This is a genomic window from Streptococcus sp. V940 (assembly GCF_054353495.1).
The window spans coordinates 1-52,186 of record NZ_JBTHHZ010000001.1 but is presented as its reverse complement, the minus strand read 5'-3'; the positions used below and the strand labels follow the sequence as shown (position 1 = coordinate 52,186).

At 38.5% G+C, this 52,186-nt stretch carries 72 protein-coding genes, 13 tRNA genes, 1 rRNA gene and 2 pseudogenes (1 of these 88 cut by a window edge); 8 read left to right on the top strand and 80 right to left on the bottom strand.

All coding sequences use genetic code 11. From position 1 onward, the window contains the following. The 53 genes and pseudogenes from ACXYSM_RS00440 to ACXYSM_RS00180 form a co-directional block, all read right to left on the bottom strand. Positions 1-573 carry the 5' portion of a peptidoglycan amidohydrolase family protein gene (locus tag ACXYSM_RS00440; protein WP_458633956.1) on the bottom strand. It extends 315 nt beyond the left edge of the window, so 573 of the gene's 888 nt are visible here — the first part of the coding sequence; its start codon is at positions 571-573; its stop codon lies off the left edge, out of view. Between the two features lie 18 nt (positions 574-591). Continuing rightward, positions 592-2,112 carry a collagen-like domain-containing protein gene (locus tag ACXYSM_RS00435; RefSeq protein ID WP_458633955.1) on the bottom strand — a complete coding sequence of 507 codons (1,521 nt, stop codon included), beginning with the start codon at positions 2,110-2,112 and terminating at the stop codon, positions 592-594. A gap of 55 nt (positions 2,113-2,167) precedes the next feature. Then, the gene (locus ACXYSM_RS00430; protein WP_458633954.1) at positions 2,168-2,500 is read right to left on the bottom strand and encodes a phage holin; all 333 of its coding nucleotides are present in this window, start codon (positions 2,498-2,500) and stop codon (positions 2,168-2,170) included. After that, positions 2,484-2,942, bottom strand: a complete 459-nt coding sequence (locus tag ACXYSM_RS00425) for a phage holin family protein (RefSeq protein WP_458633953.1) — start codon at positions 2,940-2,942, stop codon at positions 2,484-2,486. Before ACXYSM_RS00425 ends, ACXYSM_RS00430 begins: the two co-directional genes overlap by 17 nt. 10 nt (positions 2,943-2,952) lie before the next feature. Further along, complete coding sequence (locus tag ACXYSM_RS00420) at positions 2,953-3,567, bottom strand: hypothetical protein (protein ID WP_458633952.1); 615 nt, start codon at positions 3,565-3,567, stop codon at positions 2,953-2,955. Between the two features lie 22 nt (positions 3,568-3,589). Beyond that, positions 3,590-3,796, bottom strand: a complete 207-nt coding sequence (locus ACXYSM_RS00415; RefSeq protein ID WP_458633951.1) for a hypothetical protein — start codon at positions 3,794-3,796, stop codon at positions 3,590-3,592. Further along, positions 3,793-7,641: a tail fiber domain-containing protein gene (locus ACXYSM_RS00410; RefSeq protein ID WP_458633950.1), complete on the bottom strand. Its 3,849-nt coding sequence runs from the start codon at positions 7,639-7,641 to the stop codon at positions 3,793-3,795. Before ACXYSM_RS00410 ends, ACXYSM_RS00415 begins: the two co-directional genes overlap by 4 nt. A gap of 8 nt (positions 7,642-7,649) precedes the next feature. Beyond that, complete coding sequence (locus ACXYSM_RS00405; protein WP_458633949.1) at positions 7,650-8,000, bottom strand: DUF6711 family protein; 351 nt, start codon at positions 7,998-8,000, stop codon at positions 7,650-7,652. Between the two features lie 11 nt (positions 8,001-8,011). Next, entirely contained in the window at positions 8,012-11,341 is a 3,330-nt protein-coding gene (locus ACXYSM_RS00400; RefSeq protein WP_458633948.1) for a hypothetical protein, read from the bottom strand. Further along, positions 11,342-11,683 carry a hypothetical protein gene (locus tag ACXYSM_RS00395; RefSeq protein WP_458633947.1) on the bottom strand — a complete coding sequence of 114 codons (342 nt, stop codon included), beginning with the start codon at positions 11,681-11,683 and terminating at the stop codon, positions 11,342-11,344. 47 nt (positions 11,684-11,730) lie between these two features. Then, positions 11,731-12,126, bottom strand: a complete 396-nt coding sequence (locus ACXYSM_RS00390) for a DUF6096 family protein (protein ID WP_458633946.1) — start codon at positions 12,124-12,126, stop codon at positions 11,731-11,733. Between the two features lie 3 nt (positions 12,127-12,129). Next, positions 12,130-12,543, bottom strand: coding sequence for a phage tail tube protein (locus ACXYSM_RS00385; protein ID WP_458633945.1), 414 nt, complete (start codon positions 12,541-12,543; stop codon positions 12,130-12,132). Positions 12,544-12,546: 3 nt separating this feature from the next. After that, entirely contained in the window at positions 12,547-12,915 is a 369-nt protein-coding gene (locus ACXYSM_RS00380; protein ID WP_458633944.1) for a hypothetical protein, read from the bottom strand. After that, positions 12,915-13,427, bottom strand: a complete 513-nt coding sequence (locus tag ACXYSM_RS00375; protein WP_458633943.1) for an HK97-gp10 family putative phage morphogenesis protein — start codon at positions 13,425-13,427, stop codon at positions 12,915-12,917. The genes ACXYSM_RS00380 and ACXYSM_RS00375 overlap by 1 nt, the downstream gene beginning before the upstream one ends. Next, positions 13,402-13,740: a hypothetical protein gene (locus ACXYSM_RS00370; RefSeq protein ID WP_458633942.1), complete on the bottom strand. Its 339-nt coding sequence runs from the start codon at positions 13,738-13,740 to the stop codon at positions 13,402-13,404. Before ACXYSM_RS00370 ends, ACXYSM_RS00375 begins: the two co-directional genes overlap by 26 nt. Beyond that, on the bottom strand, positions 13,721-14,032 hold the full coding sequence (locus tag ACXYSM_RS00365) for a phage head-tail connector protein (RefSeq protein WP_458633941.1): 312 nt from the start codon (positions 14,030-14,032) through the stop codon (positions 13,721-13,723). The genes ACXYSM_RS00370 and ACXYSM_RS00365 overlap by 20 nt, the downstream gene beginning before the upstream one ends. An 8-nt stretch (positions 14,033-14,040) precedes the next feature. Then, entirely contained in the window at positions 14,041-14,250 is a 210-nt protein-coding gene (locus tag ACXYSM_RS00360) for a hypothetical protein (protein WP_458633940.1), read from the bottom strand. Positions 14,251-14,263: 13 nt separating this feature from the next. Next, on the bottom strand, positions 14,264-15,277 hold the full coding sequence (locus ACXYSM_RS00355) for a sugar-binding protein (RefSeq protein WP_458633939.1): 1,014 nt from the start codon (positions 15,275-15,277) through the stop codon (positions 14,264-14,266). Between the two features lie 25 nt (positions 15,278-15,302). Next, positions 15,303-15,821: a DUF4355 domain-containing protein gene (locus ACXYSM_RS00350; RefSeq protein WP_458633938.1), complete on the bottom strand. Its 519-nt coding sequence runs from the start codon at positions 15,819-15,821 to the stop codon at positions 15,303-15,305. Between the two features lie 108 nt (positions 15,822-15,929). Continuing rightward, a complete protein-coding gene (locus ACXYSM_RS00345; protein ID WP_458633937.1) occupies positions 15,930-16,142 on the bottom strand; it encodes a crAss001_48 related protein in 213 nt (70 codons plus the stop codon). Positions 16,143-16,161: 19 nt separating this feature from the next. Beyond that, positions 16,162-16,329, bottom strand: coding sequence for a hypothetical protein (locus tag ACXYSM_RS00340; protein ID WP_458633936.1), 168 nt, complete (start codon positions 16,327-16,329; stop codon positions 16,162-16,164). A gap of 241 nt (positions 16,330-16,570) precedes the next feature. After that, positions 16,571-16,864, bottom strand: a complete 294-nt coding sequence (locus ACXYSM_RS00335) for a hypothetical protein (RefSeq protein WP_458633935.1) — start codon at positions 16,862-16,864, stop codon at positions 16,571-16,573. Between the two features lie 50 nt (positions 16,865-16,914). After that, on the bottom strand, positions 16,915-17,184 hold the full coding sequence (locus tag ACXYSM_RS00330; RefSeq protein WP_458633934.1) for a hypothetical protein: 270 nt from the start codon (positions 17,182-17,184) through the stop codon (positions 16,915-16,917). Then, positions 17,177-18,976, bottom strand: coding sequence for a minor capsid protein (locus tag ACXYSM_RS00325; RefSeq protein WP_458633933.1), 1,800 nt, complete (start codon positions 18,974-18,976; stop codon positions 17,177-17,179). The genes ACXYSM_RS00330 and ACXYSM_RS00325 overlap by 8 nt, the downstream gene beginning before the upstream one ends. Further along, a pseudogene (locus ACXYSM_RS00320) lies at positions 18,939-19,340 on the bottom strand (phage portal protein); the annotation flags it as partial. The gene ACXYSM_RS00325 and the pseudogene ACXYSM_RS00320, both read right to left, overlap by 38 nt. A 209-nt stretch (positions 19,341-19,549) precedes the next feature. Continuing rightward, positions 19,550-20,083: a hypothetical protein gene (locus tag ACXYSM_RS00315; RefSeq protein WP_458633932.1), complete on the bottom strand. Its 534-nt coding sequence runs from the start codon at positions 20,081-20,083 to the stop codon at positions 19,550-19,552. A gap of 134 nt (positions 20,084-20,217) precedes the next feature. Then, positions 20,218-21,228: pseudogene (locus tag ACXYSM_RS00310) on the bottom strand (phage portal protein); the annotation flags it as partial. A gap of 11 nt (positions 21,229-21,239) precedes the next feature. Next, a complete protein-coding gene (locus ACXYSM_RS00305) occupies positions 21,240-22,454 on the bottom strand; it encodes a PBSX family phage terminase large subunit (RefSeq protein ID WP_458633931.1) in 1,215 nt (404 codons plus the stop codon). Beyond that, entirely contained in the window at positions 22,444-23,160 is a 717-nt protein-coding gene (terS, locus tag ACXYSM_RS00300) for a phage terminase small subunit (protein WP_458633930.1), read from the bottom strand. Before terS ends, ACXYSM_RS00305 begins: the two co-directional genes overlap by 11 nt. A gap of 193 nt (positions 23,161-23,353) precedes the next feature. Beyond that, positions 23,354-23,425, bottom strand: a tRNA-Lys gene (locus ACXYSM_RS00295). 260 nt (positions 23,426-23,685) lie between these two features. Further along, the gene (locus ACXYSM_RS00290; RefSeq protein WP_458633929.1) at positions 23,686-24,102 is read right to left on the bottom strand and encodes a DUF1492 domain-containing protein; all 417 of its coding nucleotides are present in this window, start codon (positions 24,100-24,102) and stop codon (positions 23,686-23,688) included. Between the two features lie 71 nt (positions 24,103-24,173). Further along, complete coding sequence (locus ACXYSM_RS00285) at positions 24,174-24,539, bottom strand: hypothetical protein (protein ID WP_458633928.1); 366 nt, start codon at positions 24,537-24,539, stop codon at positions 24,174-24,176. Next, complete coding sequence (locus tag ACXYSM_RS00280) at positions 24,536-24,796, bottom strand: DUF1372 family protein (RefSeq protein ID WP_458633927.1); 261 nt, start codon at positions 24,794-24,796, stop codon at positions 24,536-24,538. The genes ACXYSM_RS00285 and ACXYSM_RS00280 overlap by 4 nt, the downstream gene beginning before the upstream one ends. A 15-nt stretch (positions 24,797-24,811) precedes the next feature. Continuing rightward, positions 24,812-25,048 carry a hypothetical protein gene (locus ACXYSM_RS00275; protein WP_458633926.1) on the bottom strand — a complete coding sequence of 79 codons (237 nt, stop codon included), beginning with the start codon at positions 25,046-25,048 and terminating at the stop codon, positions 24,812-24,814. Between the two features lie 11 nt (positions 25,049-25,059). Next, a complete protein-coding gene (locus tag ACXYSM_RS00270) occupies positions 25,060-25,200 on the bottom strand; it encodes a hypothetical protein (RefSeq protein WP_458633925.1) in 141 nt (46 codons plus the stop codon). Next, positions 25,197-25,907, bottom strand: a complete 711-nt coding sequence (locus ACXYSM_RS00265) for a DUF1642 domain-containing protein (RefSeq protein WP_458633924.1) — start codon at positions 25,905-25,907, stop codon at positions 25,197-25,199. Before ACXYSM_RS00265 ends, ACXYSM_RS00270 begins: the two co-directional genes overlap by 4 nt. Further along, positions 25,904-26,086: a hypothetical protein gene (locus ACXYSM_RS00260; RefSeq protein WP_458633923.1), complete on the bottom strand. Its 183-nt coding sequence runs from the start codon at positions 26,084-26,086 to the stop codon at positions 25,904-25,906. Before ACXYSM_RS00260 ends, ACXYSM_RS00265 begins: the two co-directional genes overlap by 4 nt. Continuing rightward, positions 26,086-26,238, bottom strand: a complete 153-nt coding sequence (locus ACXYSM_RS00255) for a DUF7204 family protein (protein WP_458633922.1) — start codon at positions 26,236-26,238, stop codon at positions 26,086-26,088. The genes ACXYSM_RS00260 and ACXYSM_RS00255 overlap by 1 nt, the downstream gene beginning before the upstream one ends. Before the next feature lie 11 nt (positions 26,239-26,249). Continuing rightward, a complete protein-coding gene (locus ACXYSM_RS00250) occupies positions 26,250-26,765 on the bottom strand; it encodes a RuvC family protein (RefSeq protein WP_458633921.1) in 516 nt (171 codons plus the stop codon). After that, a complete protein-coding gene (locus ACXYSM_RS00245; protein ID WP_458633920.1) occupies positions 26,762-27,094 on the bottom strand; it encodes a hypothetical protein in 333 nt (110 codons plus the stop codon). The genes ACXYSM_RS00250 and ACXYSM_RS00245 overlap by 4 nt, the downstream gene beginning before the upstream one ends. A gap of 13 nt (positions 27,095-27,107) precedes the next feature. Beyond that, positions 27,108-28,163, bottom strand: coding sequence for a PcfJ domain-containing protein (locus ACXYSM_RS00240; RefSeq protein WP_458633919.1), 1,056 nt, complete (start codon positions 28,161-28,163; stop codon positions 27,108-27,110). Positions 28,164-28,447: 284 nt separating this feature from the next. Beyond that, positions 28,448-28,843, bottom strand: coding sequence for a Cas9 inhibitor AcrIIA9 family protein (locus ACXYSM_RS00235; RefSeq protein WP_247925843.1), 396 nt, complete (start codon positions 28,841-28,843; stop codon positions 28,448-28,450). Between the two features lie 136 nt (positions 28,844-28,979). Next, entirely contained in the window at positions 28,980-29,810 is an 831-nt protein-coding gene (locus ACXYSM_RS00230) for a PD-(D/E)XK nuclease-like domain-containing protein (protein ID WP_458633918.1), read from the bottom strand. A 5-nt stretch (positions 29,811-29,815) separates the two neighbouring features. Beyond that, positions 29,816-30,775 (bottom strand): recombinase RecT, encoded by a 960-nt coding sequence (locus ACXYSM_RS00225; protein WP_458633917.1) that lies wholly within the window; start codon positions 30,773-30,775, stop codon positions 29,816-29,818. Next, positions 30,772-30,951 (bottom strand): hypothetical protein, encoded by a 180-nt coding sequence (locus ACXYSM_RS00220; protein ID WP_458633916.1) that lies wholly within the window; start codon positions 30,949-30,951, stop codon positions 30,772-30,774. The genes ACXYSM_RS00225 and ACXYSM_RS00220 overlap by 4 nt, the downstream gene beginning before the upstream one ends. After that, on the bottom strand, positions 30,944-31,282 hold the full coding sequence (locus ACXYSM_RS00215; protein ID WP_458633915.1) for a hypothetical protein: 339 nt from the start codon (positions 31,280-31,282) through the stop codon (positions 30,944-30,946). Before ACXYSM_RS00215 ends, ACXYSM_RS00220 begins: the two co-directional genes overlap by 8 nt. A 269-nt stretch (positions 31,283-31,551) precedes the next feature. Further along, positions 31,552-31,842: a hypothetical protein gene (locus tag ACXYSM_RS00210; protein ID WP_320694092.1), complete on the bottom strand. Its 291-nt coding sequence runs from the start codon at positions 31,840-31,842 to the stop codon at positions 31,552-31,554. Further along, positions 31,835-32,053 carry a hypothetical protein gene (locus tag ACXYSM_RS00205; RefSeq protein ID WP_458633914.1) on the bottom strand — a complete coding sequence of 73 codons (219 nt, stop codon included), beginning with the start codon at positions 32,051-32,053 and terminating at the stop codon, positions 31,835-31,837. The genes ACXYSM_RS00210 and ACXYSM_RS00205 overlap by 8 nt, the downstream gene beginning before the upstream one ends. A gap of 2 nt (positions 32,054-32,055) precedes the next feature. Further along, on the bottom strand, positions 32,056-32,199 hold the full coding sequence (locus tag ACXYSM_RS00200; protein WP_458633913.1) for a BOW99_gp33 family protein: 144 nt from the start codon (positions 32,197-32,199) through the stop codon (positions 32,056-32,058). Positions 32,200-32,256: 57 nt separating this feature from the next. Further along, positions 32,257-32,481, bottom strand: coding sequence for a hypothetical protein (locus ACXYSM_RS00195; RefSeq protein ID WP_458633912.1), 225 nt, complete (start codon positions 32,479-32,481; stop codon positions 32,257-32,259). Then, positions 32,432-33,274 carry an ATP-binding protein gene (locus tag ACXYSM_RS00190; protein ID WP_458633911.1) on the bottom strand — a complete coding sequence of 281 codons (843 nt, stop codon included), beginning with the start codon at positions 33,272-33,274 and terminating at the stop codon, positions 32,432-32,434. The genes ACXYSM_RS00195 and ACXYSM_RS00190 overlap by 50 nt, the downstream gene beginning before the upstream one ends. A gap of 9 nt (positions 33,275-33,283) precedes the next feature. Then, on the bottom strand, positions 33,284-34,099 hold the full coding sequence (locus ACXYSM_RS00185; protein ID WP_458633910.1) for a replication initiator protein A: 816 nt from the start codon (positions 34,097-34,099) through the stop codon (positions 33,284-33,286). Between the two features lie 58 nt (positions 34,100-34,157). Continuing rightward, complete coding sequence (locus ACXYSM_RS00180; protein ID WP_458633909.1) at positions 34,158-34,370, bottom strand: helix-turn-helix domain-containing protein; 213 nt, start codon at positions 34,368-34,370, stop codon at positions 34,158-34,160. A gap of 159 nt (positions 34,371-34,529) precedes the next feature. On the opposite strand from ACXYSM_RS00180, the gene ACXYSM_RS00175 reads away from it, so the two are divergent. The 3 genes from ACXYSM_RS00175 to ACXYSM_RS00165 all read left to right on the top strand — a co-directional run bounded on the left by ACXYSM_RS00175 (position 34,530) and on the right by ACXYSM_RS00165 (position 37,346). Continuing rightward, positions 34,530-35,267 carry a helix-turn-helix domain-containing protein gene (locus ACXYSM_RS00175; protein ID WP_458633908.1) on the top strand — a complete coding sequence of 246 codons (738 nt, stop codon included), beginning with the start codon at positions 34,530-34,532 and terminating at the stop codon, positions 35,265-35,267. Positions 35,268-35,302: 35 nt separating this feature from the next. Next, on the top strand, positions 35,303-35,767 hold the full coding sequence (locus ACXYSM_RS00170) for a TM2 domain-containing protein (protein WP_458633907.1): 465 nt from the start codon (positions 35,303-35,305) through the stop codon (positions 35,765-35,767). A gap of 136 nt (positions 35,768-35,903) precedes the next feature. Next, positions 35,904-37,346, top strand: a complete 1,443-nt coding sequence (locus ACXYSM_RS00165) for a recombinase family protein (RefSeq protein WP_458633906.1) — start codon at positions 35,904-35,906, stop codon at positions 37,344-37,346. Between the two features lie 80 nt (positions 37,347-37,426). Here the strand turns inward: ACXYSM_RS00165 and comGB are convergent, their stop codons facing one another. The 10 genes from comGB to ACXYSM_RS00115 form a co-directional block, all read right to left on the bottom strand. After that, the gene (comGB, locus tag ACXYSM_RS00160; protein WP_458633905.1) at positions 37,427-38,470 is read right to left on the bottom strand and encodes a competence type IV pilus assembly protein ComGB; all 1,044 of its coding nucleotides are present in this window, start codon (positions 38,468-38,470) and stop codon (positions 37,427-37,429) included. Then, positions 38,391-39,332, bottom strand: a complete 942-nt coding sequence (gene comGA, locus ACXYSM_RS00155; RefSeq protein WP_458633904.1) for a competence type IV pilus ATPase ComGA — start codon at positions 39,330-39,332, stop codon at positions 38,391-38,393. The genes comGB and comGA overlap by 80 nt, the downstream gene beginning before the upstream one ends. Positions 39,333-39,385: 53 nt before the next feature. Next, positions 39,386-39,763 (bottom strand): DUF1033 family protein, encoded by a 378-nt coding sequence (locus ACXYSM_RS00150; RefSeq protein ID WP_036752150.1) that lies wholly within the window; start codon positions 39,761-39,763, stop codon positions 39,386-39,388. A 136-nt stretch (positions 39,764-39,899) separates the two neighbouring features. Continuing rightward, a complete protein-coding gene (locus tag ACXYSM_RS00145; RefSeq protein WP_458633903.1) occupies positions 39,900-40,958 on the bottom strand; it encodes a zinc-dependent alcohol dehydrogenase family protein in 1,059 nt (352 codons plus the stop codon). A 140-nt stretch (positions 40,959-41,098) separates the two neighbouring features. Then, entirely contained in the window at positions 41,099-42,250 is a 1,152-nt protein-coding gene (gene nagA / locus ACXYSM_RS00140; RefSeq protein WP_070676994.1) for an N-acetylglucosamine-6-phosphate deacetylase, read from the bottom strand. Positions 42,251-42,774: 524 nt separating this feature from the next. Next, a complete protein-coding gene (locus ACXYSM_RS00135; RefSeq protein WP_458633902.1) occupies positions 42,775-42,942 on the bottom strand; it encodes a hypothetical protein in 168 nt (55 codons plus the stop codon). Positions 42,943-42,958: 16 nt separating this feature from the next. Then, entirely contained in the window at positions 42,959-43,750 is a 792-nt protein-coding gene (locus ACXYSM_RS00130; RefSeq protein ID WP_458633901.1) for a hypothetical protein, read from the bottom strand. Continuing rightward, positions 43,734-44,147 carry a hypothetical protein gene (locus ACXYSM_RS00125; protein ID WP_458633900.1) on the bottom strand — a complete coding sequence of 138 codons (414 nt, stop codon included), beginning with the start codon at positions 44,145-44,147 and terminating at the stop codon, positions 43,734-43,736. The genes ACXYSM_RS00130 and ACXYSM_RS00125 overlap by 17 nt, the downstream gene beginning before the upstream one ends. Beyond that, on the bottom strand, positions 44,101-44,622 hold the full coding sequence (locus ACXYSM_RS00120) for a hypothetical protein (RefSeq protein ID WP_458633899.1): 522 nt from the start codon (positions 44,620-44,622) through the stop codon (positions 44,101-44,103). The genes ACXYSM_RS00125 and ACXYSM_RS00120 overlap by 47 nt, the downstream gene beginning before the upstream one ends. Before the next feature lie 137 nt (positions 44,623-44,759). Beyond that, positions 44,760-45,242: a helix-turn-helix domain-containing protein gene (locus tag ACXYSM_RS00115; protein WP_458633898.1), complete on the bottom strand. Its 483-nt coding sequence runs from the start codon at positions 45,240-45,242 to the stop codon at positions 44,760-44,762. A 234-nt stretch (positions 45,243-45,476) separates the two neighbouring features. Here ACXYSM_RS00115 and ACXYSM_RS00110 point away from each other — a divergent pair, with 234 nt between their 5' ends. The 5 genes from ACXYSM_RS00110 to ACXYSM_RS00090 all read left to right on the top strand — a co-directional run bounded on the left by ACXYSM_RS00110 (position 45,477) and on the right by ACXYSM_RS00090 (position 48,968). Further along, a complete protein-coding gene (locus tag ACXYSM_RS00110) occupies positions 45,477-45,938 on the top strand; it encodes a hypothetical protein (RefSeq protein WP_458633897.1) in 462 nt (153 codons plus the stop codon). A 207-nt stretch (positions 45,939-46,145) separates the two neighbouring features. Next, the gene (locus ACXYSM_RS00105) at positions 46,146-47,186 is read left to right on the top strand and encodes a replication initiation factor domain-containing protein (protein ID WP_458633896.1); all 1,041 of its coding nucleotides are present in this window, start codon (positions 46,146-46,148) and stop codon (positions 47,184-47,186) included. A gap of 2 nt (positions 47,187-47,188) precedes the next feature. Next, positions 47,189-47,575, top strand: a complete 387-nt coding sequence (locus tag ACXYSM_RS00100) for a hypothetical protein (RefSeq protein WP_458633895.1) — start codon at positions 47,189-47,191, stop codon at positions 47,573-47,575. A 61-nt stretch (positions 47,576-47,636) separates the two neighbouring features. Next, positions 47,637-47,831 (top strand): DUF3173 domain-containing protein, encoded by a 195-nt coding sequence (locus ACXYSM_RS00095; protein ID WP_006144810.1) that lies wholly within the window; start codon positions 47,637-47,639, stop codon positions 47,829-47,831. A gap of 3 nt (positions 47,832-47,834) precedes the next feature. Beyond that, positions 47,835-48,968, top strand: a complete 1,134-nt coding sequence (locus ACXYSM_RS00090; RefSeq protein WP_458633894.1) for a tyrosine-type recombinase/integrase — start codon at positions 47,835-47,837, stop codon at positions 48,966-48,968. 71 nt (positions 48,969-49,039) lie between these two features. Here the strand turns inward: ACXYSM_RS00090 and ACXYSM_RS00085 are convergent, their stop codons facing one another. From ACXYSM_RS00085 to rrf, 17 genes are all read right to left on the bottom strand, one after another. Beyond that, entirely contained in the window at positions 49,040-49,210 is a 171-nt protein-coding gene (locus tag ACXYSM_RS00085) for a hypothetical protein (protein WP_414259636.1), read from the bottom strand. Positions 49,211-49,222: 12 nt separating this feature from the next. Continuing rightward, on the bottom strand, positions 49,223-49,528 hold the full coding sequence (locus ACXYSM_RS00080) for a nucleotidyltransferase family protein (protein ID WP_414259637.1): 306 nt from the start codon (positions 49,526-49,528) through the stop codon (positions 49,223-49,225). A 53-nt stretch (positions 49,529-49,581) separates the two neighbouring features. Then, positions 49,582-49,728: a hypothetical protein gene (locus tag ACXYSM_RS00075; protein ID WP_414259638.1), complete on the bottom strand. Its 147-nt coding sequence runs from the start codon at positions 49,726-49,728 to the stop codon at positions 49,582-49,584. Between the two features lie 238 nt (positions 49,729-49,966). Next, complete coding sequence (locus ACXYSM_RS00070; RefSeq protein WP_458633893.1) at positions 49,967-50,752, bottom strand: hypothetical protein; 786 nt, start codon at positions 50,750-50,752, stop codon at positions 49,967-49,969. 263 nt (positions 50,753-51,015) lie between these two features. After that, positions 51,016-51,099: transfer RNA gene (locus ACXYSM_RS00065), tRNA-Leu, on the bottom strand. A gap of 9 nt (positions 51,100-51,108) precedes the next feature. Then, positions 51,109-51,180 (bottom strand) — tRNA-Gln (locus ACXYSM_RS00060). 13 nt (positions 51,181-51,193) lie between these two features. Then, positions 51,194-51,266, bottom strand: a tRNA-His gene (locus ACXYSM_RS00055). 12 nt (positions 51,267-51,278) lie between these two features. Then, positions 51,279-51,349, bottom strand: a tRNA-Trp gene (locus tag ACXYSM_RS00050). Positions 51,350-51,355: 6 nt separating this feature from the next. Then, a tRNA-Tyr gene (locus tag ACXYSM_RS00045) sits at positions 51,356-51,436 on the bottom strand. Positions 51,437-51,451: 15 nt separating this feature from the next. Next, positions 51,452-51,524: transfer RNA gene (locus tag ACXYSM_RS00040), tRNA-Phe, on the bottom strand. Positions 51,525-51,529: 5 nt separating this feature from the next. Then, positions 51,530-51,603: transfer RNA gene (locus ACXYSM_RS00035), tRNA-Met, on the bottom strand. Between the two features lie 14 nt (positions 51,604-51,617). Continuing rightward, a tRNA-Ser gene (locus tag ACXYSM_RS00030) sits at positions 51,618-51,707 on the bottom strand. A gap of 7 nt (positions 51,708-51,714) precedes the next feature. Next, positions 51,715-51,786, bottom strand: a tRNA-Glu gene (locus tag ACXYSM_RS00025). A gap of 13 nt (positions 51,787-51,799) precedes the next feature. Next, positions 51,800-51,873 (bottom strand) — tRNA-Ile (locus ACXYSM_RS00020). Positions 51,874-51,906: 33 nt separating this feature from the next. Continuing rightward, a tRNA-Gly gene (locus ACXYSM_RS00015) sits at positions 51,907-51,977 on the bottom strand. 5 nt (positions 51,978-51,982) lie between these two features. After that, positions 51,983-52,055, bottom strand: a tRNA-Val gene (locus ACXYSM_RS00010). Between the two features lie 5 nt (positions 52,056-52,060). Continuing rightward, positions 52,061-52,176, bottom strand: a 5S ribosomal RNA gene (gene rrf, locus ACXYSM_RS00005). Positions 52,177-52,186 lie beyond the last annotated feature (10 nt).

Below are 52,186 nucleotides of genomic sequence, written 5' to 3'. Positions count from 1 at the left end.
TTCGGCATTGAAGTAGAACCATGATTTGTTTTCCTCGATGTACTCAAATTCACTCTTAGGATAAGAGCCGTTTGCTCGAGCGTACCAATCGCCTTTTTCATCCGACTGCCATCCTTTTTTAGGTTTTTCAGGCTGAGCGTTTGGATTGGTCAGGCGGTAAATGTAGTAGTAAGGGCGTCCAGCGTATACCCAGATGTCATCGTGGTCGTTTACTGAGATCCCATCATAGCGATAATTACAATGGATGATGTTATCACTATCAATGAAAATACCAGTATGTCCACCAGCACCAGCTGAGGATCCACGTCTGCCCCAAATGAAGACGTCTCCTCGTTTAGCATTCCATGGAGTATTTTCTGCAATTAGTTCGAAACCGTTCTTAATAAGCCAGTCGTGCATGTATTCAGTATTCACTGCCCATCCAGCTGACACGGCTCCACCGGAGCGCAAGGCGTAGTACATTGATGATGAACAATCATACGAGTCCTCACCATCTCGGTATTCCATGCTATAAGACACTCGACCTTTTCGAGCATACATCCATGCAATAGCATTTTCAATTTTAATTCCCATTTATTATGTTTCCTTTCATCATTTTGGAGGAAGATTAGTAGGCCATTGCTCATCAGTCAAGTAACAAATTGCACTGACACGAATATCACCGATATCGGCGTTAGTAGGGACAGGGTCCTCAAATTGAAATCTAAGCTGATTTCCGTCACCGTCTCCTCCAAGATACCAAGTTCCATATCTTCTTCCTTTATCATTATAGATTTCACCAATCAAGCTAAATTTCGAGCGAAATCCTGGAGGAACGCCTCCTAAACCGAGAATAAATACATTTCGGTCTCTGTCGGACGGTTGAGGGACGTATCCTGGACCTCCTCTACGAACTACACCAAACCATCCCCAAGACAGCCCTCCAAATTGATACATCACCATATTATTGACACGACGTACCTTTAAATAAGAGTTTCCTAATTTAGATGATATTGTTAAGGAGCGCCAACCTGTGTCGCCGACCATAACCTCCCATCCACGAGGACCGTCATCTTTTCTCTTAATCCATTTAAGAGCTTCGTTTGTAACGGCCATGTCGACATAGGTAGTTCCGACAGGAGCATTGACCTTTCCTTCAGGTGAACCATTTCCACGAAGTTCATATTCCCTTGTCGGTCCAGCCGACGCAGTTGTAGACGACTGACTTGGTAGCGTCACGCTTCCCCCACCGTCCGACAAGGTTAAAGTCGTTCCGGTCAAGATTAATTTTTGAGGAATACCGACACCATCGCGACCATTTTCGCCTTTTGGACCAGTTAAACCAATAGGGCCTTGCGGTCCAGCCGGTCCAGCTTGTCCGATTGGTCCTTGTTCCCCACGGTCACCCTTTGGTCCAGGTTGTCCATCCTGCCCACGTTCTCCTTGGATACCTTGTAACCCGTCTGCCCCTCTTGGACCAGTATCGCCTTGTGGACCACGTTCACCATCTGCTCCTTTAGGACCAATCGGCCCTGGTTCTCCCTTGTCGCCTTTTGGTCCAGGAGTCAGAGAAATGTTCCGCAGCTCGTCCTTAGTAGCGAATTGACTTGTATCGATTTCAGGCTTAGCTTCTAACGCTGCCAAACGTTTAATGACCTCTGAATTATCGTTTACAGCATTCCCGGCGTGAACAGTCTTGAGGATTTCTTCCAGCTCTGTCCTGGTAACAATGCTCTCGATATCTACGACACGGCCTGTCTTCTGCTCGATTACAGGCGCAGTCTTAGACTTATCAAGCTCACTAACTCGGACATTGAACTGGAAGCTATATACGTCTGCTGATTCCTCTACCTTTTCAAAATAGATGTAACCTACAACAGGCTCATCAATCGTAATCAACGAGGTATCAAACTTGATCGTGAAGGTATTCTCTTCGATTGTCGCTTTGACAGTTGAGTACCGTTTTGAACGCTTGAAATAGAATAAGCAGATAACCTTGTTAGCATCTAGATTATCAATCGTGAACTTGAATTCAGCGATATTCTTGTCCATACTGAAGACTTCTTTGTAGAGTCTATCCACATCTCTATTATTCGATGTGATTTCAAGCTTCTTTTCGATGACTTTTTTCAAGTTTTACTCCTTTCTTAAAAATAGTAAAAAGAGAACCTAAAAAGGTTCTCTTGATTTATTTTTCAGACCAGGCATCATTCATCTGCTTAACTGCAGACTCAATGAATGTGTTCATATCTGTATCAGTCATGCTGATATTGTATTTGTTCAACTCAGCACGAATTTTGATTCTAGCTTGTTCTAGCTTCTCTTCACCTTTGTAGCCAGTTTCAGCTGATACTTGCTCAACTGCATTGACCGCATTCTTGGCCAAAATTTCAACGATCTTGACGGTCTTCTCACCACCTTTTTTTACCAGGTATTCTTTGGCAGCCTTAACTGCGATACCTACCAAAATAACTAGAATGCTGACTGCTCCATTAATGATGATTTCATTGATTTGTTGCATCGTATTTCTCCTTTACTTCGACTTCGATTTTATCTTTCTGGTCAACATTAACTAGTAATTGACCAAGTTTTCTAGCATTATCTTTCTTAATTTGGTTGATGTAAGGTTTCAAGAATTCTGGGAATGCCCAACCAATCGCTTCCCAATTCTCAAGCACAGAGCCTAGATAGTTAGCAATAAAGAACATTGTCCAGGTAATTCCAAGTGGACGAACGCCCAACGAACGAGCATACATCGCAACAAGTAAGATGACTGTGAATACTACGAAATGACGAATCAATCCCATGGTGCCAATTTTACTATCAAATCGCTTGGTTTTAAATGCCTTGACATATCCTGTTACAATATCCAGGATCATCAACCAAAAAAAGATGTGAATGTATGGACTGGATGAGAGGTTCTTCAGATGTTCAATAAGTTCATGTAGTGGTAAGTCTCGCATATGTCACCTCTTATTGAACAGGTTGAGTGTCTAGCTCGCTAGATGGTTTCTCCCTCTTTGGTTCAGTCCATTTCCAAATACCTAGTTTTCCATTTTGTTCAAGACTTGCTAGTTCTTCGAGCGTTTGTCCTTGATATGTGAATTCTTCGTTCACTTGAACCATGACACGTTGACCTTCTTGGAATTTCTCTACGTGGTTAGGATTTTCAAGTGTGAAGATTTCTTGTGGTTTATAGGTCTTGCCAGTTTGGCCAAGGTCTACCAATTCAAGGCCACGTTTGAAAACTGTAGGATCTAGCGGGTTGTCTGTATCTGTCACACGAGCAAGCACCGCCCAATCTGCAACTGCCTTAACTTCTGCGATTTTTGCATCTTTCTCAGCAAGCTTGACTTCATATTCTTGTGCTTGTGTTTGCAAATCTTCCTGAAGTTTTTTAACACCTTCAGCAGGATTAAATTCAGTCGTTACTTGAGCAATAACTGAATTAATCAAATCTTCATCTGACTCATTCATGTGATTGCCGATTAAGACACGGTCAAATGCTGTGTACGGGACATCTTGTCGAATTGCTACGAAAGTTCGGTTGTTTTCTTGCAAGTATTTATTTACTACTTTATATGTCATATATTATTTTTCCTTTTCTTCTTTATGGTTGTTGAGCTTTGTTTACTTCTTCAAATTTTGCTTTCAATTCTTCGTCTGAATTGATAATGTTTTTGAGTTGTTGCAGTTCTGTTTCTGCAATGCGACACAATGCTTTGTATGTTGCTGCCTTGTGAGAAAGAGCAGCAACATCATTTCCTAGTTCTTCGATGACCAGTTGGTCAATTTGTTGATCAATTTGTTCGTTCATGTTGTTTTTTCTAACCTTTCAACTTTTTGATTTAATTCCTGGATAGCCTTAATTAAATAAGGTACTAATTCAAATACCTTGTACGAATAAGCCCCGTCTGGATTTTCCAAAAATGCTTCTGGTGCGACTTGCTGGACATCCTGAGCCATGATACCGCATGAGATATCTTCGACTTTACCGTCATATTCTTTTCGATAACTGTACGTTTTGAGCTTATCGATAACATCCAGACCTGAGACTTGACTGTCTTGAATGTTGGTCTTGTATCGACGGTCTGACAAGTCTTTGTTCAAAGTAATCCAGTCGTATGTACCGTTGTCTAAATAAAAATACAGATAACCGTTGTGAGCGTCCATGTTTGTATATCGTGGTGAACTCATCCAAAATCCATACTTACCACCTGAATCTCTGTTGTCATAGTAGATTTTACCGGTAACTCTAAGATTGCCGTAGACAACAGGGGTGTTCCAAAAGTTTGCGGTGTTATAGCAGTGCATTTCACCGTTATTTTTTACAAACCAAGCCTGATTGCCCGGTTTCCCCCAGTTATCGCCCCAGTTAACCCAAAGAGCCGTTTGACCTGCTCTCCATCCACCGTCACTCATACCAACGCGAAAACTGTTAGAACCAGTCAACCAGAAAACAGTCGGATCCTTCTCATGCGTACCAATTTGAAATCCACCAATCTTACCTTTGTAACCTTCAAGTAAGGTTGCTGATACTACTACTGAGCGTAGCTTGTTGATGAATGCAGTTTTAGCTGCTAAAGTATCCGTGAATACATCACTAGCTACAAGCTTCTTAGCTAGAGCAGTATCAAATATCAATTTTTCTGCCGAAATCGAATTAGAGCGAATAATGTCAGTGTTTAGCGTTCCAATCCGTGCATCGCCAACGAATAAACGCTTAAAGTAACCATCGATAGCCGTGATTTCATCTAGTAGCGTTCTACCTTTGAGTCGGATTTTAGCAGCTTCAATCAGAATGTTATTGCTATTCAAATTGATTTGAGAAGAAATCGCTCCAGGTCCCGTAAGGGTTTGGATAGCGTACGAGTCACGTAGTTGTGATACCTGAGTTTGTGTGACTACATCTTGTGTGGATGTGTTATCGCTGAAGCGTTTAGGAGGTTTGTCACCTCTAATAAGCGATACCTGACCGATTGCGACTTGACCGTTTTTCATCAACCAGATTTCAAGAGGAAATTCTCTTGTTTTCGTTACCGTTTTATTGACCGTCATCGTACCTGTAATGATTTGTATGCCGGTTTTGTTGAAAGTCACTCGGTCAGACGCAATAACACTGTTATCGTTCCACAATTCAATTCCAAGCGGTGCATCTGGCAGTACATCTACCCATGCTTCAATGCGATAACTTAGCTTTTCGCCATTCGTGAAAGTAGAGGTATTAAGTGGCAATGCGAATCCGTGATAGACGTTTTGAGATTTGCCAGTGTTGGTAATTCGTAGCAACTTAGTTCCAGCTTGAACTTCGATAACATTCGCAACGGCTTGTTTCTTGGCCCATTTGCTGAAATTTGTCGGATCATACACCAAGTTAAAGTCATCTAAAAAGTTAGATACACGACTAACTAAACCGTCAGCAGTCTGAACAACTTGTGAAATAGAGTCATTCTGTCTCTGAATGGTCTGTGTATGACTTTTAACGGTATCGACTACATCGTTAAAATCAGCGACACTCACAATTTCAGAAGTATTAACATCGTAGTCTGTCATTCTGTCAGAATGTTCAAGTTTCATACCACAGATTTCAATACTGCCGCTTCCATTCTGTCCGAACTGAATACTGTTAAATATAGCATCAGCAGTAAACGTAAATTGATATCGTACCCAATCTTTATTTGAGATAGACTTAAACAAAATACGATTAGTATCATTTGTGGTCCAAGAGCGCATCAAAAGATTGACATTATGGCTTGAGCTAGTCGATGAAACCCTTGCCCAACAGGACATTGTGTATTTCTCGCCAATAGTTAAATTTAACCTTTGAGCAATGTCTTTATTTCCACCGTTTGTATTTCCTACGATACGAATACCTTTTTTTATAGCGGTATGCGGGGCATCTCTTAAATCAATAACCTCGGTTCTACCGTTACCACCAGAAACACTTAATGCCCAGGTTCCTTCCAAACCATCTCCTGACGGGATGATGGAAGAATTTTGCAAGAGGTTATCGTTACGAATAACATCTCTTAGTTTGGTTTCGATACGTGAGATGGTCCTTTGAAATCCGTCAACCGAATGCTTGACTGTATTCTGGACTTGGGTTGCAGTTTGAAAACCTCTGTCATTGGCCAATCTGTCAAAATCAGTAAGAGACATTTTCTCGATAATCTGGCCAGCTTGAACTTCGATTCTGCTTTCAGCAATTCTTAACCTTTCTGTCAGAGGGTCAACTTCTTGTTTAGTCACAAGCGTTTTGATTCTGTCAGTAATCTGATCGATTTTGGCAAAGTTTGAATTGGACAAATCTTTAGAAGTATTAGCAGACTTAAGAGCGTTTCTAGCTTCTTCCAAAGCTTCTTCAGCGGTCTGAGTAACTGTTGAACCAATAGCTCGAATCTCTTCAATTTTGGTTCGCTGGTCTTCAAGCTTCTCGTTCATGCTGTTATCGAATCCTGAGAATCGATTGTCGATTTCATCTGATAGAGCACGCTTGTTTTCCTCTGCTTTAGCTTCAATGAGCTTGACCTGGTCGCTAAAATCTTGTTTAACTTGGTCAACCTTGGCATCAAACCCTCTATCTGCTTCTTCAATTTGATTTTGAAGTTGCTTTTCAAATTCGCTGAATTGTTCAATCTTCTTTGTGATTGTCCCAGCGTATGAATATTGCGCATCATTCCCAGCCTTACTGTCAGCACTGATTCGACTACGAAGTCCACCTTTAAAGTTGAAAGATTGGCTCAATACTGGAGATTTGAATGTTTCTCCCTTGTTTGTCTTGATTGTGACCCATTGCCCAACATCAAGAAGAAGATGACCTTGAAAGTTTAAGTTGAATGGATAGTATCTAATATCCTTGATTTTGTGATAAAGATTATCCAAAATCGATTGTGTCATGAACGGATTTTCGATTTCAAGTGAGCGACCTGTACGAGTTCCGACAGTCAATCCCTCTTTATCTTTCTTACAAGTGATACCAGCAATCTGATACTCGATTTCACTTCTGGTCAATCCATGTAAAAAGTAATTATCTGCGGTAATCACGATGCCAGAGTCAGTCAACTCTTTGATTTCGAGCTTTCCTTCCCGGTTAAAAAAACAAGACATTCCGAGCATTTGAGTAGCTAGACTCAAAACATCTCTGAATGTCATTTTCTTTTCTTTTGGCTTCGTCTCAATCGCATAATTCATGGATGCGATATCCATGTTTTCGTTTGCTAATTCTACGCCGGCCTTCAAGCAGATTTCTTTGACCACTTGCCTGATTTCTGCCGGGAAAGTCAAGTCTGTTACATACTCATGATTGAGTTTAAACATTCCGTCCATGAGCTCCAGCGTGGTCGTGTTTCGATTGCGGTCGATTTCAATATCGTTGATGAAGTATTCACCCATTTTGACCCATTCATAGGTTCCATCGACCAAAAGACCAATTTCAGGATAAATCTTATCTAACTTATTGAATGTAGTGATAATACTTGTGAATGTAATCTTACCACTTCCCGCACACGTTCCACCAGGTTTATAAGTATCGCCCTTGATATAACCATACTCAAAACTAGCCTCTTTGATGTCGCTAGATTGGTAAGCACCAACTCTGATAGCGAGGGTACGGTTTTTGGCAAACATAGCTTCATTGAATTTCTGTCGTCTGAATATATCCATGCTCTAACCTACCTTTCTATCAGATTGAACTTAGCGCCTGACCATGGTTTGAATTGTTCAGTAAATGAATAGCTTGGAGCTGTTCTATCTCCAACGTAAAAAGTCTTGGTTGTTTGGCCGTGTATTGGATCCGGATAGGATACCGTGAAAAATTCAGGAGCCACGGCATTTAGAAGCTGACTCATTTCTTCTTGAGTCAGCATACCCCACTCACAATCTAATTTTCGTTTAGTTGTGATACGGTCACGCACCATGTCTCCGTTGGCATTACGACCAGTTTCTCCGTCAATATCCTGGATACCAACTTGAAAAGATTTGGGAGGCTTAACAGCCACCCCGTTAATGATTAAGCGTGCCATTTTACCTCCCTTTAAATGTTAAGCAAGACTTGTCCTGCACGTTCTTGTTCTCGATTGATTTCTTGGATGGCCACACGCCCAAATTCGTGCCCACCGATTTGAATAACGATGTCACCACTTCCGCTGAAGCCACTTGATTGTGTTAAGCCGCCGCTTAGAGCATTAACAACGGCACCACCTACAACACGTCCCATAGTTTGTAAGAAGCCAGTGTTTTCAAGTGGCATAACAACCTCTTTACCAGCCTCACCAATCATGGCCACGGTCGGACTATCAACGATACCACCACGAGCCAAACGAGGAAGGCTGACATAGCCAATACTTCCGAGAGACACTCCAGGTATTTTGTTGATCATACCAATAACGCCATTGATCATGCTGATGAAGCCGTTGACTACATTCTCAATCGTTCCAAGCACTGCGTTAACTGCGCTTCTAAAGGCTCCGCCTACTGCGCTACCGACTGTTTGACCTGCGTTAACAAAGATACTCTTGACAGTTGACCAAACGCCACTGAAGAAGCCTCCAATGCTACTAAATGCGTTAACCACTGCATTATAAGCGCTTGAGAAGATACTTCCAAACCAAGTAGCTACGTTAGCAAGTGCATTCGTGACGTCGTTCCATCTTTCGCCGAACCAAGTGCCGATATTAGCAAATATACCAGTAAGCCCATTCCAAGCTTTCTGGAACATATCTGTGAACCAGGTACCGATATTTGAAAGTGCAGTCGTCACTTCAGTCCAGCGATCGCCAAACCAGGTACCTAAATCAGTAAAGATAGCCACAATGCTATCCCACGCAGCTTGAAACACGCCAGCGAACCATTCTGCGATTGGAGAGAAAATAGCTACGATACCGTCCCAAATTCCTTGGAAGATTGCAACAATCGTATCCCAGATAACTTTCAAAACCGCTACTGTTAAATCTAACAATCCAGTTAAGATTGTAGACAAGATGCTCATGATAGCATCGCCTGTTTCGGTAAATCCATCAAAAATCTTGCTCATATCACTGGTAAGGATGCCTGTGATAATATCAAATACACCTTTGAGGAAATCGGCTATCCCTCCAAATATATCAGCAACTATGTTGAATAACACACGGAAAACTTCTCCGATATATTCAAGAGTTGGAGCTAGAACTCTCATCAATAGCTCAACGATAAAGCTAATGACAGGCGATACATACTGAACAACGACTTGATATAATTCATAGAAGCTAGCCATCATATCTAACACCTTTTGAATAAATGGCGAAATATGTTTACTAATCGTGTCAGAAAAACCTTGACCAATTTTCTTGATAATAGGTTGGATATGTTCGTTCCAGCCTTTCACAAAAGAGCCAATAATATTTGATATGCTTTTAGAAACCAATTCAATCGTTGGGCGATAGTAATTATCATACAAGCTACTGATTGAATCAGACATGTCATTGATTGCTTGTTCAGCACTTTCAAAGATTGGAGCGATGTCAGACAAAGTATTTGAAAAAATTTCAGCAATGCCAGGCATGTTATCCGTAACAATTCGCTCGATACCTTTCATAAGATCGCCACCAAACTTGTAGCTAATCTCTACAATACTTGAACGAATCGCTAAAATAGACGACACAACCGAACTTCCGATACGAATAGCACCAGTCGATGTAATGACATCATAGAAACCGTCTGCGAACGCTTGAGCGATGTTTCCGGCCGAGGCAAACATATTGCCTGTATTCTCAAATTCTGCCACTAGAGCACGGATGATGCGCTCTTTTTGACGCCCTAGACCGTTTGCGATGCTTTCAGAAAGGAAAACACCGATACCAACTCCGACCGTACCGATAGAACCGGCAATCTGCCCTAGTGCATAAGCGATTTTCTTGTTCATGCCATTAAAGGCATTAACGACCCGTGGATCAGTAGCGATTTCTTCAAGCGTCGTCTTGATTTGACCAAGACCAATCTTGATACGTTCTAGCCCCTCAGCTCTGAATGCAGCAGAGAAACCTTTTTTAAACAAATCCCAAAGTTTATTCAGATAGTCAAACAACCCTTTTAGCTTATCTCCAAGACCATCGAAAATGCTCTTGAATTGGTTGTCCATGTCGGTCAAAGCTACTTCTGGCAAGATATCTTTGAAAGGTCCGCCACCGCCTCCTTTGCCTTTCTTGCCTTTACCGCCACCGCCTTTGCCTTTGCCAGCGCCGTCATCATCACCAGAATCATCTTTCTTACCTAATAGGTTGATTTCATCAAATCCCATTAGACCAAGTAATTCCTTAACGGCTTTTTTAGCTGACTTGGCAGTGTCGTCGAGGTTATCGGCCATACCACCTGAAGCATCATCTGCATCACCCATAGCATCTGCTAGGTCGCCTGCGCCTCCTGCTGCATCTTGTAGCGAGCCGTTCATGTCATTGACCGCTCCGGCTACACCACCGTCTTTTACAGTCGCTTTCTTGTTAAACATTAAAGCGATGAATTCGGCCAATTTAGCAGTAACGTTCTTCAGTACCATCGCAAACGAGTTCAAGACTGGCATGATAGCGTTGATAATTGGTAAGAATGCGTTCCCTACGTTAAGTGCAGCATCTTTCAGCAATGATTTAAACAAGCTGATTCGTCCGTTAACTGACTGCGACAAGGTTGTACCATATTTGGCGGTCGCTTGTTCCAGGATAGCCATAAGTCGAATCTGTTGCTGAGTTTGGTAATCGAGTTGATCCCAGCTTTGGCCATTTGCAAAACGCTTGAACGCTTCAGTAGATTGAATCATCGCCACATTGACGTTGATTCCTAAATCTTCAATTGCTTCCGTGTTCCCTAGCAAACCAGAACGAATACGCTCCATAACATCTGTAATGCTACGACCTGAACCTTCAGCTACAACTGCAGATGTCTGAAGCATCTTAGCAGTATAAGCGCTAAGCTTGTTTGAGTCTTTGATAAAGCCAGAAAATAAGTTTGAATATACCGCCCCGTATTTTGTCGCTTCACCAACACCCATATTCATAGCGCTCGCGTTATCGTTAACCCATTTTAAGAATGTTTGCGAGCTCTCGCCCATTTGGCGTTTGATTTGGTTGACTGCTGCAGTAACTTCAAGAGCCATTTGAGTCGAATACATACCGACATCGAGCATCTTCTTACCAAGATATGCCAAACCAGCGAATTTAGCTAGTTTAGCAAATGTACCCAACATAGAACCGGACTGTGTCTTAATCTTGTTGGTTGACTCTTGGACCTTTCCAGATGCATCTTTGACTCTATTCTCGACTTCTTTCATCTTGCTCTTGAAAGGCGCGATTTCAGCGTCAATCATTACTTTGAGCTCATCAAGAGTAACTCCCATCTATTCTCCTTTCATTTTCATTTTTCGATTATGACTTTCAGCGAATGCGCGCATGCGTTCCTTATGCAATCTCATTTCATCTTGCTGTCTTGCCTTCTCGATTTGGTCTCTTTCTTCCTGGAATAAGTCCGGAGCATAGTCCCAAACATCAAGAGGTTTAGCTTCTTTCGAAAGCAACAAGGATACGTTATTCGCTATCATTTGCGAAAGTCTGTAAGATTCAACTATTTTTTCTTTTTGCTTTTGAATCGTGACACGATTGTGACTTTCAATCATGTCTCTGATTTCTAATATGGTTAAATCCCAAAAATCGAGAGGCTTTCCTCCGATATCTAAGAACATCGGATATAGCCTCTCAACCATTTCTTTTACTGAATGGACAGTTTCTTCTAGTCGACTACTTCCATTTTGGTTTTGGATTTCTTGGGAGCTTTCTTCTTGCCTTTCTCCTCCCGTGGCATAAAACCCGATACTTGAAGCATCGGCAAGACAACATCTGCCATAAACGCTGCCTGGTCACCGCCATTATCCACGTAAGAATCATATAGATCAGATACATCTTCGAATGAAATGCCGTGCTCATATTTTTGAAGTGCTCCATGAGTTAAGAGCAACATCACCTTCAAAGGAGGCAATGTGAATGATTCGCCTTCTGCTGGCATAAACACCTTGAGCAAATTCATTCCGATTTTTTCTTCGACTTTCGTCGCTTGCAAGGATGTGAGGCGGAGCTTCAACTCCTTATCCTCACTGACTTGCCAAACTGCGTATGGTAGAGTAGTCATCTATTATCCTCCCATTCCATCTGTGAATTCAAGTTCGGATTGTAATGCGATTTTAAGTGTGAATTCAATAACAGAGTTCACACCACCACCGCCAAGTTTAACAGACACTTGACCTTCAAATTGGACTTTAGTATTGTCTGGGTAAGTTTGTTCAAAGAAGAGTTTTTCCTTGTTGTCTGCTGCTTTACGCAAAACACGGTAAGGAGCATTTTCCCCGTCGTTCTTGTAAGCGAATTTGTATTCCAATTCCCCTGCATCACCAATACCAAATTCGTATTTCTTAACCTTGTCTGCAAGGGTTGTATTTTCAACCTTTTCAGGTTCGATACCGAATTCAGGTACTTCTTTAAGTCCTACAAGATCAGTATAAGTTCCTTTAGTTTTTCCATAAGCGAGCTTAATTCCGTTTGCTAACATGTATTAATTCTCCATTCTGTATTGATAAACCAGTTGCGAGTCTAGGTCAACGATTCCTTCAAATCGCATCAACTTATGACGTAAGTGCGATGGATCTGGAACGTCTTGACAGTCAGTTCTTCGCAACCCTAACGACGCGAAAATCTTATTGATTTCAACTGCTAAGTTGCTTGTACTGTCTTTGTCGAATATATCAACCTTGTAGCGGATATTCGACTTCTGTTCTTCATCGTCATACCATTCACCTGGCTTGTTCTGTTCTTCTAAAAAAATGACGACTGGGAAGTTCTCCCAATCGTCCGGATAAGTATCGGTCACATTATCTGCGACCTTTTGCAATTCTTTGTAAATTACGGGTTTAATATTGATCATTATATCTGTTCTCTAATCTTTCTACTAACGTATTTTGAAATGTTATTTGATACACGTTCCTGGTTATCCTTCAAAGCAGGATACAAGTAAGGTTGCGCAGGCTGACCATACATTTTATAAAACTCACCTCTTTTAGCAAAGTGGTACGGTCCTACGTTGATTTGGTCTTCATGAACGTACCAGGGACTAGACCGATAAGACACGCTTACTTCTGGCGATATGCCAGAGTGGTTAGCTTGTCCTTTCGGGCCGGTTCCAAGTTCGACATAAGCACCGTGGTCAGAGTTTGTAAAAACCTCCCCGATTGCTCTGCCACCTTCAATTCTAACCCTTACTTTGATACTGTTCCTTAGTTCGCCCTCATTTGCTGGCGCTCTGAGTTTAGCATCTGCTTGAACTACATTTTTACACGCATTTAAGACCGCTCGTCTGACAATATCATCGCCAACCTGGTTACTTGCTAGCTTACGACACTTAGCAATTAAACTATCTGCTCCGATTAAATCTGACACGTTCTAACTCCAAAACTTGATGATGGCTATACACTTTCTTTGAAATAACCCGATGCGTGACTTCTGTCTCGCTCTCGATACAAACACCGTCTTTGACATTAATATCTGCATCTTTGCTCGCATTTGCGTTCAAGATATCGTTCAAGCGTTCGCCATAGATTTCAGATTGTAGCTTGCTACTCGCTGGCCACAATTCAAGTTGAACCTCTTCAACCTTGTCCGTGTATCCTTCCTTAGCAATCCCCTCATCTGTCACGATTTTCTTGAATCGTTTCATGGGATATGGTTTCAGTCTATTCTTTTTCAAAAACATGGCCTGCCACCCTCGCTAAGCGATGCATCCGAATACGCTGTAAAACGCCCGTAGACAGTCCGTTTTCTCCGTAGGTGACAGATATACCACCTTCGCTCCTAGACTGCTCTCCCTCGCTTCCTGAACGATTATAGAGCTCGATTACAAGCTCTGGGATGAGTCTTTCAAGCGCAGGTGTGAGATTGTCTCGGTTAGTTTCTGATAAAATGATGTTTTCTGCCCGTAAAATTAAAGACGAGAGGACTGCTTCGTCACTCTCGCCTGTCAATGTTTTTAGTCTTCCAAGTTCCATAAGACCTCCTAATCTAAAGGAGTCGTCTCGTCTCCTTGCGCTTCGGTTTCTTCTTCGTCAATGATTTCAACCACATCTGCGATATCAACCGAGAACCCTTCTTTGAGATTGTGAGACAGTTCGTCAAAGCGTTCTTCTGTCATCTCAAAGACGTCGTTTTCTTGTCGAACCACTTGCGCTTGCCAATCATTGAACGCTTTTTTGACTCTGACTTTCATGGGTCAGACCTCGTTATTTAACCTTCCAGTTAGCTGAGTCAGAATCTGGTTCGTTGGTTGATCCAGTGATGTCTTTGATAGCAACATAGACTTTATCTTCATGAGTCACTGCGTCGCCTTTTTTGTAATCTGAACCAGACTTCCATGCTTTTGCACGGTTCACTGTTTTACCTTGAGCTGATTTTTTAGCTTCCGGCTTAGTATCTGCAATTGTGATGATGTATTTTTGGAAATGTTCGAGAACATAAGCGCCTGTGTAAAGCAATTGTTCTACCAATTCCCCGAAACGACCAGGGACATTGTCGTTGTACTTAGTATTATCAATTTGAATTGGTGATGTAACAACACCAGGTGCAGCTGCAAGGGCATTTACATTTGGCAAGAATTTAGAAGGTACTTTGTAGACTGTGTAGTCATCAAGTTCACCAACATAGCCTTTACCTAGAACTTTCTTGTCTGCGTCACCTTGTGGCAAACGCACGATTTCAGATTTGATAGCCTTGTAGAAGCTTGGAGTGACAAAGAGCAAACGTTCTTTAGTGATTCCAAGTTCATCCAATTTCTCAGAGACATCAAGAACTGCATTGTAAGCGTTGTTTACGCCTTTTTCTTTGCCCATAACAACATTTTCGCTTACATTACCAAGTGCTGCATCAAAACGAAGCTTGTCAAGGTATGGAGCGACTACTTCAGCAGCTTGACGAGCGATTACATATTCGATGTTGACTTGACCGTTTGAGTCGCGTTCGTCCAACTGGTCAACAAAACGGCCCCAGTATTTTTCTTCTTCAAGAGTGTAGACTTTTTCTTCAACTTCAACGTGATCGAAATCATTGTCTTGATTACGTTTGTAATCTTTAAGACCGGTTGTGTTCCCTGTTGCGACTGTGAAAGATCGACCATTAAGAGTTACTGCTTCACTTGGTGTCAAGAGCGGTGTTGCGTATGAATTTACTGCAAGTACATCTTCAATAATACCAAGATGTTTCTTGCGTGATTCTGCTGTGTTAATTGATTCAAATGCCATTTATATTTACCTCATTTTTTTATTTTTAGTGCAAAAAGTCCTGTCTCCATTTTTCAATAACTTCTTGCTGATTTGTTGGCGCAGTCTTAATAGGTGCGCTACCTTTCATGCGGTCAGATACACCTTTTTGGACTGCATCCTCCCACGTTTTTTGAATGCTTGCGACTGATTCAGTCACGGCTTCTGCGTTTGATAAATCAACCACGGCCACTAATTCAACTGGTAAGCCACGTTCGCTTAACATTGCTTTAGCTTCTGCGGTCAATTCTTTACGAGCAATCGCTTGTTCACGATTGGCCAGTTCTTGCTCTAATTGTTTCAGCTGATAGTCTTTCTTCTCATCAGCGTTCATTTTGGCAAGCCTCTTAGCTTCGTTTTCCTTGGCTTCTTGCTCTGATTTCCACTTAGCAAATTTCTTGTTGATGATTTCATCAACCTCTGCGTCCGTGTACTTCTTCTCGTCTTGCGGTTGGGTTTCGATAGTAGGTTCTGCAGGCACCCCTTGAGCTTCAACCGTTTCGACTGTTTGTGTTTCTTCGTTCATTACGAACCTCCTATTTTTAAAGTCGTCCCCGACTGTAATTTCCATAGCTTTTAGAGTCTTCAATGCTTGGACAATATAAAAACCGTATAGGTTATATACGGTTAGGTTTTATAGTTTAATTTCTTCAATTTTTGCACGCTGTTCCAGAATTGAAAGGTAATCCCACATAACTGAACGTTGTCGTTTCAACAAATCGATAGGACATTTAGGTTCAAACTCTAGCTGTCCTTTTTCGTATTTCCCAATCATTGCATCCAACTTCTGGAATCGCTCTTTCAATTCATAGTATTCTTTTTTAAAGCGTTCTTTCCAAGGTTCCATTTTCCTTTTCCTTTCGTTTTTAAGTTTCTATAAGGATAACTTCACAAGCTATCACGGAAATTCTTTTTACAATCAAATCGCAATCAAGAAAATCGCATGGATAGTCTCCTTTTAAAAGTTCATTTCCGTGATAAACCGAAACATAAGCTTCTTTTTCTATCACGCCACAAAGTTCTTTGACTTTCATTTTTTACACATTTTCCTTAAATACAAAAACCGCATCAATTCTGACACGGTTTATAGCAATTTACAGTAATTTATAGCAGTCTATTCCTGCCAGTCAAGATATTGGATCACCTACTTTCTCTTGCTGAACTCATCGATTAGGCTTCTTGTGAGCGCTAAACAAAACGCTACAACCATCAAGAATACTAACCAACCTAGTGCAATTAGCACCCATTCCCAAATGAACATGTTTTTACTCCTTTCTATACATCTTCTTGAGGCTTAGCATTATTTTCCACCCATTTTTTGAAATCGTCAAAAGTATTCATGTTTTTAAGAGATAAATAACTGTTGAGTTCATCAATTGCTTTATCAATAGAGGTATCATTGAAGCAATATCCATTTATAGATAAATCAAAAATTTCAGTTCCGTTTCCTTTATCAACAATCCATAATTCCTCACCATGCCAACCACTCTGTGGTTCATAACATTTCTTAGATTGTATCTCAAGACCGTTGTTTTCAATCAATTCTATCAACTTTTTATACTTATTCATCAAATTCTCCTCTCTGGGCACGAAAAAAGCACTTAGATTCCTCTAGGTGCTTAATAATATAATTGTAGCAATGTGTCAAAATCATCTTCGAAAACATTTTGACTATTTTGTTTTATTTGGTCGATGATTTTATCTTTTGTTTCTCTATCCAAAGGTAATGTTTCGAAGGCTTCTTCTTTTACTAAGAATTCACCATTTTCTCCCTGGAATTCTTTTGTGATTTTTCTAATCTGGCTCTCGAAATCAATAGATTGAAGCGCTTCGTCGTCAATGTTATCTTCAATTGCATCTAGCAACAAACTAATTGAAATTTTAATCATCTTTAAGCACTCCTAACTTACTGCGATTATAAATAACTGTATACAATCCATCATTATGTATTGCTTTATAACCATCATAACCATGCAGAACAGCAAAAACATCTGCATTGGAATCATTTATTCCTATTTGACTCATCAAAAAATGGTAATATTCATATAATTCATTGTCGTCGTCTATTTTTTTCAACCAAGTGTGTTTTTCTTTTTTATAAAGTTCGTCAGTTAAAAATTTAAAATCAGAAGGATCGTAAAAAGCTTTGATTAGCAATGGATTTGTGCCTTTGTTAGCATATCTCTCAGCAACAAAACGACTTCCGAAATATATACCACGCCCATGAGCAGATTTTGCTCTACCACTTAGGTCTAGTTTGCCTTTACTGAAATTATCCTTTAAAGTTTTTGAACTTATTTCTCCAGATTCACTATCACTTACACCACGGTATATGGTCTCTAATCCAACAATATCGTTGTCATTAAGAATATTCGGTTTCCTATCATATCCAACTCGTTTATATAAAAATCTTATAAATTTAGACTTCTCATCATCATACGGTTTGGAACGATCTGTCATTTTTTTATTTGTGAATAACTCTAAAATATTTTTACCAGTTTCTTTTTCGTAGTCTTCCGAAACTGCCTTCAATCTTTTAGATATGTTTAATATTCTTTCTTTGTCACCTATATTATCCTCCGTTAATGGATAAAAGTCAAATCTTTTTATATTTTCCTTCGGTTTCTCGGTGCTCTCTTTTTTTCTATTTTTTGCAACGTATTTATCGTACCACTCTTTATAACTCATATCAGCAGGAACGTACTCGACTTTTCCTGTTTCAGGATTTCTAGCCCTACGTTCTAATTTACTGTAATCGATATCGTCATCATGAGCGATAGTCGTAGATCTACACCACGGATGCAAAGGCGGATAGTTCACACCAGGAACAGCTTTGTCCGTATCATAGACCTTGTTGTCATGCTCCTGGCAAATGTGAGACGTGCGCTTGTCTAAGACTGCTACGAATTTATACTTTGTAATCTCAGCATCTTCATAGCTGAGTAGTTCCATCTGATTATGGAAGAACGCTGACTCAGTGCGAATTAAACGTCTTGCTTTATTCTGACCAACCTCAAATCGTTCAGCGATTGCTTGAGATGTATCTCTTACACTTCGACCAGTCATGAGACTCACCAAAAGCTCGTCTTTCACGCTTGAAGCGAGTGCCCCAGTATTTGACCATATTCTGTCCGAATAGGCCTCTCCTGTCCACTTTAAACCTTGTAGATGTTTGATTTCTGTTTCTGGCAAGTCGGAGAAGCTATAAGCGAGTCCTGTCTGCTGCTGTAAGTCAAAGGTAGCCTTGTAGTAGCTATCTTTCATCAAATCACTGTAAAAGGCATCTGAACCTTTTTTCTCAGAAAGATAGATAGAACTACGCATCAAATCCAAGTCAGCGCTCAACCGTTCAAGACGTTTCATGCGATAAGCATAAGCCGGACTGTCTAAATCAGCAAGTAAACGTTGAATATTCGGATCATCCGGTCTAGCTTCGAGAACCTTTCGGAGCTCGTTCAAATCCTTTTGATCTTTCATTCTCTTTAAAACATGACGAGCATCACGTTCACTCAAACCATAATCGCGCTGAAACTTATCAAAGACTTTGTTGATTTGCTTGTCTAAATAAGCTTTTGACTCTTTGTAGACTTTATCGAACTTATCAGCTTGCTTCTCAGCCTTGTCCATCTGCTCATAGATGAGATTAGCCTTCCTCTGGGTCCAGTAGTCCTTGTTGTTCATCTGTCACCTCTTCGTCTGGCTTCGTGTTTACCTGGTTAAAGAATGGCACACGTTCCATGTTCTTTTCTTTTTCTTCCTCGAGGTCTTCCAATTCAGCATCGGGATCTTCAACGAATGGCAAGAGAGAAATAAGCTGACGAAGTGACACCTTGCCTTCAAGATTATTGATAACCTGTGACAATTCAAGCAAATTCTTAGGCAATCCACGACTAAACTGTGGCACAATTGAGTGTGCCTCAAGAGCAATCTGCTGCATACCTAAATAATGAGCAAAGATAGCAATACGTTGACGAATACCACGTTTGTAATTCGCTTCCTTGGTCTTAGTAATCATCTCGAGACCTAATAGCTTGAATTCCATAGCTCAATGTTGTTACCGTAGAGGCTCTTTATCCTCTACTTCTTACGGTTTCCCGTAAGTTCAGACTATCTCTTCACCCCAATAGGGTGTCGGATTTCGTGGATATTTCTGCATATAAAAAAACGATACTATGTACCGTTTCTTACTTAGCTTACTTTATCTAGTCGTTAAACCTTACTGATATTTCTACCAGCAGTGGTAATTGATTAGCTTCAGTAATATGTTACAATTCTTCCTTTTTCGTCTCTAACAATTGTCTTGCCAGTCATGTCTACACCTTTTGAAAATTGTCTTAAATCATATTTTTTATAATTCAATAAAATATCATCAATTGTATCATCGTCAACAACTAAATCATCTCGTTTTATAGAACGATAATATCTGTAGACAAGAGTCGAAAAAGAAATGTTGTTTTCTTCAGATAATTTTTTTAGATAGTCTCTCAAGATATATCCCTTATACTTAACGTTATCAGAACGATTACGTTTATTTGTATGTTCAGGAACCCACCTACAATTACTTGGTGAGTAGTCTTTGTCATTATCTATTCTATCTAATTGCAAACCGAATTCTACTCCGTTTTGCATTGCCCAACTTCTGAACTTAGCTACATCACTAAATTCATCAGAAACACCTATCCCACGTTTTCCATACCATTTATAAGCCCAATGTTTTTCATCATAACATCTTGCTAACATAGAGTAATAAACTTGGTTTAGATGTTTGTGCATTTTATCTTTTATCATTTATTTTCTCCTAGATGTTTATACTCTAATTATACCATAATAGAATATAAAAATCTAGGCTATTACTGTTTTGCGCCTTCCAATTTTAACCCGATTTATTACCTCAAAGTTACCTTTGAGGAGGGCAACTATTTTACCCCTGAACTATTCCCTGCAAAGTTCTCATCTGTCAAATTTGGAACATGGCTGAATGTGTAGATGTCTTCCTTCAAGGCTTTGCGCAAGATTTCAGTAGCGTTCTCGTCCAAAGCATTTTTTAAGAAGTCAGCCTTGGCATCTGTTGGCAACTCCAAAAGTCCTTCTTCAGCAAGGATGCTCATTGCTTCTCTAGCATCTTCCAGGTTATCAGCCAATTGCGCGCCGTATAACACGAGAATAGACTCGACTGCTTGTTCTTTGTCATTAACACGATTACCCATCAACGAATTGTAAGCATCAATCAAGCTGATTTGCTGTTCATAATCACCAATCGAAAAATGATTGTTTCGGTATTCGATAATCGGGACCTGACCAAGATTATGCGGTTCTACTTGTTCATGCTGTGTGGTTCCTGTACTTGAATCCCGCAGCACAATGTGATAGTGCAAGTTTTGAGTGAAGACCTCTGCTTGATACTTAGTCACATCCTTCGTATCATCCTTGATTTCGTAGTAGTAAACTGCAAAAAGAACCTTGCGTTCGATACTGTCATCGTAAACCAGGAATACATTCTCAGGATCTACGCTAGTAGAATCGAGTTCAGTCAGTCCTTCTTTTGCATAAATGTACTCGTAAGCACGTCCGTAGATAGACATGTTCAATGCGTTCTGTGTATCTACCTGGTCAATTTCGGCACCGTCGAATGCTACAAGCAAGGGCTCGATATCCCCTTCAGCAGTATTGTTGTACTTAACAGCGTTACCCATAAAGTAACCTGTTGCCGTGTCTGCAATATCCTTCGCATGATTTGCTACTGTTTTAAAATTTGGAGCATTCTTGTTTCGTCGCTTATGATTTAAAATAGCATGTTCGCCCACGTAGTAGCTTTTAAGTTCCTTCAAGCGCTGGCGTTCTTGCGTGTGTTTTTGAATCAGCTTATAAATCAATTCCTTGTTCAAAGCTGTTTCATCATATCCCTCTCTCGGATAAGTTAAAATCTGATACATTTAATTCCTTTCTATAAGCCGTAAAGAGATTTTCTCTTGACAGTTGCTTTTGGTTGTGTTTGTTTTGAGTAAATCGCATAGCGCAATGCATCCAGTACGTCGTCGTTTTCCTTGATTGGTTCGCCTGTCTTTTCATTCCAGATATACTGGTAAACCTCGTCCTTAAATCTGCTAACTTTGTCTGATACAACAAAAAAGCGCCCAGCTTTCATGAACTTAGCGACTTCTTCAATCCCTGACAAGACCGCTTTATTTGCGTTGAACGTCTTGATTTGTTCCCTTTGAAACCTGGCTACGTGTTCAGGTCGTGCGCTATCCGCCCAAAAAGTGATGTTCCCATATCGGCTTTTTATATCTTTAGCAACATCTACCCAGAAATCAATCTCTTCATGTTGGTGCGCATGTTCCTCAAGTAAGTAGATAGAACCGTCAGACGTTTCTCCAACAACAACGATAGAGCCGTAGTGTTCATACCCCCAGTCAACCCCAGCGTAGAATTTAGTGATATCTTCTGGTACATTATCCACAAACATCTTCTCACTAAAATCACGATAGACAACACCCTCACCAGTTACCCACAAACCTAGAATATCTCTGTCGTAGAAAACACCTGCTGGCGTAGCATTCTTGATATTCTCGCGGTATCTATCAGACATGAATGTATTATCATCTAGCTTGAAATGAAAGTCTATAATCATATCGTTCCCAGAGTTGATATAATCTCGTCTGAGCCAGTGAGTCGGGATATCCGGGTTACTGTCCCAAACAATCCGTGCTCCCTCTCCAGAACAACGTGAGATAATTTCTTTAAACACTTGTTCGTTGGCTAATGATGCCTCGTTTATGTAGGCTCCAAAAGCAGTAAAACCACGGGCACGTTTTAGTCCTGAAATCGAACCGGTATATACTTGGATAATTTTGACTCCACAAAGAGTAAACGCACCATGTTTATCATATTTTGGTTCAATACCGAACATGTTATATAGTTCCTGGATGATATTGTTTTGTATCGACGTTGAAGAGGTTCCGGCTAAAATATACATTGGCTCATCAATGTTTAATCTATCAGCCGTCTCTCTCACTCGTGCAATCTCATTTATGAAAACCATATTGTTTAGAACGGTTTTACCTGAACGCTTTGCACCATGCAGACCACAAATAAAAAAATCATCATTTAAAACCCGCTTAAGGACTTGCCCTTGTTTAGGGGTGAATTTACTTGTCATTAAAAGCACCTCTCAAAGCCTTAGCGAACTCAACAAGCTTATCGTCACGTACATCATCCATGCTGATTTGCGATTTTAGTTTTTCGATTCGTAGTTTTTGTTCCTCGGTAACAAGAGGGGAGCGTGTAAGCTCGTCATAAGTTTTAATCATGCCTCTAAGCTCAGCCTGTGCTCTTGCTATTGCAGTCATCGCTTTCCCTTGTTTGTCCCATGCCGTGTGAACCTCATAGCTTGCTCCACCTTTTCCCGTGGTAGCTATAAGTACGCTTGTAGTATCATCAACATCCTGCACATATAGAATGCGCTGAGCATGCAACAGATTAGCATAGGTCAGCGTGATATTTTCCCAAAGGATGTCAATAGGTTGTTTTTCTGAAAGCTCTTGCGCTATCTCATATACCTCTTGAGGGAGATACTTAGCAAACAGCCCATGTTTCACGGCATTAGTGTTTCCCTTAGGTGCTCCATGCCCCAGAGCGTTTTTACTGCCCTTAGGAGCGCCCCTCGGCTTTTTGGAGCGTTCCGTATTTTTCTCTTGGAACGTTCCTTTTATTTTAGCTCCCCATTTGTCTTTACTTTTCCAACCTCGGACAGTGCCAGCTGAAACACCCAAACGCTCAGCGATCTCAATCAGTTCAACATTCCCACTGTTCTCTGAATAGATTTCAAATGCTTTGTCTCGGTTGGGGTCTCTTGCTCTACCCAAGCCTAAACCTCCTGCTGTTTATTTGTTTTGAAATATAAAAAAGCCACTCAAAGAGTGACTGTATGCGGTAAGTGGGTGCCTCCCCCACCAGAGCCTTATATAGCGCTACTTTATCTCTGTCCTACAGGTTAATTAGCCTAAATCTAATTACCGCCCTGTACCCCTATTGTGATAGCTACTCACAGAGATACAACGGGAACAACAGGGCTCGAACCTGCAACCAATAGATTAAAAATCTATCGCTCTACCACTTGAGCTATGTTCCTACTGCAAGTAGACTACAGACTTGCGTGTTAATTAGAAATTACTTTCTTTTTTTGTTTTGCGTAGTCTTTTTTTGCGATATTAAAACATCCTACTCTATCGCCACTGGTAACCCAAGCCAGCAGTTTTTCAGAAGCTTTTCTAGGCCGTTGCCTAAGGTGCCTTTGCTTTAATTCTTGATACTACCATTCTAACAGATTATTGTTACAGTGCACATCAAGATTGTCTAACTTTACGCAACGTTTTTTAGAACGTTCCAAATTATTCCAAATGTTCTAAAATTGTGCTAAGTTCTTCAATAGCCATCTTACGCATGTTATAGTACGAGCTCTTGCTGATAGCTAGTTTGTCACAGATATCATCTACATACAACTTAGTAATGTAAGTCATTCTAAGGACAGACCTACTTTTTGGATTTTTAAGTCTATTGATCATCCTACCTAATTCAAGTTTCCTATTGATAACCTCTTTAGTATCCTGTTCTATAGCCTCTTTCATCACGACAAGCTGAGTATAAACATCATCAACTTTTCTAGTCTGTCCGCCTTGAACTTTGACGTCAGTCCATTTGGGACTTGAGAGCAAACCTGCCTCAAGCTCATTGATTTCATCTATACGGCTTTGAATGTCCATGTCCAGATCCTGCAACTCTTTCAAGAGCTCTTTAGCCTTGTTCACTCTCTATCTCCTTTTTGTGATATAATAATATTATTGAGATTATAGCTGAGACAGAGAGTGTCTTGGCTTTTTTAATGTGCAAATTCGTTGACCAGGTCACAGATAAAGAACTTCCAATCAGACTCCCTAAAGGTCAAGAAACGATCTGTAGTAATATTTCTAAGTCTTTTATAGAAAAGCATCTTTAGTTGAATTGACTCACCAACAGTAAGGAAGATGCCAGGAAAGCGATGCATTGAAATCACTCTATTCCCGTATCCAGAAATATCTAAATGTATTATTATTTCTGGATATGAACGCCCGACTTTAGCTTCAACTCCGAGCTCAACTTTAACCTCTTCCACAATTGGAGCTACGTTAAAAATTGGTCGTGCAGAAAATAATTGCGACGGTGTTTCTTGCCTTTTTCCTGAATACGGATATTTTTTAGGTCTCATAATCTCACCTCGTCTCCAATCCTTAAAGTTTCGTAGCTTGTTTGTGTGACTACGAAAATGCCGTAGTTCTGTATTGTGATTGTGTACAGGTCACCAATCTTCTCCTTGTGTGCGACTCTACCTTTAATTTCTGCGCCTTTGTTATCAGCTTTATAGATGACAATAGGGCGCCTTTTTTCAAGATTTTTAATGTGGACACATTGCCAGATATTCAAAGCAGCTGACAAGACAATCCAGATTGCAATAAATCGTTTCATTTTACCTCCTATATTTTATCTTTTAGATTTCCTTTTGCTGATTAGTTCAACTAAACTTCCTACAAGGAATATCAACCCTCCAAAAAGAAAAGAATGTACTAACAGAACCGGTATTAAATAAGGTTTGATTGGGAAAATTGAAAATACCCATGTAAAATACCATTCAATAAGCCCGCAAATAGTAAGGAGAACGACTGCAATTGTTGATAACATCAATGTTACTGCTCCGATACCTTTTAGAAAATCACTCATCTTCCACCTCTTCAAAATTTCTTTGGTTTATTTCTTTTGAAAATAGGATTCTTCTTTTCCTTCTTCTTCTGCTTGTGATACTCACTGTCTTTGCTAAAAATAATATCTTCATCTTCAATAAGTTCTCTGATAAAGTAATCGTCTGGAATCATTCTTCCACCTCCTCGATCTGGAACCCTGGAGAATCAAACACCCAGCCGAAGCCATTCGAAGCTACTTCCTTTTTCGTGAGTTTATAGCACTGTTCTGAGAAATTAGTTTCTTTTGTAAAAAGGAGCACTACGGGAGAAAAATGTCCGTATTTATCAGATACTCCTGCGTTTTGGTTGATGAGATATAAGTCCCCGTCATTTCGGTTTAGAAGTGTAATTTTGTATTTTTTCTCATCCTCTACTACTGTGTAGTCGAAAATCCAAGCTAGTGCGAATGTTTCTTGATTTTCTGGTTTACCCACCCAGCTATTGACTCCCTCTGGCGTGTATAATAGAGCTCCAAGCAAACTTTTCCTTTTTGCTTTACATTCCTCAATCCAATCCGCAATAAACTGCGGGATTGCGACTTTATCACGTTCAACCATGCCCTCAACTTTACCTTGCTCGTAGCCTTCACGCCATTTTGCACGACTGAAATCTTGCTTAAATTCACTTATGATAACCTTTAACCAAACTTCACGGTCGTGCAATGGCAATTCCCGTAATCTTGCCAGTATGTTTTTTACATAGCGAGGCGCTTCGTCTGTGTGCCCTGTTTTGAGTTCGTCTAGTTGTTTTAAATCTCTCAAAACTCCAGACGTATCAACCATTCTGAAACAGTCGTGGTTCAAACGCTCGTATTTTTCAATCAATTCTTCTATTTTCATCCTTCTAACTCCTTTATCTTACTTTCATAGTATTTAGCTTTCTTTTTCCAAAAGTCACGCTCTGCTGAACGAGTATGCACTGACGATTTGACTGTTGGTCCAGATAGTTCTGCTATCCTTTGGTTCGCTAACTCCAGCGAGTGCTTGTAGCCTTTGAGTAATTCTTCCTTTACGCTCATCATTTCACCCTTTCGAGCTTGACTCGATACGACTGATTGTTCTTATATGTGTTCTCAAGCTGAGCCTTGCATTCGATAGCATCCCCTTCTTTTTTGAAAAAGTGGGTCTCATCTATCCTATTTTTAAAATAAAGTGTAACAGTATAACCCATACTATTATCTCTCAACTTATCTTGTGGTTTTCCAGGTCTCCGAATTCGTGACCATGGTTTACAAAGTATGAGCCAATCAGAATGGCATCTGCCTCGTCGTCTTTGACGTTAAGGTTGAATTTATCGGACACTTTAGCAACCGCCTGCAGCTTCATCGACTTCTTGCTTCTGTCTTTATAGCTGAACTTCCAATACTTGCGCCAGCTCGAAACATTCACAAAATACACATTGTCAGCAATCAACCGTCCAAGAATAATCCCTGTCACAATTCCGATGCTGATCATTGACTGTTGATTAGGTCCCATGACTGAGTTCTTCTCGACCACAATCGACTCAAAATGGCAGTCGTACTTCTGGAGCGCTCTCGATTGAATCGCTCGCAGTTCACTAGCCATGAAGCGCCCACGTTCAAAGAACGACTTGCTTTTATGTTTCAAGACACCACTCTGGACAAGGTCAGAGCCGTGAAATACGGCCCATCCTGTCGCAGTAGTTGAAATGTCTAACGATAATGTCAGAGATTTCATTGCAGTTCTCCCTTGATACCACAAAGGTCAAATAGATTGCGCTTGTTGTTTTCAATGAACTCAAAGAACTTCTGAAGTTCGGCCAAGTTCCGTTTCTCTGCCTTGACTCCTAAGCTCGAATGGTATTCTGTCGGTTTCCTTGGTATAGCTTTAACATCCAACCAATACAGTGGCTCGAATACGTCGCCGTTTGTATCCAGAGAGGTGTCTGCGTCCGCATTTCTAAAATGCATCTGCATATCATATTCAATTTTGTTTGTAATCGTGATGGTCTTGTCCACGATTTCAAGTGTAATGGTTGTTCCTGGTATGTCGATTTTGTTTTGCATTTGTTTTTCTCCTTTATGCGTGTTTTGTATTTTTGTTGATTTCTAACAGCCATTTATCTGTAGCTTGCTGGATTTCTTCTGGAGCTGATAAATTATGTTTTCCCCTAATTTGAACGATTCGGCCATCCTTGTATTCCAAAGTAAAGAACGGTTTGTCTGGTTCATCTTTTGACCTAACGAATATGATTGTTGTTTTGCCGTTTGCATGATCTTGAGTGTATCTAGCGCTGCCGACACAATGTGACAGTGCCTTCCCTTCCAAAATCAATTCTCCGGAATTGTAGGCTGGTTTAAAGAGATACTGGCCTACCACTTTCTCGTATTTGGCCAAAGATTTCTGGCGCTTCTCGAACTTGCGCTGTTCAATCTCGCTCTTGTGCTGAATAAGCAATTTAACTGCATTGTCATGCGCTTTGACCAAATCTTTTGGCATGATGAGATTGTCAGTATCGATAGAAACATTGAGCTCGTTCAACATGCTGATATAGTCTACATAGTAATCAAAATTAACTTTGTTTTTTAAGAACCAATTCTGGAACCTGTTCATTTTGGCAGCTTTTGGGATTTTGTTGATATCTTGATAAGTCAGGACTTTTTCAATCCCAGGAGCAAGCGTACCACCTCGTGATTTGATGCGACGTTCTAGCTCGTAATCTCTGAAGGATCTATCCGTATTTTTAAAAAATCGCTTATTTTCATGAAGCCATTTCTTTGTTACGACACGACAATCAACCGCTTTTCTCACATGCCATCCGTCATATTCAGTAACATCATAAGCAAGGTCTGTAGCCATTCTCCAGGCATTTATTTTCTGCAGGAACTCGATTTCGGAACGGTATTTATACATGTGTGGCAAATGGTAGTAGCGTAATCCAGAAGGAAATTCTAAATACTTCAATTCAGAAATCTCTCGAATCTTCTTCTCCCAATTGTTTTCAAAAAATACTGTTCCTGAGTAAGCCCCTTGGCCTGAGAAGTTAGGAGTCAGACCAGGAGCGTAGACTCCGCATCTTTCGGTCAGTTGTATGACTTGGTTGTCGCTCATCTGCTCAAAGTTTGTTAGCTGCATCCTGATAGATTGCTTGCCATTCGTATATCGCGACCAGAATCCGTACGATTGAATTTCAATTCGTTTGCACGTCACAAGCACAATTGCAAAACTGTAGAATTTATCGTAAAAGTCTAATCTGCTCGACTTTGTCAGACGTTTTTCGATGCCCCTGCAGCCTGTCCGGTCGCTCTGAATCGTTTGAGATTTGTTAGACCATTTGATGGTCGGGATCTGCGAATAGCACCAGTCGAAGAATTTTTGGGGCGGTTTCAAACGTCCATCAATAATTTTTTGATTTTTTATCATGCTAATTCTCCGAATAAATCGAGCTGACCGTCAATAACATTTTTCTGTTTTTTGACTTTTTTAGATTTTGGTTTTTCAGGTTGTTGGCCGACTACTACAGTCGCATGGATAGCCTCGACCTTTTTAGTTTTGCCAGTAAAATACTTATAGACCCAGCCAAATACAGTAGAGTCGTCTACCATCGCACAAGATCCCGACTTATAGCTTTTAGCTTGATTTGCACAATATTTCAAAGCTTCTTTGATGGATTTCTTGTCGGCCAAAACCCCTTCAAAGAGTTTCTCGTCTTCTTGATCACAAATCCAATTGTGGATAGCGTCCTCAGCTGGTCCATGGTCCTTCTTCATTTCCTCTAGCAACTTGGCCAAGGCTTTTTCTTTGATTTCATTCATGTTATTTCAAAAAAATGCGACTGCCGCTGTGTGTGAGTTTGGCTAAATACGGGCAGTCGCTCGTCCGAGGTCACATAACCTTACTGACGCTTTCTAGTTCGCAGTTTTACAAGAATGCACGGCTTGTTTAATTTATTTACATTTCAATCAGGTCGTTCAGAGTGACGACTGTACCTAGTTTCTTATGGCTTCTACAGTAGTCACAACGGCCACATTCTTTAGGTTTCTGGCTCCCCTGGATAACATCCCAAACTTCGACAATTTCAGACTTGATTTTTTCCAAGCCTTCATCCAGCCATTCATCATCGATTTTTAGGATTTCACGGTCTGGCACGTTCTCCTTGCTGACCGCTACGATGTAAGGTCTAAAAACCTTACCAGTCATCTGTTTCAGCAATTCACGATATAGACCAAGCTGACCGTGGTATCCAAAATTCAAAATGTTGTTGACTGCAGCGGGAACTTTCTTTTTAAGTTCTGCGCTCCATTCTTCCGAGTAGATGGACTTCATGGTTTTAAGGTCTACAAAGTAACCACGGCTCAGATTGACACTGTCTAACTTACCTTTGACTGGCACGCCTTCGATTTCGCCATAAACAATCAATTCTTTTTGAACTTCATCCGATGAGTAGCCATGGTACAAACGGTTGAAACCATCATCATCTTTCAGGCTCTCGATCATCTTGTCGCCGATCACAAAGTCGGATTTGAGGTTTCCTTTATTCTTGCCAGTCTTAGCTAGGAGCTTCTCGCCATTTTCGTCCATGAACTGCTGGTGCGCTTCTGGACTTTCAAAGTAACTATGAACGTAGTTACCGAGTAGGAGAGGTGTCTCGTCCCTCTCTTCTACCCATTGCCCACTATCGAGTGCAAATGCCTTCGCTTGGCATTGCTGATACCGTTTGAAACGTGAGTTGGTCAACCAGCTTGTGTCCTTGTAATAATTCTCTTGTGTTAGTTCTTCCATGGATCCTACTCCTTCACATTGATGGTGTTGCCTTCAAACAAGCTGACCTCTTCCAAAACTTCGCCCGTTTCTTCGTCGAATTTTGGAGCTTCTTCAGTAGGGGGGGTTGTATCAGTGGTTGTCACTTCTTGCTCAATGATCTCTTTTTTCTTGCGAGGTTCTTTTTTAGGTTTTTCAGGCTCTTGAACTTCTGGCACTTCTTCAGGTTCGACCACCTCGCCCATGATAGCGTCCAGCGTTTCTACTGGTTCGCTTGGAGTGATGTCTTTCACGTTGCGCTCGTTGTCAAACTCGTTTTCAGTAGTTCGATTGACGGCATCGATAAATAAGTCATTGTCGTCTGATGTATTAAAGAATTGTTTGGCAGCACGATTGATAACTGTACGCTTGGCCATTTCCTGTGGGAAGTTCTTCTGAACGCTTCCGTTTCGTGATTGCGCCCAGGACTTATCAATTTCTTTCTTAGTCATGATCGTGAGGATTTTCTCCCCGTCTGTTTTTTCAATCACACAATAGGCACCTTCGATTGGATTGTCCTGGTTCTTCCAACTTGACTTGTGGCTGACAAATTTCCAGCGCCCGTCCACGTTTTCAGCTTCAAACTCGTCGCCTTCAAAGATAATTTGAGCATAGATGTCTTTTACTTCAGGTAATTGTTTAACGACCTTCATGGTTCCAAAATATGAACGGTTCAATTTAACCGTGTTTCCATAAGGAATGAAATAGCATTGTGTCTTAGCAGGGCTTAGACCTTGTGTGACCATATCAAGTAAAGCATTATAGACACTTTCAGGTGTGCATTTCTCCAGTAGATTTCCGCCAGGTGCATTTTTTAATGCGTAGTACGCTGAGCTCAGGGCGTTACTTACGCTATAATTTGGTGCGATTAGCAAGCCTTCGCCTTTCATGGCTTCAATTCGTGTTGCAACGTTCGATGTGATTTGTTTTTGTGTTAATTCGTTCATTTCTTTCTACCTTTCGTTTTCTTCAAGTTCCAATTTGCACGCTTCAAGCGTGTGTTTTCGTTTTGTAGTTTCAAGATTGTATCTTGTTGTTCGTTGATAATTTTTCCGAGCTCAATTCCAAGATGTATGTAGTCAGAGCGCCATTGACCGATTTCTGCAAGTAATTCTTCAATCATGCTCCAACTTCCAATACTTCTCTAAATCCACGGCCATAACGATGGACAAGTTCTTTTGCTCGGTTAGGATTTGCCGTCTGTATGGTGCCAGACCTGCCTGTCTTTCTTCCTCGTTTCTAGGAAGATAGTAGCCGTTTGGCTTGAATTTCTTAGCCACAATCGGATGTCTGAAGTTTACCCTTAGGCTTTCGATGACTTGTTCAAGCATACGCTTTGACAAACCTGTCTCTTTTCGGATATCTAATGCCGTGATAGGTTCTTCAAAACTTGCACGGTTGACAATCAAGTTCAAAACTTCAATTTCAATTGCGTTCATTTCTCTGCTGATCATGTGTGCTCCCTTTCGTTTTTAAATTTCGTCACCTACATAGCGATATTGACCACACCCAATATATACATACAACTCTGGGTCAAGTTCTTCTCGCTCTTCAGGTGGCTCCATCATGTCCCTGTCATAGTTAAAAAATCCGTCCATCTAATTGGTCCTCGTACTTTCTCCAAAGTTTAGAAATCTCCTTCAAGTACTTTTTGATGTCGTGTTTTTTGTACCAATCAAGGCGCTTGCATTCATTGACTGATACGCAGGGATAGAGCTTATTCTCAATCTCTGGTATCGTCATCTTCTTCCTGCTCCACTTCTTCGTTTTCTTCTTTGGTTTCAATCTTGATTGAAAGACGCTCTGTAGCTTCATCAACCGACTTGCCGTCCAAGACGTCCTTGATCATGTGACTGACATCGTGCATCGCTTTAGCTTTAGCTTTCGACTTTTCATCGTCTGGCATCAATCCGACATCTTGTAGAGCCAGAAAGGCTAAACTGAAAGTGTGCATTTCTTTCTGAAGTTGTTCAATTTTCTTGATCGTTTTGATTGCTTTTAGTACGTTAATCATGTTGTTGTGCTCCCTTTTCGTTAAGTTGTTCTTTTTCTTTGTAGATGGCCAATCGTTGCTTCAAGTCGTAGTTTTCTTGTTCTGTCATAAAGCGATGCTTGCGCTCTTCGTTAAGGTCATCCATAAGATCGACTGCGACTACTCTCCAGTCAAGGTTGATTGCCTTAAAAAAGCTCTCGTGTTTGAGTTTGAATTTAGTAAATAGTTTCATAGTTACACCCCCTCATAAAATGGCTTGATAATGTTGTAGTATGAATGACCTGCTGGGATTGCATACCCTGTCAAGTCATCAATTACGGAACCGTCAGCCATGATATTCACGATTTGTGGTTTCCATTGCTCTTTTTTATTTTTCATGTTATAATCCTTTTAGAAATATTTTGTTGTGCGCCTGATTGCCGTCAGGGGCTTTTTTTATTTTGCGAATGTATACACGCTACCGTTTGTGGCATAATAGGTCATTTCATTTAATTTATTAGTGAACCTTTCGTCAGTCGTGACCAGTAGCCTATCCTTAAGCAAGGTTGATAATTTGAAATATTTATTTTCAAAATCAGCAATCATTTGCTTTCTTTCTTCTACAACTTCGCTAGACAATTGTCCTTCTTGAGTTTGTGCCTGCGTTAAATTTAAAGGCATTACTTTTCATGTCTCCTTTCATAATTCTGTCAACAAGGCTCTTCTCGTAAAGCCCCTCTAAATGTTTGCTCCCATAATTTGTTGTGATGATTGTATTGGTCCTATTTTCGAGTATTTGATACAGGATTTTTTGCATCCAGCTACTGCCTTGCTTGATTTCCTGACCAACGCTCGACTCTTTCCCTAAATCATCTAAAATCAGGAAATCGACATTTTGTAGAAATTTAACGGTATTCCGTTGTTCCCATTTTGAGTCTTTATACGTGAAAGCCTCTTGGATCCTATCGAATAATTCAACGGTGGGAATGTATAGTACTGACCTTCTCATTTGGAATTTCTGGAAGCTATCATTTAAAGCCTTAGCAATTCCAATAGCAAGGTGGCTCTTGCCAACGCCAGGAGGTCCACTGATAATCGTATTCCCTCTGTATCGTTCTTTCACATAGTCGGCCGTGATGCGTTTAGCGAAATTGACTGCTGCAGCATCTTGTTCTGTGTGAATTTCAAAATTTCCAATTGTAGCTTTTTCCAAGTCCTTTGGAATAATGCTCTCTTTCAAAAACAATGCGTAAGATCGTGTGTCTCGGATTTGCGCTTCAGCTTCAGCAAGCAACTCTCCAGCTTGACGGTCGATTTCTTCCTGGGTACACTCTGGACAGTAGGTCTGCGTGACGTCTGTACAAGGATTTGTCGAGCGCCAGAGATACACTCCTGGGTGCTTGTTGCATTGTTTAGAAAGGGTTTCTATTTGCAAGGCTCGTGCCTGCAATTCTTTGCTTGATACTGACCTCATTTACACCTCCTAAAATCCATATCGTGGATTGTATCCGTCATCATCTAGCGTCAGGCGTCCTGTTCTTCTGTTTGAGCGTTTAGGTTTCTGCCTATTCTCGACCAACTCGACTGTTGTAAGACCTTTCTGCTTCCAGTCTCTCAAGATGCTATCAAGATACTTAAAGTATGGCTTGCCATTCCCTACGCATTCCTTGATTGCTAACTTGATAACCTCTTTGCTATGGTCTTGCAAGAATGACTTCAAGTCCTCAATTTCAAATGGTGTAGGATATCGTCCAAACTCTGAAAAAATCCAATCGTGAACAATCCCTAAATCATTTTGTGGTGGGGCGTCCTCTATACTATATAAAGTATTATCACCAGCACCCTCTGGTTCATTTAGTCTTGATATATTAGTCTTGATATTATCAGTCTTGATTGAGTCAACTTTTTTTACTTCTTGAAGTAAAGTTTTTTTACTTCCGTGGTCAACTTTTTTTACTTCTTGAAGTAAAGTTTTTTTACTTCCAGAAATGTATAGACGATTGGGTTTGTTGACTCCTTGTCGAAACTCTCTCAACAAACCCATGTCAGCAAGTTCTTTTTTTGCTGATATGATTGTAGGCTTACTGCAATTCAGTTTTTCCATGAGTTGCTCGTTCGTAAAGTAAACGAATACGTCCCCGTTTTCATCAAACCATTTATTTTGAATTGATAATGTCCGCCTATCAAAGAGAAACATATAAATCTGCTTAGCTTTATCACTCAGTACGTTATAAGGCGGATCATAAAGCCATTGTGGCATCTGATAGAAAGCATTGTTTTTGACTTCGCTTATTTTCAACCATTCTTTCTCCTTTCTTTGTTGTTGTTTTCGCAACTTTTAGAGTAAAAAAATACTGCTAGAAATCCTCCATCTTGACATCTAGCAATTCCGCCAGCTTGCTTGCTTCTGAGAATGTAAAATCTCGCCCTTTGTATCGGTTGAGTTTTACACTAAATGTCGACTTATCCATTCCCAACTTATCAGCAATATCATTTTGTTTCAATCCTTTTGAAACAATGATACCCTTTAAATTATGGTATGGCTTATCCAGTACCAATTCACTTGCCATGGACATCTCCTTTCTTTTTTGTTGCGTTTTCGCAACTTTTATGATTTTAGTATACACCTTTTATTTTTCGTTGTCAACAACTTTTTTTATTTTTTTTAAAATAATTTGCGTTAACGAAACTTTTATGGTATTATCATTATAGAAAAAGGAGCAACAACAATGATAGGAAAGAAAATAAAAGAGCTTAGAAAAAGCCACAATCTAACTCTTGAAGAGTTAGCGGACATATTGAATAAGGAATATCCTGACACTATCAACTTTAATAAAGGTAAAATTTCAAAATGGGAAAATGATAGAGAGGAACCTAGACTCTCATCTGTCAAAATCCTTGCTGACTATTTCGATGTCCCACTAGATTATTTTAACGGCATTGATATTGATCAGGCTGAAATTCTAACCATCTTCAATCAACTAGACGAAGATAGACAATCAAATGTAATCGACTATGCGACAGTTCTATTAAACGAGCAAGTCAGCATGAAAACAACCACAGTCCTAGAAAAGTACAAAGACGATGACTACATTATAGACTACGTCGAGGGATTGGTTGCTGCAGGTCATGGAACGTTTCAGGAAGATAATCTTCACATGGAAGTCAAGCTCAGAGCTGAAGATGTGCCAGAAAACTATGACACAATCGCTAAAGTAGCAGGCGATAGCATGGAACCGCTGATTGAAGATAATGATCTATTGTTTATCAAGGTCACCAGTCAAGTGGATATCAACTCAATCGGTATCTTTCAAATCAATGGCAAGAACTTCGTTAAGAAACTGAAAAGAGATTATGACGGTTCCTGGTACTTGCAAAGTTTAAATAGTGGATACGAGGAAATCCACTTGTCAGAAAATGACGACATCCGCACCATCGGAGAAGTCGTAGATATTTACAAGGTTTAAAAATTTTAGCAGAATTAAGAAAGGAATATAAAATAATGGCTAAAATCGTTAAAGTAACTGGCGCAGAAGTTACTATCGCACATAATGAAGAATACATCAAAGTAAATTCATCTGAATTAAACTTTGTTCCGCAACTAGGGGATGAGGTCGAAATCCACAAAGTTGACGATGAAATAATCGTTATTAAAACAGAACAGAAGAAAGATGATAAAATCAACATCAATATCGTCAACGAAAACAACGCTGTCCAAAATCAATCTCAAGTGGTAAATACGCAAACGACTACAGTAGGCCTACATTATGTAAATAAATGGGTGTATGTATTATTGGCTATATTCTTTGGCGGATTTGGCGCTCACCATTTCTACGCTGGCTATAATGGAAAGGGGTTCTTTTACCTGATATTGCTTGTAACTGGCATTTCTGTAATCCTTGGATTTTTCCAAGGAGTCCTAGCTTTATTCAAGACACCTGATGCGAACGGGAAAATCGCAGTCTAGTCCAGTCTGAGTTAACAAAAAAAGCCCCACGCTCTCAAAACTTTGGCGAGTCTGAGCGTGAGGCAGCAGTATAGTAAAAGGCATTAAATGGCCCGTTTTACTATACCCATTTTATCAAAAAGGGGGTATAAAAGCAATGAAAACAACGAATAAGGTGGCAATATATGTCAGGGTGTCTACCACTTCCCAGGTGGAGGAAGGTTATTCAATCGAGGAACAAAAAGACAAACTGGAAGCATACTGCAAAATCAAAGACTGGAGTGTCTACAAGGTCTACACTGATGGTGGATTTTCAGGATCCAATACAAACCGTCCAGCAATCGAACAACTGATAAAAGATGCTCAAAAAAAGAAATTTGATACAGTCCTGGTTTATAAATTAGACCGACTAAGTCGTAGTCAGAAAGATACGCTCTATTTAATCGAGGAAGTCTTTATAAAAAACGGCATCGAGTTTTTAAGTCTTCAAGAAAACTTTGACACTTCTACTCCATTCGGTAAAGCCATGATTGGACTATTGGCCGTGTTCGCTCAGCTAGAGAGGGAACAAATCAGGGAAAGAATGCAACTTGGTAAGTTAGGACGTGCTAAAGCTGGAAAGTCTATGATGTGGGCTAAGACATCCTATGGTTACGATTACCACAAAGAAACAGGCACCATGACCATCAACCCAGTCCAGTCACTAGCTATCAAATTCATCTTTGAGAGCTATCTGTCAGGTAGGTCTATCACTAAGCTCAGGGATGACCTTAATGAGAAATTTCCAAAAGAAAAGCCCTGGAACTACAGAGCGGTCAGAGTGATATTAGATAATCCTGTGTACTGTGGCTATAATCAATTTATGGGAGAAATCTACAAAGGAAATCATGAGCCTATTATCTCAAAAGAAACCTATGACAAGACTCAAAAAGAACTTAAAATCAGACAAAGGACTGCACTTGAAAACTTAAATCCTCGACCATTTCAGGCAAAGTATATGCTGTCAGGTATCGCTCAATGTGGCTACTGTTTGGCTCCATTAAAAATCATAATGGGTGTAAAGAGAAAAGATGGGAGCAGGTTTAAAAAATATGAATGCCATCAGAGACACCCTAGAAAATTGAGAGGGGTCACTACATACAACGATAACAAAAAATGTGACTCAGGCTTTTACTATAAGGATGACCTTGAGGCTTATGTCTTGCAAGAAATCAGCAAGCTACAAGTCGATAAAGAGAGCTTTGAGGGGTTGTTTAAGGCACAGAAAAACGAGATAGACCGAAAGGCTTACCAAAGACAAATAAACGAGCTGACGGGCAAAATAAGCAGGTTAAACGACCTTTATATTGACAATCGCATAACGCTAGAGCAACTACAAGGAAAATCGGCTGAATTCCTAGAAATGCGCTCAAGGTTGGAAAATGAGTTGGAAAACGATCCTGCACTTAAACGTAACGAAAAGAAAGAGGAAATGCGTAGGATCCTGGAAAAAGACGATATTTACAAAATGGACTACGAGATGCAAGCAAGCGTGGTGCGGTCACTGATTAGTAAGGTACAGGTTACGGCTGAATGTATCAAAATTTTGTGGAGAATTTAAAGAATTTTACTAACCCTCATTTCTACAAGAGTGAAACCTTTTACCGTAGCTTTTTTTAATTTCATCAACATCTTTTTCATCTAAAAATTTACCTCCATATTTTGATACATCGGCAGCAACATAGCTGCGTACAATAAAACGATTAGCAGGGCTACAAAAATAAAGACCAACGGTTGAACAAGGTTCATGGTTCGATTAACCCGAGTAAAGAAAGATTCCCAAGTTTTCTCCGCATAAATCTCCAGTTCGCTTCCCAACTTGGATTTAACTTCTCCATATTCAATGATTAATCCCAACTCCTTTCTAAAGAAAGGATAGGTCTGAACAACCTTAGAAAATTCATGCCCATTTTGCAAAGATTGATCTAAATCGTATCCAATTTCCTTAAAAAGAGGATCTCCTTGCTCCTGCATCATCTGGAAAATCTGTGCCAACTCTAAACCTTGCCCAATCATATTTCCCCATTCCCGAGCATAATAGGCAGTTAGATAATACTGAACAAATACACCTAAAAAGGGGATTCTAGCCAGATAAGAAAAGACTTGTATCTTCTTAGATTTTCTGTAGAATATCAGTCCTGTTAAAGATACAAGACTTAGTGCCAGAGTAAGTCCGAGAAAAATCTGTGGCAGGTTACTAATCACTAAGGTAGCTATGTTACTACTATCCAGTTGGGGCAAGAGATAATTCCGCAATCCTAGCATAATTAACAGTAAAAAAGCAAGCAAAATAAGTGGGTAGGTCGCAACTTCAATTAACTTCTTCTTGACCTTAGCAAGATTATCCAAATATTCTTCAATTTTCCCCAAACTCAAATGGAGATTTCCATGAACTTCAGCCAATGAAAGTTGAGTGACTATCGCACTCGAAAAACCTAAATTCCCCATCATTTCCGAGAAAGATTTTCCTTTCGATAGTCCTAGGTGCATCTGCGAAACATATTCCTTCTCCAACAAAAGACTTCTATCAAGAAAGGAAATGATTTCTACCAGATGAAATCCACTCGAAAACAAATTGTTAAAGAGAGTGATGATTTTCTTCTGCTTACTGGTAGCTAATTTTCTCCGTTTCAGCTTGAAGGGCAGTGATATGTCTGTCTTTAAGAAGCTGATCAATTTGCTCATTCCACTTTTCTGCCTGGTGTTCTGAATAATTTTGGTTTGCAAAATCAATAATTCCTCCTCCCCCGATTAATCTCTGGTAACAAACACCTTGTAAAACAACTGCGAGTTCATCTTCACTAACACCAAGTTCTAAAAGACGCTCATAGACCCCACGAATACTCTTTGCATGTATGGTCGAAAACACTGTAGCTCCCGTTAAGCTCGCTCTTACGACAGCACGGGCTGTTTCGCTATCCCGAATTTCTCCAATGATTAAAAGATCTGGGCGGTGCCGCAAAGAAAGTTTTATCAAGTTTTCATAACTCAATCCAATAGCTTCATTGAGTTGTAATTGCAGCATCTCTTCTTGCTTAATCTCGACTGGATCCTCAATGGACATGACTTGTTGTCCCTTAAACAATGACTTAGCTAATTCATGCATTAAGGTAGTTTTGCCACTTCCTACAGGTCCTGCAAATAGATAAAGGCCGCGTTGCCTAAAGCCCTTTTCTAGTTCCTTAAGGTCTTGAAACCAGAAGCGCAACTCTTGTTCTTCATCGTGCAAAAGGCGAATAACTAAACTCTCATGACCACGATAATCTCCTACCGTCGATAAGCGTAGTGAAGAAACCTTGCCATCATGCTGATAATCACAGGAACCCAGTTGACTACGACGCTTTTCTCCAACATTCATCCCCGCAATAAATTTAAAGTGACTAATCACTGCGCCCAACTTTTCAAAGTCATAGCTATTAATCAAACGCCTTTCATCACCTATTCGCATATGCAACTCATAACCCTTGTCCTTGGGAATAAAATAGATATCCTGAGCTCCATCCTTTTTTGCGAGACTAATCAATTCTTGTGCAAGTGCTTGTACCATATTCCCTCCTCAGTTAATTATTCGAAGAAAATACAAAAAAAAGAACAACTTTATTAAAAAGTTGTTCCATCTTTTTTGATGCGACACGTCCGGTGAATTTCTAAACCAGTTTGTTTTTCATAACCCGGTCTGAATTTTTCATCTGGTATAACTTGACCATCTTCCAGTAAAGCCAAGGAATGATATTGCTGCAGAAATTCATCACATTCCTCACACCAACGCTTATCCTCCGGATTCCAAAATATGGTCATTAAGTCTCCTCGACTTTTATATAGTGGAATTTTCTTTTCCAGTTCAAACCAGCAAGATTTATAATACTTCAAGGCATCATAGTAATTTTCAAATTTCTTACTACTAATGACGTCTTCTTCCCATCCTTCTATGAACCACCAAGGTTCAAAATCCCCGTACATTTCTATAACTCGATACATAGTTTCATTTCCTTTGTATCGTATATTATAGCGAAATTTTAAGAACAATGAAAGAAATTTGCTTGCTTTCACGAATTATCTAATATTTTCAAAAAATCCAGCTATTCTAAAAAGAATAACTGGATTCAAAATTCGATTAACCTTCTGAAATATCGTTTTCAATGATAACCTTAATCGCATGATGATCTGCAGCCTTACCAAATACTTCATAGGCCTTTTCAATTTCACTTAGTTTGAAGTAATGAGTTACCAATTTTTCTGGTTCAATTTTATGGCTTTCTAAAGCTTTCAAAAGCTGAGGAGTTGTATTGGTAGAAACCAATCCAGTAGTAACATTAATGTTACGAATCCATAGAGTATCCAAATCAAACTGAACTGGCTTACCATGCACACCACAGTTGGCAACTGTTCCATCTACACCGATAATCTTTTGGCAGAGATCAAACGTTTCAGGAATACCAACAGCTTCTATAGCAACATCCACACCTCTACCATCTGTTAAATCATAAATTTCTTGAATTGCCTTTTCAGGGTCTGAAGAATTAATCTTATGAGTAGCACCGAAAGAAACTGCAGTATCCAAACGGTTATCGTCTAGGTCTACCATGATCAATTTAGCAGGTGAATAGAATTGAGCAGTCAATAGAGCTGCTAAGCCAACTGGACCTGAACCAACGATAGCCACACTACAACCAGGCTCTACTTTTCCTTTTAAGACACCAATTTCATAACCAGTTGGTAGGATATCAGATAACATAACCAAGGCTTCGTCAGACAAATCAGCTGGAGTGTGATAAAGTGTATTATCAGCATGAGGAACACGAAGATATTCTGCTTGCATACCGTCGATCAAATGTCCAAAAATCCAACCGCCTTCGTCTTCACAGTGGGCATAGATTCCTTTCTTACAGTAGTAGCATTTACCACAGGCACAAACACAAGAAATCAAAACCTTATCGCCTTTTTTGAAATTTGATACTCCTGATCCAACTTCCTCTACAATCCCGATTCCTTCATGGCCAAGGATAGTTCCACTCTTACATGCAGGGACATCTCCTTTGATAATATGAAGATCTGTTCCACAAATAGTAGTTTTTACAATACGCACAATAGCGTCAGTTGGCTTGCGAATAACTGGTTTGTCAACATCAACAAATGAAGCAAGTCCTGGTTTAACATAAGTATAGGCTTTCATAAAGCTTACCTCCGTTTTTTTATTTGTATTGTTTATATCATAATTGTAAGCCTTTTCATAAATAAAATCAAGTAATATGTGAAGAAAATAACAAACTAAGTTAAAAAAAGTAGAAACTAAACTAGTTTCTACTTTAGAGATTATGCTTGATAACGTTTTTCACCATCAAGGTAAGTTGCTACCAATTCCAAATCCTTATCAAGAACGATAAAGTCAGCATCGTAGCCTTCACGGATTTGTCCACAAACGTCATCAATATGAACTGATTTTGCTGGGTTGAGACTGGCCATCATAACTGCTTCATGTGGATTTGCAATACCCCATTCAACAACATTTTTCAAACCGTCTTTAAGTTTGAGAATAGAACCTGCCAAGTTCCCAGTAGATTTGAGACGTGCAGTACCATTTGCAACCACAACTGGGAATTCTCCTAGCATGTAGTCACCATCTTGCAAACCACCCGCTGTCATACAGTCAGTGATAAGAGCAATATTTTCAGTACCTTTTTGTTTAAGTAGAATGTCACAGGCCTTAGGATCAACGTGATGCCCATCGCATATCAATTCAGCATAAGTATGTGGCAATTCATACATAGCACCAACCATACCAAGCTCACGGTGAGTTAAGCCACGCATACCATTATAAGCATGAACCCAAACACTTGCACCAGCGTCAACAGCCTTCTTAGCCTGATCAAAAGTTGCATTTGAGTGACCTAAAGCAACAGTAACACCCTCACCAGTAACCGTACGTACAAAGTCCTCAACACCTTCACGTTCAGGTGCAAGGGCAATTTTATTTAGAAGACCATTAGCAGCCTTCTGCCAAGCACGAAATTCATCCATGCGAGGATCTTTCATGTAAGCAGGATTTTGAGCTCCTTTAAATTCCTCAGTAAAGTATGGACCTTCAAAGTAAATTCCACGAATTTTAGCACCAGAAGCCTCTTGATAACGAGCACCAATATTTTCAGTAACAGCTAATAATTGTTCGTATGATGATGTTAGAGTAGTTGGTAGGAAACTAGTAACACCTGTGCTAAGAAGACCTTCACTCATTGTATGAAGAGTACCTTCGATGTTATTATCCATAACATCAACCCCACCAAATCCGTGAATATGTGTATCAACAAGACCAGGAGCAATACTATAACCAGTATAGTCAATAATTTCTGCGTCCTCAGATACTTGATCCACATGCTTACCAAATTTTCCATCAACTAGTTCAAGAAAACCACCACGGCGCACACCATGAGGATAGAAAAATTGATCCGCTTTAATATATTTAGGCATAATGATAACCTCCGTAATTCATTTTTTCTAATATTTATTATGTCAATTACATTATAAACCTTTCTGTGTAATTTGTAAATGGTATAGACCTATTATAGTTAAATTTATAATGAAATAAATTAATATTTAGTAAATATATAGTAAAGTAATATTGAACATTGAGGTTTACAATAAAATTTAGAAAAATATAAGTAATTTTAAGTAACTGCGAGAGAAAAAATGGAAGAAAAAATAAAAAGACAAGGTCCGAAAACCTTGTCTTTATTACTATACCGGCGGCCGGGGTCGAACCGGCACGTCCTTGCGGACACTGGATTTTGAGTTCAATTCCTGTATTTTTTGAAACTTAAAACTTTGATTTAATAATGTTTTAAGGCTTTTAAATTTTATAAAATGGACTCTTTTTTTCAAATTTCAGTAACTTTTAGGTAACTGAAGACAAATTTCAATTTGATGTTGATAACACTAAAAGTTTCGTATAAATAGTTGATTTAACTGCATAACAACATTAAGTGTTTATATTATTAAAGGCGATTGGTTATCAAACGGTGGACTTGTTGTATGATTCCTAGATAGTAGACTGCTTGCAAGTATGCCTTAGCTTCTTCAGGTAAATCTTGAGTGAGTTCATTGAAGTATTCATTATTTTTATGTAAATAAAAGTTAGTTATAAATGAAGATATGTAATACATTGAAATTAAATATCATCTATGATAGTTGGTCATAAAAACTTTCACTTTCAATTTCTTCTCTAGACATTATTGTTATTCCTCGAAAATATTCTAGATAGTTCTCAACTGTGCTCCTACGAGCAAGAGTCATTATCAAAGTTTCATTATCTTTCACATCGCTAAACGGACTGTTTGAGAATAAATTTTTACATTGATTCAAGTAGTCGATTTTTCTGTGCGCTCTTTTAACTCTATTTATCACACTTCCCGAATTCAAATCTGTTTGAAGGTCTAATAAAAAAGTACGTATCCCGAATTTACATTCATAGAATGATAATGTTTTAGTTTTAGAATTTTTAAAAACTACATCACACTTTGTATTAGCAAAAGGTTCTCCACGAAATAGTTCTTTACGTTTGTATTTAATTAATGGTTCAAAAAATACTTTTCCATCTCTACCAGGTATTTTTTTCCATTTCATTACAATATATTCAAAATATCCAGTAAAAATATTTTGATAATAATGATGAGTTACATTAGGATTCTCAAATAAATTTAGAATTACCTTTTTCACCTCGTCAAAAATATCTGAATTAACACGAAAACCATTTAACTCTTCCTCCGCTTTTAAGCGATTTAATCTTCTTGTGATAATATCTTTATCCCGATTATTACTTCTCTGAGTAAAAAAGAATTCATTAACAATCCTATAACAAGAATAATCTGAGGAGACACAGCTATATAACTGAGCAATTATATTATTTTTAATTGGGGAATTATTTGTAAAAACTCTAAAGCGAATATGTTTTATTTTATATTTCTGAGTCATCGCCAATCAACTCCCAAAATTTATATGGTATGTTAAGAGTACTAAATTTTGTTTCGTTGAGTAATTCATGGAATCTATATCGAACATATGGTTCAACAATTTCAAATAAAATAAAGTTATCAGCTTTTTCTTCGAGATTAAAATCCTCAACATCGCTTGTAAACTCAATGATATGGGATATCTTAACTAGGATAGTTTTATCATCTTCCTCTGCAAGTCCCATTAAAAAGCTAACTGTAGCTCTAAAATTATTTTTATCATCACCTTTTAATTCCTCGACAATCATGCCAAGCTGAATATCTAAATTTGAGTTTGGTATAAGCTTTTCTTCAAATGTATTAATATTAAAATTAATCTCTGAGGGATAAATTGCTGAAATTGATTCTATTTTCCTCATTTGATTTCTCCTTTGGGAAAGATATGGTATAATTATTTATTTCAAATTTTTGTTCTAACTTTGGTTCTAATTTTTGCTTAAACCCTAATTCATACTTGTTATAAATCTCTTGCAATTTATTATTTAATTTTTCATCTGTAGAGTACAAAATATTGATTGAAGTTTCTACATCAGTATCATCATATAAGAATTCATTTTCTTCACAAATGACTTTATTATAAAACTGAATATATTTTTTAAGTTCACCTGAATAATTTTTTTGTATAGTTTTATCAGCTTTAATTTTATCTATACTTGTAACTCTAGAACGATTTGAAATAACATTTGTAAAATACTGTTTAAGACTATTGTCGTTTTGAATATATTTTTCAATAGTATGACAAAAATTGCCCATATTTTTTTTGTAATCAGAGATTAATTCACTAACTTCATTATCCCGACAATCAAAAGATAATACAATGTTACTGGAATACATAAATTCACCTCCTCATTATTTACAATTATCTTACTGATTATAACCTAATTTCTATACTATTTCAAGTAATTGTCTCGTTAATAAATCAATCACTTTTCATTTTAAATTGAGATGAAATATATAACTTAAACACAATTTTATTCAGGGGTTTCTGATTTGTTATCAAACGGGGGACTTTGTTGCAAGATTTCTAGATAGTAGACTGCTTGCAAGTACGACTTAGCTTCCTGAGATAAATCTTGAGTGAGTTCATTAAAGTATTCATCATTTTTTATCCCCTTTTGTTTTGCAATATAAGGTATTGCTCTTACTAAATCTTTCAATTGATTTATAGCCATTTCAGAGAAATGGAAATTCGGTACATACGCTAACTTATCAAACTCCTCTGTTCCACGCCCGGCACTAACATTACTTTCACCTAACAAATAACTAGTAGTTGTATTAAGTATGGAGGCTATTTTTAAGAGAGTTTGAAAGTTAGGTTCCCTAGCACCACTTTCCCATTTTTGATAAGCCCCTTGACTAGTTTCTAATTTTTGGGCAATTTCTGCCTGAGTAAACCCATTTTTTATTCTCTCTTCTTTTAATCGCTTAGAAAATACTTCGTTTATGTTTACCATTTTTAATCTTTCTATAATAAAAAATCCAAATTGTATTTTTTTGTTGACACAAAATCCAAAATGGATTATAATGATAATAATCCAAAATGGATTTTGGATATTGAGTTAATAATGTTCTGGAGGAAACCGCCTATGATTGTATTAAAAAGTCTTTGATAATCACGACAAAATCAAAGACTAAAAAAACATTTTATTAATATCATTATACCACACTTTCTGTTAGAACGGGGGAATATGGATATAAATAAACTCGTTTCTATGGTTGACGGTTTAAACTCCGTCAGTACTGCTAAAAAATGGATAACCTTAATAAAGGAAATTAGTGGTCATGAGTTTAGAAAAGTTCAAGCAAGAAACAATAGACAGTTTATAAGTTTTTATAACTTCACTGATGTTGATGTTGAGGATTTCAGGACGATTGCTTTTTTGAAAAACGAAATGTCGTTAAAAGATGCTATAAGGGAAACTTATGGAGATATTCATAAACATAAGGAATACACCCTTACTCAGCAAATCGAAAACCTTAAAGAAGATTTTATTACCTTGAATGATAATTTTAAGAATCTGTATTCCAGTAATAAAAAACTGCAAATGAAATTTCAACGATTGGAAAAAGAGCAAGAAGAAATTCTCTCAATACTTGAACTACTTCCGTTTGGTGCTTGGGAAAAAGCTCGTAGGAAGTTCGGCAAGTAGGTTTGTTACGGTCGGCGAGTATGTTACCGCAGACCGTAATAAATCGTAAGCGCAGACGAACAACAAAGAGCTTTTCCAAGGTAAGTGAGGGTGTGTAGTAACACCACCCTCTGCAAGTCAGGTGCATCACTGAGAAAATGCAGTAGTATCAAGGTTTTCCACGGATTTTAAGGCGGTGAAATTAGGCAAAAAGTTGAGTCAAAATTTATGGCAAAAAACGAGAATTTACGTTCTGTTTTTGACTGGATTCAAATCCAGTTCAATACATTCGATTTTTCACTAGAAGAAATAGTTGAAGATATCTTATTTCTTGATACAGAGCTATTTATAATAGATAAAGGCAGTCTTAAATACTATGAATATGACTCTCAGATAAACTATGGTAATATCCGTATCTATTATGGGGATGAAGAAAATTCTTTCATGCTTGTCATGTCAGGACAAGCTTTAGAATTCTATCGAGATATGGTTTTAACCCCAAAAGGACTTTCTGAACGACACTTCTTAGATAATCTATATTCCAATTATAAGTCATTTTCAGTAAGAAGAATTGATATCGCAATAGACGATTTTAATGAAGTCCCTTACTTCACTCCAAATCAGCTTGCTAAACTTTGTAAGAAAAATCGATTCCTATATGGTAAGAGCAACGTCTACACTACATACGGAGATGAGAAAACAGGGCAGACCTTATATTTAAGAAGGCCTTCTGATGATGAACGGCTTAGAATTTATGATAAACGCTTGGAACAAGCTTCAAAGCTCGGTATTAGCAAGAGATTTATCGAAAATTGGATAAGAACGGAGTTAGAACTGCGTAAAGAAAAAGCTCACTACTTCATTCAAGAATGGCTAAAATCAGAAATAGATATTCTAAACTTTACAAAAGGATATCTAAAGGATAAAGTGAAATTTTACACTGATAGTCACTTTACAAAACCTCTAAGGTCTTGGAAAAAATTTTTAGGTGCATCAAAGCCGGTGACTATTACTATTTCAAATAAAAAAACAGAACTGTCAAATAAATTAGAGTGGCTTGTCTTTAAAGGTTCTGGAGCCATTCTAAGAGCATATAAGTTTCTCTATGAAAATGAATTACTATTTGAACTAGAGAAAGAGAACTTTGAAAAATTGGATACTTTGGAATTTCCTCCGGAGTTAGCAAGTCAACTCATAGAAAGGGCAATATCCTTCAAAAGAGAAGACTTAATACCAAAAATTAAAGAGAACATAAAAAGGAGAAATTAACTATGGCAAAAATGCTTTCACAAAACGATTGGGATTTTAATAACATTGGAACTAAATTTGAATTGGATGAGGTACTTCCAAAATTTGAAACTGAAATCAGAGCCGATGAAAATGGCGAGATTATCAAAAATAGTGATGGAAGCGAAAGACGATTTAACACTCAAAATATTATTGGTTGGAAATATAACATCACTATCAAAGATGGACCATTTAAAAAGAAATCAACACAAGTATCCGTTGACAATCCTGAACCATTAGTTGATAATGATTATATTCAAACAATGGACGAAGTCCCAGTTACATTTGAAAACCTTCGAGCTTCAATGATTAGCAAAACGATGTATTATAAGGCTGATGCTATTCACTTAGTAGACAAAAAACAAAAATAACTACTGAATCAAGGGGAGTTAGTCGCTCCCCTTAGTTTATAAAATAAATTAAGGAAAACCAATGATTAAAACAGTAACAAAAGATGATTTAATTGAACTTGGATTTAGTCCTGGTACTGCTAGAAAAATTATACATACTGGGAAAGTGCTATTAGTCAATCGTGGCTTTGCTATCTATAACAATAAACGAATCGGAACAATTCCTGCAACCATAGCTGAAGAACTACTAGGAATAGAATTACAGAAAGAAGCATAGTAAATGGCCGTTCGTAAAAGTAAAAATGGTACATGGATTGCTGATGTTTCTAGTGGAACGAACCCAATAACACTACTACAACGACGAATTGTTAGAAAAGGATTCAAAACAAAAAAAGAAGCTTTGGAAGCCGAGAGATACTTAAGAAGTGTTGAACTAAAAGAGAAAAGCTTTAGCACCAAAATAACAATAGATATGCTTTATCAATTGTTAAAAGAAGAGGATAAAATAAACAATAGAAAAAAGAGCTATATTGATACTCAAGAAAACAATTATAATAAACATATCAAAGACTATTTTTCAAAAGTCAATAATATAGATAAACTAACTTATGAAGATATCTATCAATTTAGGGAACATTTACGAGAAAAGAATGCTAAAAATTCTGAGAAAAAATTGAGTCCAAATACTATCAATAAAATCATGATTCTATTAAAAAAAATACTAGATGTTGGATTAAGAAAAGGATATTACAAGGAACATCCAGTAGGTTTATTGAAAAAATTACCGATAGAAAAAAGAAAAATGCAATTTTGGACAGTTAAAGAATTTAAACATTTTCTTTCTCTATTCAAGGATGACGAATACAATCTTGAATTACTATTTACAGTACTTTTCTTTACTGGCTTACGACTTGGAGAAGCACTCGCTCTTACTTGGGAAGATATAGAATTTACTACAAGTACAATACATGTTAGTAAGTCAATGTATGTAAATAAAGGTGAAGAACATATTAGTTCTACAAAGACAAAATCCGGTACTAGAAGAATCATCATTAATAAAAAACTTATAGAAACACTAGAAGAATGGAAAAAAGAACAGACAAAAAGACTAAGAGAATTTTCAACCGATACTGATAAACTTCAAGTCTTTCAGGATAGTCCAATCACTCTAACAAAAAATTCTATTGAAAAACAATATAAAAAAATTCTAGCTAGAGATAGTTCTTTAAAGAAAATAAGAATTCATGATTTTAGACACTCTCACGCTTCTCTTTTAATAAACCAAGGCGAAGATTACTTAATTGTGAAGGAGAGATTAGGACATGCTTCTATAACTACAACAATTGATACTTACTCTCACTTATACCCAAGTAAACAAAAAGATTTAGCAGATAAGCTAGATGATTTATTATAAAAAGAACAGCCAAAACAAGAGCTGTTCTTTTTCTTATTAAAAATATTAATAACTAAGTTCTACAAAAAAGATTACTTGGTATTCTCACGAACCATTCTTTCAAAGTAATTATCTATACTTTCGGAACTTTTTGTTATTCCTTCCGTTTTATACTTTTCTAAACTTTCTTTAATCGCCTTCTGAGTGACTTCATTGTACTCAGTTAAATCTCTCAAACGCACTTTATTATCGAAATTTTCCACTATAACACCCTCCTATTTTTGATATATAAGAACTCGCTCATGTAAAAAATTCTTCTTTACCAATGCTCCTATATTGGTTCTAGGAGTAAGTAAATCACTAACTAACAGAATATCTACGTCACAATTAAAAACACTAGAAAAAATCCCATAAACATCCATATATTGTGATTCATCTTCTAATTCTAAAGCAATATCTATATCACTATTCTCATCCTCTTCTCCTCTTGCATAGGAGCCAAATAAATAGACCTTTGATAAATTATATTGCTTAGAAATAGGAATAATCTTAGCCTTAATTTCATCTATTGTATAAACCACAAGAAATTTTCCTTTATTCTTTTCGAACAACTTTTAACATTGAATTATAAGAATCATTCATTAACAAAAAATTCGAGAACATCTTTCTTATTACTAAAATCAATTTTAACATGTTTAGACTTTTCTTTCACTAGAGATTGAATATCTCTTTTTGCTTGTTCAACATCGTTCTTTGAATAAATTTTTTTACTTGATAACATAAGAATTCTCCTAGAAAAATATATAACTTATGTTTGAATAAGTAACTGAGTTATAAAATACTTATTTAAAATTAATCTTTTTGTCAAGTATCAGTTATCGTACATATAAGCAATCATGTATGGTAATGTTTTTGTAGCTTTAAAAACAGTTTCATAGCTTTGTCTTCCTTTTACTAGTCCGTACAATGTTATATGGTCATCTTCGGCTATGACTTTCTTATTGTATTCATAAACTCTCCTATTTATCTCTTTCATACAAATAAGCAATCATAAATGGACGTGATGTTAAAGAGTTGTCTGTTTTGTAATGCCAAACTCCATAACTTTGCCCATACAATGTTATTTTATCACCTTCTACTATGCTTTTTCCCAAGTAATCTTTTGGAATAAAAACAGAGATTGCTTTACCATAATTTTCACTTAAATCATTTAAAATTACTTGTAGTAGAATACCTTTATCGTCAGGGTCTTGATTAATTTGAAAAACTTCTCCAGTAACTCGTACCTTCGTATATCGAGGAAATTCATTATGAACCCACGTATCATAGCTAAATGACGAGGAGTATTTCTGCGTATCCATCCTTTCTTTATCGTCGATTGTTAATAAAGACTCAGGAATCTTTTCTGATATTGAAGATTTTGTAGAACTGGAGCTACTTTCTTGAGATGAAGAAGAGCTAGAGCTACTCTTAGATGACGATGTAGAGGGCTTAGACAAACTAGAGATATTCTGTGATGTAGTCACTTTATTCACTATAAAATATGCACTAACCGATAAAACACTGACAACGAGAGCTATTATTAAAATAGGTTTTATCTTACTTTTTTTAGAATTTTGCTTTTTAACTGTGCTACTTTCAATACTGCCTTCAACCTTTATAGCAATATCACCATATAACTCTACATAATCCCCTATACTTGGTTCAAAGTCACAATTCTCGATATTGATTTCCTTTAAACTTCCATCTTCGTATCCAATAAAAACCTTTTCATCAGTAATTTTTATTATTTTCCCAATATTCATTAATATACTCCCTTTTTTAAATTTTTTTTGAAAAATAACCCTATTAATAATAATTATAACATATAATTAGTAACAAAGACTATATTATTATCAAATTTGAATAATAAAAGTAAATAAATGAATAAAATTATTGTTCATAATATAAGTTAAAATAAAGATTAGACTTTAAAAAAATACTTTTAAGTAATTTTAAGTAACTACAAGAGAAAAAAATAGAAGAAAAAATAAAAAGACAAGGCTCGAAAACCTTGTCGTTATTACTATACCGGCGGCCGGGGTCGAACCGGCACGTCCTTGCGGACACTGGATTTTGAGTCCAGCGCGTCTGCCAATTCCGCCACGCCGGCAAATAGTAACTGGGGTAGCTGGATTCGAACCAACGCATGAGGGAGTCAAAGTCCCTTGCCTTACCGCTTGGCTATACCCCAATAATATAAAATAGGCGAGTGAGGGGAATCGAACCCCCGAATGTCAGAGCCACAATCTGATGTGTTAACCACTTCACCACACCCGCCATAACGTTTAACACGGGCAGTAGGAATTGAACCCACACTGAAGGTTTTGGAGACCTTAGTTCTACCTTTAAACTATGCCCGTATAAGATGGAAGGGGAGGGATTCGAACCCCCGAACCCGAAGGAGCGGATTTACAGTCCGCCGCGTTTAGCCTCTTCGCTACCCTTCCGTATAATATAAGAAATGGCGCGAGACGGAATCGAACCGCCGACACATGGAGCTTCAATCCATTGCTCTACCAACTGAGCTACCGAGCCAAATATTGCGGGAGCAGGATTTGAACCTACGACCTTCGGGTTATGAGCCCGACGAGCTACCGAGCTGCTCCATCCCGCGCTAATAATAAATAAAGGAGGATGTGGGATTCGAACCCACGCACGCTTTTACACGCCTGACGGTTTTCAAGACCGTTCCCTTCAGCCGGACTTGGGTAATCCTCCAACAAAATAGTCCGTACGGGATTCGAACCCGTGTTACCGCCGTGAAAAGGCGGTGTCTTAACCCCTTGACCAACGGACCATATTTATAAAAATGGGCACGAGTGGACTCGAACCACCGACCTCACGCTTATCAGGCGTGCGCTCTAACCACCTGAGCTACGCGCCCAAGTTAAAAACTTGGTAATTGAACAAAGTTCAAAGCGGGTGACGAGAATCGAACTCGCGACAACAGCTTGGAAGGCTGTAGTTTTACCACTAAACTACACCCGCTTATATGGGAGTTAACGGGATCGAACCGCTGACCCTCTGCTTGTAAGGCAGATGCTCTCCCAGCTGAGCTAAACTCCCAAAGAGCTAAGCGACTTCCATATCTCACAGGGGGCAACCCCCAACTACTTCCGGCGTTCTAGGGCTTAACTTCTGTGTTCGGCATGGGTACAGGTGTATCTCCTAGGCTATCGTCACTTAACTCTGAGTAA

What these genes read in the sequence shown, in the direction of transcription:
- ACXYSM_RS00430 (WP_458633954.1), bottom strand. Translation starts at nt 2,500, where the DNA reads ATGCAACAAATCAATGAAATCATCATTAATGGAGCAGTCAGCATTCTA.
- ACXYSM_RS00425 (WP_458633953.1), bottom strand. Translation starts at nt 2,942, where the DNA reads ATGCGAGACTTACCACTACATGAACTTATTGAACATCTGAAGAACCTC.
- ACXYSM_RS00420 (WP_458633952.1), bottom strand. Translation starts at nt 3,567, where the DNA reads ATGACATATAAAGTAGTAAATAAATACTTGCAAGAAAACAACCGAACT.
- ACXYSM_RS00415 (WP_458633951.1), bottom strand. Translation starts at nt 3,796, where the DNA reads ATGAACGAACAAATTGATCAACAAATTGACCAACTGGTCATCGAAGAA.
- ACXYSM_RS00410 (WP_458633950.1), bottom strand. Translation starts at nt 7,641, where the DNA reads ATGGATATATTCAGACGACAGAAATTCAATGAAGCTATGTTTGCCAAA.
- ACXYSM_RS00405 (WP_458633949.1), bottom strand. Translation starts at nt 8,000, where the DNA reads ATGGCACGCTTAATCATTAACGGGGTGGCTGTTAAGCCTCCCAAATCT.
- ACXYSM_RS00400 (WP_458633948.1), bottom strand. Translation starts at nt 11,341, where the DNA reads ATGGGAGTTACTCTTGATGAGCTCAAAGTAATGATTGACGCTGAAATC.
- ACXYSM_RS00395 (WP_458633947.1), bottom strand. Translation starts at nt 11,683, where the DNA reads ATGTTCTTAGATATCGGAGGAAAGCCTCTCGATTTTTGGGATTTAACC.
- ACXYSM_RS00390 (WP_458633946.1), bottom strand. Translation starts at nt 12,126, where the DNA reads ATGACTACTCTACCATACGCAGTTTGGCAAGTCAGTGAGGATAAGGAG.
- ACXYSM_RS00385 (WP_458633945.1), bottom strand. Translation starts at nt 12,543, where the DNA reads ATGTTAGCAAACGGAATTAAGCTCGCTTATGGAAAAACTAAAGGAACT.
- ACXYSM_RS00380 (WP_458633944.1), bottom strand. Translation starts at nt 12,915, where the DNA reads ATGATCAATATTAAACCCGTAATTTACAAAGAATTGCAAAAGGTCGCA.
- ACXYSM_RS00370 (WP_458633942.1), bottom strand. Translation starts at nt 13,740, where the DNA reads ATGTTTTTGAAAAAGAATAGACTGAAACCATATCCCATGAAACGATTC.
- ACXYSM_RS00365 (WP_458633941.1), bottom strand. Translation starts at nt 14,032, where the DNA reads ATGGAACTTGGAAGACTAAAAACATTGACAGGCGAGAGTGACGAAGCA.
- ACXYSM_RS00360 (WP_458633940.1), bottom strand. Translation starts at nt 14,250, where the DNA reads ATGAAAGTCAGAGTCAAAAAAGCGTTCAATGATTGGCAAGCGCAAGTG.
- ACXYSM_RS00355 (WP_458633939.1), bottom strand. Translation starts at nt 15,277, where the DNA reads ATGGCATTTGAATCAATTAACACAGCAGAATCACGCAAGAAACATCTT.
- ACXYSM_RS00350 (WP_458633938.1), bottom strand. Translation starts at nt 15,821, where the DNA reads ATGAACGAAGAAACACAAACAGTCGAAACGGTTGAAGCTCAAGGGGTG.
- ACXYSM_RS00345 (WP_458633937.1), bottom strand. Translation starts at nt 16,142, where the DNA reads ATGGAACCTTGGAAAGAACGCTTTAAAAAAGAATACTATGAATTGAAA.
- ACXYSM_RS00340 (WP_458633936.1), bottom strand. Translation starts at nt 16,329, where the DNA reads ATGAAAGTCAAAGAACTTTGTGGCGTGATAGAAAAAGAAGCTTATGTT.
- ACXYSM_RS00335 (WP_458633935.1), bottom strand. Translation starts at nt 16,864, where the DNA reads ATGAATAAGTATAAAAAGTTGATAGAATTGATTGAAAACAACGGTCTT.
- ACXYSM_RS00330 (WP_458633934.1), bottom strand. Translation starts at nt 17,184, where the DNA reads ATGATTAAAATTTCAATTAGTTTGTTGCTAGATGCAATTGAAGATAAC.
- ACXYSM_RS00325 (WP_458633933.1), bottom strand. Translation starts at nt 18,976, where the DNA reads ATGAACAACAAGGACTACTGGACCCAGAGGAAGGCTAATCTCATCTAT.
- ACXYSM_RS00315 (WP_458633932.1), bottom strand. Translation starts at nt 20,083, where the DNA reads ATGATAAAAGATAAAATGCACAAACATCTAAACCAAGTTTATTACTCT.
- ACXYSM_RS00305 (WP_458633931.1), bottom strand. Translation starts at nt 22,454, where the DNA reads ATGACAAGTAAATTCACCCCTAAACAAGGGCAAGTCCTTAAGCGGGTT.
- ACXYSM_RS00285 (WP_458633928.1), bottom strand. Translation starts at nt 24,539, where the DNA reads ATGAGACCTAAAAAATATCCGTATTCAGGAAAAAGGCAAGAAACACCG.
- ACXYSM_RS00280 (WP_458633927.1), bottom strand. Translation starts at nt 24,796, where the DNA reads ATGAAACGATTTATTGCAATCTGGATTGTCTTGTCAGCTGCTTTGAAT.
- ACXYSM_RS00275 (WP_458633926.1), bottom strand. Translation starts at nt 25,048, where the DNA reads ATGAGTGATTTTCTAAAAGGTATCGGAGCAGTAACATTGATGTTATCA.
- ACXYSM_RS00270 (WP_458633925.1), bottom strand. Translation starts at nt 25,200, where the DNA reads ATGATTCCAGACGATTACTTTATCAGAGAACTTATTGAAGATGAAGAT.
- ACXYSM_RS00265 (WP_458633924.1), bottom strand. Translation starts at nt 25,907, where the DNA reads ATGAAAATAGAAGAATTGATTGAAAAATACGAGCGTTTGAACCACGAC.
- ACXYSM_RS00260 (WP_458633923.1), bottom strand. Translation starts at nt 26,086, where the DNA reads ATGAGCGTAAAGGAAGAATTACTCAAAGGCTACAAGCACTCGCTGGAG.
- ACXYSM_RS00255 (WP_458633922.1), bottom strand. Translation starts at nt 26,238, where the DNA reads ATGGGTTATACTGTTACACTTTATTTTAAAAATAGGATAGATGAGACC.
- ACXYSM_RS00250 (WP_458633921.1), bottom strand. Translation starts at nt 26,765, where the DNA reads ATGAAATCTCTGACATTATCGTTAGACATTTCAACTACTGCGACAGGA.
- ACXYSM_RS00245 (WP_458633920.1), bottom strand. Translation starts at nt 27,094, where the DNA reads ATGCAAAACAAAATCGACATACCAGGAACAACCATTACACTTGAAATC.
- ACXYSM_RS00240 (WP_458633919.1), bottom strand. Translation starts at nt 28,163, where the DNA reads ATGCAGCTAACAAACTTTGAGCAGATGAGCGACAACCAAGTCATACAA.
- ACXYSM_RS00235 (WP_247925843.1), bottom strand. Translation starts at nt 28,843, where the DNA reads ATGAATGAAATCAAAGAAAAAGCCTTGGCCAAGTTGCTAGAGGAAATG.
- ACXYSM_RS00230 (WP_458633918.1), bottom strand. Translation starts at nt 29,810, where the DNA reads ATGGAAGAACTAACACAAGAGAATTATTACAAGGACACAAGCTGGTTG.
- ACXYSM_RS00225 (WP_458633917.1), bottom strand. Translation starts at nt 30,775, where the DNA reads ATGAACGAATTAACACAAAAACAAATCACATCGAACGTTGCAACACGA.
- ACXYSM_RS00220 (WP_458633916.1), bottom strand. Translation starts at nt 30,951, where the DNA reads ATGATTGAAGAATTACTTGCAGAAATCGGTCAATGGCGCTCTGACTAC.
- ACXYSM_RS00215 (WP_458633915.1), bottom strand. Translation starts at nt 31,282, where the DNA reads ATGATCAGCAGAGAAATGAACGCAATTGAAATTGAAGTTTTGAACTTG.
- ACXYSM_RS00210 (WP_320694092.1), bottom strand. Translation starts at nt 31,842, where the DNA reads ATGATTAACGTACTAAAAGCAATCAAAACGATCAAGAAAATTGAACAA.
- ACXYSM_RS00205 (WP_458633914.1), bottom strand. Translation starts at nt 32,053, where the DNA reads ATGAAACTATTTACTAAATTCAAACTCAAACACGAGAGCTTTTTTAAG.
- ACXYSM_RS00200 (WP_458633913.1), bottom strand. Translation starts at nt 32,199, where the DNA reads ATGAAAAATAAAAAAGAGCAATGGAAACCACAAATCGTGAATATCATG.
- ACXYSM_RS00195 (WP_458633912.1), bottom strand. Translation starts at nt 32,481, where the DNA reads ATGCCTTTAAATTTAACGCAGGCACAAACTCAAGAAGGACAATTGTCT.
- ACXYSM_RS00190 (WP_458633911.1), bottom strand. Translation starts at nt 33,274, where the DNA reads ATGAGGTCAGTATCAAGCAAAGAATTGCAGGCACGAGCCTTGCAAATA.
- ACXYSM_RS00180 (WP_458633909.1), bottom strand. Translation starts at nt 34,370, where the DNA reads ATGGCAAGTGAATTGGTACTGGATAAGCCATACCATAATTTAAAGGGT.
- ACXYSM_RS00175 (WP_458633908.1), top strand. Translation starts at nt 34,530, where the DNA reads ATGATAGGAAAGAAAATAAAAGAGCTTAGAAAAAGCCACAATCTAACT.
- ACXYSM_RS00170 (WP_458633907.1), top strand. Translation starts at nt 35,303, where the DNA reads ATGGCTAAAATCGTTAAAGTAACTGGCGCAGAAGTTACTATCGCACAT.
- ACXYSM_RS00165 (WP_458633906.1), top strand. Translation starts at nt 35,904, where the DNA reads ATGAAAACAACGAATAAGGTGGCAATATATGTCAGGGTGTCTACCACT.
- comGB (WP_458633905.1), bottom strand. Translation starts at nt 38,470, where the DNA reads ATGAGCAAATTGATCAGCTTCTTAAAGACAGACATATCACTGCCCTTC.
- comGA (WP_458633904.1), bottom strand. Translation starts at nt 39,332, where the DNA reads ATGGTACAAGCACTTGCACAAGAATTGATTAGTCTCGCAAAAAAGGAT.
- ACXYSM_RS00150 (WP_036752150.1), bottom strand. Translation starts at nt 39,763, where the DNA reads ATGTATCGAGTTATAGAAATGTACGGGGATTTTGAACCTTGGTGGTTC.
- ACXYSM_RS00145 (WP_458633903.1), bottom strand. Translation starts at nt 40,958, where the DNA reads ATGAAAGCCTATACTTATGTTAAACCAGGACTTGCTTCATTTGTTGAT.
- nagA (WP_070676994.1), bottom strand. Translation starts at nt 42,250, where the DNA reads ATGCCTAAATATATTAAAGCGGATCAATTTTTCTATCCTCATGGTGTG.
- ACXYSM_RS00135 (WP_458633902.1), bottom strand. Translation starts at nt 42,942, where the DNA reads ATGTATTACATATCTTCATTTATAACTAACTTTTATTTACATAAAAAT.
- ACXYSM_RS00130 (WP_458633901.1), bottom strand. Translation starts at nt 43,750, where the DNA reads ATGACTCAGAAATATAAAATAAAACATATTCGCTTTAGAGTTTTTACA.
- ACXYSM_RS00125 (WP_458633900.1), bottom strand. Translation starts at nt 44,147, where the DNA reads ATGAGGAAAATAGAATCAATTTCAGCAATTTATCCCTCAGAGATTAAT.
- ACXYSM_RS00120 (WP_458633899.1), bottom strand. Translation starts at nt 44,622, where the DNA reads ATGTATTCCAGTAACATTGTATTATCTTTTGATTGTCGGGATAATGAA.
- ACXYSM_RS00115 (WP_458633898.1), bottom strand. Translation starts at nt 45,242, where the DNA reads ATGGTAAACATAAACGAAGTATTTTCTAAGCGATTAAAAGAAGAGAGA.
- ACXYSM_RS00110 (WP_458633897.1), top strand. Translation starts at nt 45,477, where the DNA reads ATGGATATAAATAAACTCGTTTCTATGGTTGACGGTTTAAACTCCGTC.
- ACXYSM_RS00105 (WP_458633896.1), top strand. Translation starts at nt 46,146, where the DNA reads ATGGCAAAAAACGAGAATTTACGTTCTGTTTTTGACTGGATTCAAATC.
- ACXYSM_RS00100 (WP_458633895.1), top strand. Translation starts at nt 47,189, where the DNA reads ATGGCAAAAATGCTTTCACAAAACGATTGGGATTTTAATAACATTGGA.
- ACXYSM_RS00095 (WP_006144810.1), top strand. Translation starts at nt 47,637, where the DNA reads ATGATTAAAACAGTAACAAAAGATGATTTAATTGAACTTGGATTTAGT.
- ACXYSM_RS00090 (WP_458633894.1), top strand. Translation starts at nt 47,835, where the DNA reads ATGGCCGTTCGTAAAAGTAAAAATGGTACATGGATTGCTGATGTTTCT.
- ACXYSM_RS00075 (WP_414259638.1), bottom strand. Translation starts at nt 49,728, where the DNA reads ATGTTATCAAGTAAAAAAATTTATTCAAAGAACGATGTTGAACAAGCA.
- ACXYSM_RS00070 (WP_458633893.1), bottom strand. Translation starts at nt 50,752, where the DNA reads ATGAATATTGGGAAAATAATAAAAATTACTGATGAAAAGGTTTTTATT.